At 63.8% G+C, this 57,671-nt stretch carries 50 protein-coding genes, 1 tRNA gene, 1 pseudogene and 1 riboswitch (1 of these 53 running past the window's edge); of the genes and pseudogenes, 25 read left to right on the top strand and 27 right to left on the bottom strand.

Annotated elements, in window-relative coordinates:
• Together J4G12_06620 and J4G12_06615 are read right to left on the bottom strand one after the other, a co-directional pair.
• Positions 1–658, bottom strand: partial view of a zinc-ribbon domain-containing protein gene (locus J4G12_06620; GenBank protein ID MCE2455482.1) — the 5' portion only. 251 nt of this gene lie to the left of the window's left edge; the window shows 658 of its 909 coding nt (coding positions 1–658); the start codon lies at positions 656–658; its stop codon lies off the left edge, out of view.
• 81 nt (positions 659–739) lie between these two features.
• On the bottom strand, positions 740–3,064 hold the full coding sequence (locus J4G12_06615; protein MCE2455481.1) for a hypothetical protein: 2,325 nt from the start codon (positions 3,062–3,064) through the stop codon (positions 740–742).
• Positions 3,065–3,568: 504 nt separating this feature from the next.
• Here J4G12_06615 and J4G12_06610 point away from each other — a divergent pair.
• From J4G12_06610 to J4G12_06600, 3 genes are all read left to right on the top strand, one after another.
• A complete protein-coding gene (locus tag J4G12_06610; GenBank protein ID MCE2455480.1) occupies positions 3,569–4,153 on the top strand; it encodes a thymidine kinase in 585 nt (194 codons plus the stop codon).
• 116 nt (positions 4,154–4,269) lie between these two features.
• Positions 4,270–4,395: riboswitch (cobalamin riboswitch) on the top strand.
• A gap of 110 nt (positions 4,396–4,505) precedes the next feature.
• The gene (locus J4G12_06605; GenBank protein ID MCE2455479.1) at positions 4,506–6,488 is read left to right on the top strand and encodes a TonB-dependent receptor; all 1,983 of its coding nucleotides are present in this window, start codon (positions 4,506–4,508) and stop codon (positions 6,486–6,488) included.
• A 94-nt stretch (positions 6,489–6,582) separates the two neighbouring features.
• A complete protein-coding gene (locus tag J4G12_06600; protein ID MCE2455478.1) occupies positions 6,583–8,835 on the top strand; it encodes a hypothetical protein in 2,253 nt (750 codons plus the stop codon).
• 43 nt (positions 8,836–8,878) lie between these two features.
• Here the strand turns inward: J4G12_06600 and J4G12_06595 are convergent, their stop codons facing one another.
• From J4G12_06595 to rpmH, 13 genes are all read right to left on the bottom strand, one after another.
• On the bottom strand, positions 8,879–10,054 hold the full coding sequence (locus J4G12_06595; protein MCE2455477.1) for a hypothetical protein: 1,176 nt from the start codon (positions 10,052–10,054) through the stop codon (positions 8,879–8,881).
• Between the two features lie 14 nt (positions 10,055–10,068).
• Positions 10,069–10,869 carry a hypothetical protein gene (locus J4G12_06590; protein MCE2455476.1) on the bottom strand — a complete coding sequence of 267 codons (801 nt, stop codon included), beginning with the start codon at positions 10,867–10,869 and terminating at the stop codon, positions 10,069–10,071.
• Complete coding sequence (locus tag J4G12_06585) at positions 10,866–12,233, bottom strand: hypothetical protein (GenBank protein MCE2455475.1); 1,368 nt, start codon at positions 12,231–12,233, stop codon at positions 10,866–10,868. The genes J4G12_06590 and J4G12_06585 overlap by 4 nt, the downstream gene beginning before the upstream one ends.
• Positions 12,234–12,258: 25 nt before the next feature.
• Positions 12,259–12,585: a hypothetical protein gene (locus J4G12_06580; GenBank protein ID MCE2455474.1), complete on the bottom strand. Its 327-nt coding sequence runs from the start codon at positions 12,583–12,585 to the stop codon at positions 12,259–12,261.
• A 12-nt stretch (positions 12,586–12,597) separates the two neighbouring features.
• Positions 12,598–13,377, bottom strand: coding sequence for a Nif3-like dinuclear metal center hexameric protein (locus tag J4G12_06575; GenBank protein ID MCE2455473.1), 780 nt, complete (start codon positions 13,375–13,377; stop codon positions 12,598–12,600).
• Positions 13,374–13,847 carry a polymer-forming cytoskeletal protein gene (locus J4G12_06570; protein MCE2455472.1) on the bottom strand — a complete coding sequence of 158 codons (474 nt, stop codon included), beginning with the start codon at positions 13,845–13,847 and terminating at the stop codon, positions 13,374–13,376. Before J4G12_06570 ends, J4G12_06575 begins: the two co-directional genes overlap by 4 nt.
• 75 nt (positions 13,848–13,922) lie before the next feature.
• Positions 13,923–14,597 (bottom strand): M23 family metallopeptidase, encoded by a 675-nt coding sequence (locus J4G12_06565; protein MCE2455471.1) that lies wholly within the window; start codon positions 14,595–14,597, stop codon positions 13,923–13,925.
• Positions 14,598–14,713: 116 nt separating this feature from the next.
• Complete coding sequence (locus J4G12_06560; protein MCE2455470.1) at positions 14,714–15,595, bottom strand: ParB/RepB/Spo0J family partition protein; 882 nt, start codon at positions 15,593–15,595, stop codon at positions 14,714–14,716.
• Positions 15,592–16,413, bottom strand: coding sequence for a ParA family protein (locus J4G12_06555; protein MCE2455469.1), 822 nt, complete (start codon positions 16,411–16,413; stop codon positions 15,592–15,594). The genes J4G12_06560 and J4G12_06555 overlap by 4 nt, the downstream gene beginning before the upstream one ends.
• Positions 16,414–16,736: 323 nt before the next feature.
• Positions 16,737–18,491 (bottom strand): membrane protein insertase YidC, encoded by a 1,755-nt coding sequence (gene yidC, locus J4G12_06550; protein MCE2455468.1) that lies wholly within the window; start codon positions 18,489–18,491, stop codon positions 16,737–16,739.
• A gap of 118 nt (positions 18,492–18,609) precedes the next feature.
• The gene (yidD, locus tag J4G12_06545; GenBank protein MCE2455467.1) at positions 18,610–18,936 is read right to left on the bottom strand and encodes a membrane protein insertion efficiency factor YidD; all 327 of its coding nucleotides are present in this window, start codon (positions 18,934–18,936) and stop codon (positions 18,610–18,612) included.
• Positions 18,918–19,247 (bottom strand): ribonuclease P protein component, encoded by a 330-nt coding sequence (locus J4G12_06540; GenBank protein MCE2455466.1) that lies wholly within the window; start codon positions 19,245–19,247, stop codon positions 18,918–18,920. The genes yidD and J4G12_06540 overlap by 19 nt, the downstream gene beginning before the upstream one ends.
• A 196-nt stretch (positions 19,248–19,443) precedes the next feature.
• The gene (rpmH, locus tag J4G12_06535; GenBank protein MCE2455465.1) at positions 19,444–19,596 is read right to left on the bottom strand and encodes a 50S ribosomal protein L34; all 153 of its coding nucleotides are present in this window, start codon (positions 19,594–19,596) and stop codon (positions 19,444–19,446) included.
• Between the two features lie 454 nt (positions 19,597–20,050).
• Here rpmH and dnaA point away from each other — a divergent pair, with 454 nt between their 5' ends.
• A complete protein-coding gene (gene dnaA, locus J4G12_06530; protein MCE2455464.1) occupies positions 20,051–21,448 on the top strand; it encodes a chromosomal replication initiator protein DnaA in 1,398 nt (465 codons plus the stop codon).
• Positions 21,449–21,706: 258 nt separating this feature from the next.
• Positions 21,707–22,816: a DNA polymerase III subunit beta gene (dnaN, locus tag J4G12_06525; GenBank protein ID MCE2455463.1), complete on the top strand. Its 1,110-nt coding sequence runs from the start codon at positions 21,707–21,709 to the stop codon at positions 22,814–22,816.
• Positions 22,817–22,842: 26 nt separating this feature from the next.
• Here the strand turns inward: dnaN and pyrE are convergent, their stop codons facing one another.
• Entirely contained in the window at positions 22,843–23,394 is a 552-nt protein-coding gene (gene pyrE / locus J4G12_06520) for an orotate phosphoribosyltransferase (GenBank protein MCE2455462.1), read from the bottom strand.
• Positions 23,395–23,432: 38 nt separating this feature from the next.
• On the opposite strand from pyrE, the gene J4G12_06515 reads away from it, so the two are divergent.
• From J4G12_06515 to J4G12_06480, 8 genes are all read left to right on the top strand, one after another.
• Complete coding sequence (locus J4G12_06515) at positions 23,433–24,419, top strand: hypothetical protein (GenBank protein MCE2455461.1); 987 nt, start codon at positions 23,433–23,435, stop codon at positions 24,417–24,419.
• A gap of 27 nt (positions 24,420–24,446) precedes the next feature.
• Positions 24,447–26,027 carry a HAMP domain-containing histidine kinase gene (locus tag J4G12_06510; protein MCE2455460.1) on the top strand — a complete coding sequence of 527 codons (1,581 nt, stop codon included), beginning with the start codon at positions 24,447–24,449 and terminating at the stop codon, positions 26,025–26,027.
• Positions 26,020–27,441 carry a sigma-54-dependent Fis family transcriptional regulator gene (locus J4G12_06505; protein ID MCE2455459.1) on the top strand — a complete coding sequence of 474 codons (1,422 nt, stop codon included), beginning with the start codon at positions 26,020–26,022 and terminating at the stop codon, positions 27,439–27,441. Before J4G12_06510 ends, J4G12_06505 begins: the two co-directional genes overlap by 8 nt.
• Positions 27,438–28,361 (top strand): hypothetical protein, encoded by a 924-nt coding sequence (locus tag J4G12_06500; protein MCE2455458.1) that lies wholly within the window; start codon positions 27,438–27,440, stop codon positions 28,359–28,361. The genes J4G12_06505 and J4G12_06500 overlap by 4 nt, the downstream gene beginning before the upstream one ends.
• Positions 28,362–28,375: 14 nt before the next feature.
• Positions 28,376–29,500: a hypothetical protein gene (locus tag J4G12_06495; GenBank protein ID MCE2455457.1), complete on the top strand. Its 1,125-nt coding sequence runs from the start codon at positions 28,376–28,378 to the stop codon at positions 29,498–29,500.
• Complete coding sequence (modB, locus tag J4G12_06490; protein ID MCE2455456.1) at positions 29,494–31,050, top strand: molybdate ABC transporter permease subunit; 1,557 nt, start codon at positions 29,494–29,496, stop codon at positions 31,048–31,050. The genes J4G12_06495 and modB overlap by 7 nt, the downstream gene beginning before the upstream one ends.
• A 28-nt stretch (positions 31,051–31,078) precedes the next feature.
• Entirely contained in the window at positions 31,079–31,741 is a 663-nt protein-coding gene (locus J4G12_06485; GenBank protein ID MCE2455455.1) for an ATP-binding cassette domain-containing protein, read from the top strand.
• Positions 31,742–32,307: 566 nt separating this feature from the next.
• Positions 32,308–32,964, top strand: coding sequence for a hypothetical protein (locus tag J4G12_06480; GenBank protein MCE2455454.1), 657 nt, complete (start codon positions 32,308–32,310; stop codon positions 32,962–32,964).
• A gap of 36 nt (positions 32,965–33,000) precedes the next feature.
• On the opposite strand, the gene J4G12_06475 is transcribed toward J4G12_06480, so the two are convergent.
• Positions 33,001–33,954: a diacylglycerol kinase family lipid kinase gene (locus J4G12_06475; GenBank protein MCE2455453.1), complete on the bottom strand. Its 954-nt coding sequence runs from the start codon at positions 33,952–33,954 to the stop codon at positions 33,001–33,003.
• Positions 33,951–34,634: an acetoacetate decarboxylase family protein gene (locus tag J4G12_06470; GenBank protein ID MCE2455452.1), complete on the bottom strand. Its 684-nt coding sequence runs from the start codon at positions 34,632–34,634 to the stop codon at positions 33,951–33,953. Before J4G12_06470 ends, J4G12_06475 begins: the two co-directional genes overlap by 4 nt.
• 317 nt (positions 34,635–34,951) lie before the next feature.
• Between J4G12_06470 and J4G12_06465 the strand changes: the two genes are divergently transcribed.
• The 3 genes from J4G12_06465 to J4G12_06455 are packed head-to-tail and all read left to right on the top strand — an operon-like array spanning position 34,952 to position 37,319.
• Positions 34,952–35,572, top strand: coding sequence for a 1-acyl-sn-glycerol-3-phosphate acyltransferase (locus J4G12_06465; protein ID MCE2455451.1), 621 nt, complete (start codon positions 34,952–34,954; stop codon positions 35,570–35,572).
• Positions 35,569–36,573, top strand: a complete 1,005-nt coding sequence (locus tag J4G12_06460; protein MCE2455450.1) for a hypothetical protein — start codon at positions 35,569–35,571, stop codon at positions 36,571–36,573. The genes J4G12_06465 and J4G12_06460 overlap by 4 nt, the downstream gene beginning before the upstream one ends.
• On the top strand, positions 36,546–37,319 hold the full coding sequence (locus J4G12_06455; protein ID MCE2455449.1) for a CDP-alcohol phosphatidyltransferase family protein: 774 nt from the start codon (positions 36,546–36,548) through the stop codon (positions 37,317–37,319). Before J4G12_06460 ends, J4G12_06455 begins: the two co-directional genes overlap by 28 nt.
• A 47-nt stretch (positions 37,320–37,366) precedes the next feature.
• Here J4G12_06455 and J4G12_06450 read toward each other — a convergent pair.
• The 3 genes from J4G12_06450 to J4G12_06440 all read right to left on the bottom strand — a co-directional run bounded on the left by J4G12_06450 (position 37,367) and on the right by J4G12_06440 (position 41,531).
• A tRNA-Asn gene (locus J4G12_06450) sits at positions 37,367–37,439 on the bottom strand.
• Positions 37,440–37,638: 199 nt separating this feature from the next.
• Positions 37,639–39,123, bottom strand: coding sequence for a hypothetical protein (locus J4G12_06445; GenBank protein MCE2455448.1), 1,485 nt, complete (start codon positions 39,121–39,123; stop codon positions 37,639–37,641).
• Complete coding sequence (locus J4G12_06440; GenBank protein ID MCE2455447.1) at positions 39,120–41,531, bottom strand: APC family permease; 2,412 nt, start codon at positions 41,529–41,531, stop codon at positions 39,120–39,122. Before J4G12_06440 ends, J4G12_06445 begins: the two co-directional genes overlap by 4 nt.
• Before the next feature lie 140 nt (positions 41,532–41,671).
• Here J4G12_06440 and J4G12_06435 point away from each other — a divergent pair, with 140 nt between their 5' ends.
• Entirely contained in the window at positions 41,672–42,133 is a 462-nt protein-coding gene (locus tag J4G12_06435) for a PaaI family thioesterase (GenBank protein MCE2455446.1), read from the top strand.
• 21 nt (positions 42,134–42,154) lie between these two features.
• On the opposite strand, the gene J4G12_06430 is transcribed toward J4G12_06435, so the two are convergent.
• Entirely contained in the window at positions 42,155–42,643 is a 489-nt protein-coding gene (locus J4G12_06430) for a DinB family protein (protein ID MCE2455445.1), read from the bottom strand.
• 156 nt (positions 42,644–42,799) lie between these two features.
• Between J4G12_06430 and J4G12_06425 the strand changes: the two genes are divergently transcribed.
• Positions 42,800–43,801 carry a hypothetical protein gene (locus J4G12_06425; protein MCE2455444.1) on the top strand — a complete coding sequence of 334 codons (1,002 nt, stop codon included), beginning with the start codon at positions 42,800–42,802 and terminating at the stop codon, positions 43,799–43,801.
• Between the two features lie 63 nt (positions 43,802–43,864).
• Here J4G12_06425 and J4G12_06420 read toward each other — a convergent pair whose 3' ends face one another.
• Together J4G12_06420 and J4G12_06415 are read right to left on the bottom strand one after the other, a co-directional pair.
• Positions 43,865–44,740: a flippase-like domain-containing protein gene (locus J4G12_06420; GenBank protein MCE2455443.1), complete on the bottom strand. Its 876-nt coding sequence runs from the start codon at positions 44,738–44,740 to the stop codon at positions 43,865–43,867.
• Between the two features lie 150 nt (positions 44,741–44,890).
• Positions 44,891–46,777, bottom strand: a complete 1,887-nt coding sequence (locus J4G12_06415) for a threonine ammonia-lyase (GenBank protein MCE2455442.1) — start codon at positions 46,775–46,777, stop codon at positions 44,891–44,893.
• Here J4G12_06415 and J4G12_06410 point away from each other — a divergent pair.
• The 7 genes and pseudogenes from J4G12_06410 to J4G12_06380 all read left to right on the top strand — a co-directional run bounded on the left by J4G12_06410 (position 46,706) and on the right by J4G12_06380 (position 53,579).
• Positions 46,706–47,635, top strand: a complete 930-nt coding sequence (locus J4G12_06410) for a HupE/UreJ family protein (protein ID MCE2455441.1) — start codon at positions 46,706–46,708, stop codon at positions 47,633–47,635. The two genes, J4G12_06415 and J4G12_06410, sit on opposite strands and share 72 nt — an antisense overlap.
• A gap of 154 nt (positions 47,636–47,789) precedes the next feature.
• Positions 47,790–48,902, top strand: a complete 1,113-nt coding sequence (locus tag J4G12_06405; protein MCE2455440.1) for a hypothetical protein — start codon at positions 47,790–47,792, stop codon at positions 48,900–48,902.
• Positions 48,903–48,949: 47 nt separating this feature from the next.
• Positions 48,950–50,218, top strand: a complete 1,269-nt coding sequence (locus J4G12_06400; GenBank protein ID MCE2455439.1) for a hypothetical protein — start codon at positions 48,950–48,952, stop codon at positions 50,216–50,218.
• A gap of 126 nt (positions 50,219–50,344) precedes the next feature.
• Entirely contained in the window at positions 50,345–51,058 is a 714-nt protein-coding gene (locus J4G12_06395; protein ID MCE2455438.1) for a DUF2911 domain-containing protein, read from the top strand.
• Positions 51,059–51,072: 14 nt separating this feature from the next.
• Positions 51,073–51,762 carry a hypothetical protein gene (locus tag J4G12_06390; GenBank protein MCE2455437.1) on the top strand — a complete coding sequence of 230 codons (690 nt, stop codon included), beginning with the start codon at positions 51,073–51,075 and terminating at the stop codon, positions 51,760–51,762.
• Positions 51,746–51,907, top strand: a complete 162-nt coding sequence (locus J4G12_06385; protein MCE2455436.1) for a hypothetical protein — start codon at positions 51,746–51,748, stop codon at positions 51,905–51,907. The genes J4G12_06390 and J4G12_06385 overlap by 17 nt, the downstream gene beginning before the upstream one ends.
• 21 nt (positions 51,908–51,928) lie before the next feature.
• Positions 51,929–53,579: pseudogene (locus J4G12_06380) on the top strand (sodium:solute symporter).
• Positions 53,580–53,695: 116 nt separating this feature from the next.
• On the opposite strand, the gene J4G12_06375 reads toward J4G12_06380, so the two are convergent.
• From J4G12_06375 to J4G12_06365, 3 genes are all read right to left on the bottom strand, one after another.
• Complete coding sequence (locus J4G12_06375) at positions 53,696–56,380, bottom strand: PIG-L family deacetylase (GenBank protein MCE2455435.1); 2,685 nt, start codon at positions 56,378–56,380, stop codon at positions 53,696–53,698.
• 178 nt (positions 56,381–56,558) lie between these two features.
• Positions 56,559–57,488: an ABC transporter permease gene (locus J4G12_06370; GenBank protein ID MCE2455434.1), complete on the bottom strand. Its 930-nt coding sequence runs from the start codon at positions 57,486–57,488 to the stop codon at positions 56,559–56,561.
• Positions 57,481–57,671, bottom strand: a 191-nt coding sequence (locus tag J4G12_06365; GenBank protein MCE2455433.1) for a hypothetical protein, incomplete at its 5' end; no start/stop codon positions are given. The genes J4G12_06365 and J4G12_06370, both read right to left, overlap by 8 nt.

The raw sequence follows: 57,671 nt of genomic DNA, 5'->3' as shown, positions 1-57,671 counted from the left end.
GGGCGGACACGATCACGGCGTAGAGGCCGAGCAGGTTGTCGGGTTCGTCTTCGAGTATGCCCTCGGCGGTCGCCAGAGCTTCGTGCACCATGCCTACGGCGTGTTCGATCAGGGCGACGTGAAAGAGGCCGTCGGCATCGAGCGGGCCGGCGAGATCGTAGGCCGCGATCGCCATGGGGGCGAACCTTTCCACCTCTGCCGTGTCTGCGGCGGCGACTGCGGTCATGACCCGGTTGAAGAGCCGGTCGGCAGCTTCCAGCTCGGTCATGGTCGACAGGTCGGGCGGGTTCGCGCTCGTGCCGCTTCCGCCGGCGGGGACCGCGGGACCGGCCGGCTGCGGCTGGCTGTCGGTGCCTCCGCGCGCGGCCATCCTCACACCGAGTATCGCGATGACCCCTACCATCGCCAGGCTCCCCGCGGTGAGGAGGATCCTCTGTCGGCGTTCCCGGCGCCGGGCATCGGGATGGTCGGCCGAACGCCTGGAGCGCTCCCCCCGTCCGGAGCGCACCGAATCCCCGGCAAGAGTCCCGGTCCGACTCCGGGAGGCGCGCCCGCCCTCGATTCCCTGATCGGCCCCCCGGTGGGCCTGCGCACCGCATTGGCTGCAGAACCGCGCTCCCGGAGGAAGTTCCGCACCGCAGACGCAGTTTCGATTCAACGGCTTCCCGCACCTATGGCAGAAGTTGCCCTCCGCTCGCCCGCCGCATGTCTGACAGGTGGTCATCGCGGTCCGGTTCGTCTATCGAAGCGAATTGAAGAGGAGCGGCCAAGTCGCGACGGTCTGAGCCCGGTAATTGGGCTGGAAACCGAAGAGAATCACCGAACCTTCACCTACCTCGGCCGAGACGATGGCCGGTTCGCCGGCGACCTGTTCGCCGCCGAGCACCCACCCGGAGAGCACGAGTTCGTCGGCGTCCCCGTAGCGCGCATGCACCGTCGCTCGCGCGTCCCCGCCGTTTCCCAACGCGAACGCCCGGCTCGTGCGCCAGTACCAAGCGATGGTCTCGTCGCCCATTCCATCGGCGATCTCGGAGCCCGGCATCAGATCCAGCTTCAGGATGGAGCCCGGTATGTAGAAGTCGTTGTTGCTCAGACCGGCGACCTTGTTGCCGATATCTAGGTCGAAGAGGTCGATGACGAACTCGGTCGCGGTCTCGACGGCCACCAGCCTTCCGCCGCCCTCGACCCAACTCCTGACCTGGGCGACGCCATCCGGACCCAGACCGCCGGTGTACTCGCGCGGCAGCACGCCCTCCGGGAAGCCGTTGGCGATCGACTGCGCGCTCTGAGTCTGGAGCACGAAGACGTCGTAGTCCGCGAGATCACCCTCCCTGATTTCGGCGTCGTGCAGGGTGTCGTACACGAGCTCGTGCTGATCGAATACCCAGCGCTGCCATCCGGCAGGCATGGGCTCCCGCCAGGACTTGTAGACGGCGATCCTCGGCGCTCCGCTTCCGACGAGGTGTTCGGGAAGGCGGAAATCGAAGTCGGGCGGGTCGGTGATCACGGTCGTCTCGACCTGGGGAGCTTCGTCGACCGGCACGGCTTCGAAGTCCATGAGAAATCCGAAGGTGTGCCCGGTCACGTCGTAGGGACGGAGAGGGGGGCCGCCTGGATAGAGAAACATGTCGGGATACTCCTGCACCTCGAGCATCGAGTTGGCGAACCCGGCCCAGGGCTGGCGCATGGAGATCGTGTAGCTTCCTGCGGGAAACGAAGCGCCTCCGACCGTGAAGTCGTCCTGTGCGCTTCCCACCTCGACATCGGCGAGCACCAGCGACCTCAGCGCGTAGGCCAGCCCCGTGGGATTTCCCTGGCCGCCGGGAATGATCCACGCTTCGGGCCACTCGTTCCACTTGGCGACCGCTCGGCTGGTCACCCCGTGGAAGTTCCTAAGCCAGAATTCGCGGTTGCGAGCTGCGTTGGTGAGCAGCGCCAGGGCGCCGGACACCTGATATTCCACGATCTCCGGCAGCGTCCAATCGCCACCTGGCCACGGGTTGGGGAAGTTCCAGCTCCGTTGCGCGGCGTTGAAACCTCTGCCGGGCCCGAGCGTTTCGGGCGGAACGTGGATGGGGCTCGCCAGACGGGCGGAAGCGGTCTCCGAGAGTATTCGAGCCCCGCCGTGATAGTGCATGTAGGCGCGAGCCGGCGTGTAGGCGTCGTATTGCGCGTTGACCACCACTCCCTTCTTGCCCTGAGCGGTGAGTTCGGCGGCCATCCATGTGCCGAGCTGGTTCACCGCGGTAGTGAGCGCCGGGTCGATGTTGGGTTCCCAGGGGTCGATGAAGGGCGGAAAGAAGATGCGCGCCCCGGTCGAGCCCATCTGATGGATGTCGTGCACGATGTGCGGATGCCAGCGGTTCTGCGCCGAGACCGTCATGACGGTCTCGTTCTGGGTGAAGGCGTACCAGTCGCGATTGTTGTCGTGGCCCACGTAGAACTGGTAGAGCCAAGGCAGAGGCGCGGCATCGAACTCGGTCCCGGCATGCTCGTTGTACCAGGTGTTCACCCATTGCAAGCCGTCGGGATTGAGAGAGGGAATCTGGAGGAAGACGACTTTGTCGAGAATGTCCGTGATCCGTTCTTCGTTCGATGAGGCCATGGTGTAGGCCAGGGTCGCAGCTCCCTGGCTGCTCCCTACCTCGGTCGCGTGGATGCCGTGAGTGACCATCGCCACGGTTCTCCCCTCGCCCAGCAGCCGCTCGAGTTCGGCTTCGCTCCCGATGGTGCGCGGATCCGCGAGCTTGTGCTGGATCTCCCGCAGCTCGTCGATCCTCGCGTGATTCTCGGGGCTCGTGATGGTGAGCATCACGAAGGGGTTTCCGGTGACGGTCTCTCCGAGGACCTCGAAGGCGACCCGCGGAGACGCCTCGGCGAGGGCCTCGTAGTAGCCGACCAGTTGCGTCCAGTCGGCGAGCTTGCCAGTCTCGCCCGGGTCGAATCCGAAGTGGCTTCGGGGCGTCGGGATCTCTTGGCGGACCGTCGTTTCAGCCTCGAGCGGGCTCGACGGGATGTGGACGGCGAGGACGAGCGTGAGTGCGGCGCTGGCGGAGATCTTCATCTGGTCGATCGGATGGAGTGCGGGGGCGGGCTGACCGGGATTCCCTCAAATTGATTACGGGAGTCGGCCGGATCCGTGGACAGGCTGGTCCGTGAGCCCGGGGTTGCGTCGTTCAGTTGGGCGTGGCCCCGGTAAAGCGGTCCGGACGCCAGCGTATGCTAGAATGCCGGGCAACATCCGGCAAGCCGCGTGAGCCGGAGGAGGTTAGGTTTCGGGAATCTAGCGGGATCGTCCGAGTCGAATTCGGATCCGTGAATCCGTCGTCCTGCCGGCCTTGGCCGAGTGCCTCGGGGCGCGGGAACTCCTGGAGAAGTCCAGGTGGATGACGCAGGTGTTCGGCGACCGTCACGGGCTGGCGGAGCGAGAGGACGAGTCTCGGAAGTTGACCGAAGGCAAGGAAGCTGAAATGAACGTGCTGCTGGAGCTAGCGACGCGGTGGGGCGAGCGGGAAGCCCGGTGGCTCCTGCTGATCGAACATCCGAGGCAAGGACCGACACGAATCGGATGAACGGTGGACGCGGCCGGATCGAGGTCATCACCGGCGTGATGTTCAGCGGCAAGACGGAGGAACTGATCCGCCGAGTCCGACGTGCACTCATTGCCGGACGGCGGGTCCAGCTCTTCAAGTCGCATCTCGACGACCGCTACGGCGGTCGGTTCTTCGTCTCCTCTCACAACGGAAGCCAGGTCTCCGCCGAGCCGGTCTCGAAATCGGAGCAACTCGCTGAGAAGGTTCAGCGGGAGACCGACGTTGTCGCCTTCGACGAGGTGCAGTTTCTGGATGACGGCATCTGCGCGGTCGCCACCGCCCTGGCCGACGCCGGGGTGCGCGTGATCCTCTCCGGCACCGACATGGACTTCCGCGGCGAACCCTTCGGTTCGATCGGCGAGCTGCTGACCCGAGCCGAACGCATCGACAAGCTCTCAGCCATCTGCCTGGTGTGCGGCGGACGCGCCACACGCAACCAACGCCTGATCGGCGGAGAACCGGCCCCGGCCGACGGGCCGGTCGTTCTTGTGGCGGGAACCGGGTCCTACGAGGCGCGTTGCCGGAGCTGCCACGTGGTGCCGGAGCCTACGCGAAGTTGACGTGTCGGCGGACCCTTCGCTCGCGGATTGCGACGAGCGAGGAGGGGCGAGCTACCCCCCGCGAATTTCGGCTCGCGGTTATATTCCCCGCACAATCCATTACCGAAGGCGTGCACGGAAGCCGGTGAAATGCCGGCGCGGCCCCGCCACTGTAAGAGGTTCGGGAAGAAACCCGAAACGTCGGCTGACAAGCCACCGGAGAATCCGGGAAGGCAAGCAATGACGGCCTCGAGCCAGGAGACGAGCTCCTTCGGTGCCCGTTCACGCCTCCGCGGGGAGGCGGGGGCTCCGCGGCAAGGACTCGAGTCCGGCGGATGCGCTCCGTTCTTCGCGGGGAACAGGAGATCGATTCATGTTCTTCCGCTCCGCTTCGGCCGCGGCTCTCGCTGCGGTCTCCCTCTCGACCGTTCTCTACTCCGCGCCCGTTCGAGCGCAGGACTCGACCTGGGTCGGCCCGGAACCAGTCCTGCTCGACACCATCGTGGTCACCGCCAACCGCTGGGAACAGGCGGCATGGACGGTCCCGAACCACACCACCGTCATCACCTCCGCCGACCTGCGCCGGGCCGGCGACCTCTTTCTCGGAGACGCGCTCCGCCGAGTTTCCGGCATGGCCGTGGCTAGAAACGGCTCCTTCGGCGGCGTGGCCTCGCTCTTTCTCCGCGGCGGCGAGTCCGATCACGTTCAAGTTCTCGTCGACGGCGTACAGGTCAACGAACCGGGCGGCGGTTTTGATCTGAGTCATCTCACCGTGCACAACGTCGAGCGGATCGAGATTCTGCGAGGACCGGGCTCGGCGCTCTTCGGCTCGGACGCCGTTTCGGGCGTCGTGCATGTGATCACCCGGCGCGGCGCAGGCCCAGCCAGGTACGAGCTCGACTTCGGCGGCGGCAGCTTCGGCTCGCTCAGGTGGCAGAACCGCTTTTCGGGGAGCTCCGAAGCGGTCTCGTACAGCCTGGCGGTCGGAGGCTCTCGCACCGACGGCATCCTCGCATACAACAACGAACACTCTCAAACCACTCTAAGCGGCAGCGTGCGGATCACGCCGGATCCCCGAACCGACGCTTCGGTATCGCTGCGGTACCACGACCACACCTTCCACTTCCCCACCGACGGCGCCGGGCGACTCACCGACCGAAACGCCTTCACTTTCGGCGACGTTCTCTCATTGGGGCTCGAAGCGACCAGGCGCTGGACCGATTCCTTCTCGACTCAGGTGCTGTTGGGCTTGAACGAATCCGATCGCGGCAGCGACGACGCCCCCGACGACGGCGCCGACACCCTCGGATTCTACGGCTACTCGAGTCTCGACAATACCCGTCGCGCCTCAGCCGACGTACGTGCGGTCTACCGGTTCGCGGGAGTTCTGGCGGCGGGTGTCGAGTTCGAGAGGCAGTCGATGCGCAGCTTCAACGAGTCGCTCTCCGAGTTCGGGAGCAGCGGAGGTGGAAGCTCCCATCGACGTGACAACCGGGCGCTTTACGGACAGCTGTCCTACCCGGTAAGCGGATTTTCACTCGACGCCGGTGTCCGCCGGGAAGACAACGAGCGCTTCGGGTCCGCCACCAGCTTTCGCACTGGTGGAGTCCTGCGCCTCACGGATACAGGTACCCGCTTCAGGATCTCGGCAGCCACCGGGATCAAGGAACCTACCTTCTACGAGAGCTACGCCACGGGATTCGTGCGCGGAAATCCCGATCTCAGACCCGAACGTTCGACATCCTACGAGGTCGGCCTGGAGCAGGAGGTATCGAGTCGGGCAGGGCTTGCGGTCACGGCGTTCAACCAAAGCTACCGCGACCTCGTCCAGTATGCCGGCGCAGCAGCACCGGAAGAACCCAATTTCCACAACGTCGCGGAGGCTCGGAGCCGCGGCATCGAGCTGGAAGGCGACTTCGAGATCGGCTCTCTAAGCGCCACGCTCAACTATACCTGGCTCGATACCGAGGCCGTCGACACAGGATTCGACGAGGGACCGGGGGCGGCATTCGTCGAAGGCGAGGCTCTCCTCCGCCGACCCCGACACCATCTCGCCCTCACGGCAGGTCTTGACTTGACCTCGACCTTCAGGGTGGACGCCTTCCTCAGGCGGGTGGGAGAACGGCGCGACCTGGACTTCACCGGTTGGCCCGCCGAATCCGTGACTCTACCTGCCTACGTCGTCACCGACTTGGCCGCATCGTTCGATGTCGTCGCACCTAAGCGGGGCAGACCCGGGTTCGCCGTCACCGTGCGCGCGGAAAACCTGCTCGACGAGGTGTACGAAGATGTATTCGGGTTCGTCTCACCGAGCCGCGGCATCTATCTTGCAGGTCGGTTGACTGCGGGAGGGTGAAGTCTGCCCGGACCGCTCGTGAAACCTAAGACGGTTGGGAGCCCGTCACGCTACGATGAAGCCATCCGACCGCACTCCAACCGTCGAAAGCCGCATGTCACTCAGAGATACGACTGTCCGCAGCCTCCTGGTCCTGACCTCATCCTTATTCGTCCTTCCCGGCGGATCGGCTTCGGGCGCGCAGGAGAGCGCCGCTTCGTCCAGTTCCGTTCAGGTACCGCCGGACACCTACGAGAATCCGGCTCTCGCCGAGCTCATGCGGCGAGTCCGGGCGGCACGGACCACCGCCGCGACCGGGCTGGACACGTACGCGGCCACGCTGAAGCATCGGGTGTACGTTGGTCTGACCGCACGCCGCTTTCGGCGCGAACGCGGAATCTTCGAACAGGAAAGGATAGGGCGGGTCCGCTGGAGCAGCGACGGTTCCGAGCTCATAGAGTGGCAAGGCATGCGTGCCACGGCTCCGATCATGGGGCTCGACACCAGAAGAGGAGACCACGTCTCCGACAGCGACCATTTTTCGACGCGAGCGTCTACCGAGATGGCCGAAGACCTCACCGAAGAGCTGCTGGAAGAGGACAAGATCAATGCATTCGACCTGGATCCGTTTGCGGACAGGCTGTGGATCGAGTCGGACGAGGTCGTCCATCCTTTGGCGGACGACGCCCCTCTGCATTACCGCTACCTGGCCGGAGACACCCTCGAATTGGATCTTCCGGGGGATCTCCGCGATATCGTGCTTTTCGAGGTCAGGGTCGAGCCTCGACGAACCGACTTCAATCTGATCGCCGCCTCGCTCTGGATCGACTCGGAAAGCGATGCCTTGGTCAGGGCCGGGTACAGGCCGGCTCGCCCCTTCAACATGGGGATGGACGCGCCGGACGACGAGGCGGAAGTCCCGGGCTGGCTCCGGGGAAGGTTGGAGATGGAGATCAGCTATGTGGCGGTCGAGTACTCGCTTCATGAGATGGAGTACTGGCTGCCCCGTCGCTACGCCTTCGATGGGGAGGCGCGCTTTGTAGGCCTGGTCGAGCTCCCCGTCACTTTGGAGTGGAGCCTTTCGCAATACAGCGTAAACGACGGCGTTCCCGCCACCGCCCCCGAGGCTCCTCCTCTCGGGTGGCGGATGCGGACTTACGGGCCTGATAGTCCGGACCGGGATTCGCTGGCAGCGGACCGCCCCGCCGAAGACACGTTGCGTCCGACCCGCACCATCATGATCCCACCCGCGCCGGAGCTCTTGAACCACCCCGAATTGAGCGGGAACCAGGTGGGGAATGACGAGCTCTTCACTTTCTCGGAGTTCGAGGTCAGCTCCCTGACCAGCCATATCGATCTGGTGCACCCCCGACTGAGACGCACCGCGAGACGCTATTTCTGGGGGTTGGACAGGAACCTGTTCAGGTACAATCGGGTCGAGGGATTGAGTTTAGGCGCGGCGACCGAATTGCCGATCGGATCCCTGTGGACGGTGACCGGGAGCGCGCGCATCGGCACGGGTGACCTGCTACCCTACGCCACTGTGGGTATCCGACGAGCAGGCAGGGCGGGCGAGTGGTCGTTCAAGGCGTTCCACGAGCTGAGAACGATGTCGGACACCCACGACCCGTTCACCTTCGGATCCACCTTGAGCGGCTTGATCTTCGGCAACGATCGTGGCGAGTATTTCCGGGCCGCCGGAATCGAAACCGGCTACGAGGTCGGAGGTCGCACGAGTTGGTCTCTGGCCGCATTCGCGGAACGACATGCGTCTGTCGAACTCGGGAGCACGTTCTCTCTGCGTTCGCTGTTCGGCGACAAGGAGTTTCCGCCCGTGCTTCCGGCCGACGACGGAAACTACCTCGGGGTGCGGGCGTCGATGAAGTGGTTCTCGGGCCTCGATCCGAACGAACTCGTCGTTACGGGAAGCCTCTACGGCGAAGCCGCCACCGGAGAAATCGACTACTCTCGCCTCCAGGCCGCTCTCTCGCTCAGCCACCCTCTCACATTCAGGCTCGCGGGCGCGATCGAAGTCGCCGGCGGACACTCATGGGGCGCGCAGCTTCCAATGCAGCGCAGATACTTCCTCGGAGACGAATCCTTCCGAGGAACTCTTACCAACGAATTGACGGGTGACTCCTTCTGGCGCACCCGAGGGGAGGTCGCCACCGGACTGGCGGCCGCGCGCATCGGTTTATTCACCGACGTGGGCGCGGTGGGCAGCGGGCGAGACCGGTTGAGCGATCCGCTCGTGTCCGCCGGTGTCGGGTTCTCGCTCCTCGACGGCATCTACCGGATAGATATCGCGAAGGGGATAAGGGGCATCGACCGCTGGAGGCTGCACTTCTACATGGACGGCATTCTGTAGAAATCGAGCGGCGGACCCCGGCGCTTCGCCCGAAAGCGGTCGATCAGCGGATCTTGGCCGCTCTTCGGATGTCGCTCTCGACTTCGAGTCGGCAGGCGTTGATCCTAATCACCGCCGCGTCGGATCCGCCGGCGGAGGCGGTCAGAAGCGCTCGGTGTCGGTCGGTGGCGAACTCTATGGCCCCACCGTGAATCACCGCTACCTGGCGAAGGGCTTCGGCCTCTCTCGCCCTGAGGCTCTCCTCGATCGCTCGCCATCGCTCCTGGACACGCGAGTAGCCGGGGTGGGGATCGGCGAACACGAACGCCCACACCAACATGGCCAGGCTCGCCGACAGCAGGCCGACAAGAAAGAGCAGGTAGGACTTCAGGGTATGCAGGTCGAACAATTCCTCACCGACCAGGCACCAGGCTTCGACGTCGGGATCGTTGACGATCTCGGAGCGCTGGGTGTTGCTGGTCTGGCACGGGTGAAAATAAATGTCGTCCGGATTCTCGGAGACATCGGCCGGATCCACGTACTCCGAGTTTTCGCGAATCAGGCCCGGCCAGCTCTCTCGAAGCGCGTCGCGATAGTGTGCGGCGCCCAGGTTGATGCTCGTCGCGAGCGGGACCACGCCTAGAATGAACGACAACCATCCCAGAAAACGTATCCAGGGACGGTTTTGCACCACCATGCCGATGACCACGCGGCCGAGCAGACCTACGGCCCCCACGTTGAGCCCGGTCACCAGCAGCGCCTCAGGCAGTCTCGCGAAGAGCCAACCGTCGATCTCGTCAGCGAAGAGAGCGCTCACGACCAAGGTCGCGAAGCCCGTGATCGCTCCCAGCATGATCCAGTGGTCCCTGCCGCCCGTGACCCGGGCGTGTCTTCTCAGCCCGCGGTCTTCCTTGAAGACTCTCAGATCGTCCGACGCTTCCTGCGCTTCTCTCCTCCGGGATCCCAGGGCCTCGCGGTTGTTCGCGTAGACGTTGCGCATGTCGACGCAAGCTTTCTCCACGTATGCGTCCACGTGGCCGTAGAGGGTGCTGGGAGACTCTGGAGCGGCGCCGGCGGTCATGGGAGAGCGAGTTTTCGCGTCGGGTGCTTCCTCGGCCGGACCGTTCGTCTCTTCGTCGGTCGAATTCGCCACCTCATCCTCCTGAGGATAGTCCGGCTCGGACCCGGCTGCGGTTCCTTCGGCTCCGCCTTGGTCCGATCTCCCGTTGCGTTCGTCCATGAGATGTTGGGTCTTCAGTTGAGGAGGGAGGTGGGGATCGAACCGAGACACTCGCTCCAGTTCGGGTCCGGCCAAGTCGTGCTCTGCGCGGCAATTCGTCGATCTACGTAGTAGACGTGCACCGAACCGATTCCGCCCTCCCGGATCGGAGCGCACGTCCTCAACATGTCGCATTCACCGGTATAGAGGTCGCAGGTCGATGTGTTCTGAAGCATGTCCGACACGATGATGAAGGAGTCGATCTCCTCGTCCCGTCCGACCAGGTCGTTCATGGTTTCGACAATGGGAGAGCTGGGGGCTTCGTCTCTGGCGAGCAGAGAATCTAGTCTTACTTTCACGACTCCCACGAAGTCCCTGAAATCGAGCTCGACGATGCGGGGGTTCTGGTAGAGCAGGTCCGCCATGTGGCCCTGAAGAGGAACGCAGAGCGAACGTTCTGGGCCGTCGGCCCGTTCGTGTTCCGACTCCGGCAGACCGAAGACCGAGACCTTCTGGAGATGAGGGGTCCGGACGGTATCGCGCAGGACCGCGTCGATAGCGGAGTATGCAGCCGACCCGTCGGCTGCCGAAATCCTGTTCGAGGTGTCGATGAGCACCGCTGTGTGGCCAGGAACGACGAGACCCGCCTCGACCTGCTGCCTGGTACCGCGAGGGCACCAGCCGTCGTGTGCATAGACCTTGAGCTGTTCCTGATCGAATAGAGATTTCGCCGCCCACGCCGTTCCTGCCGCCAGCACGACCAGGACCACCACGCAGACGGCGATCGTGCGATGATTGGAGGACTTGAGGAGCCCGCCTGGTCCGGAATAGCTCATGATCGCCCGTCCTCATCGGGGTCGAGCCCCAACCTGTCGGTCAGGTCCTCAAGGGGTATCAGAATCACCGACTGATAGTCCATCCAGGTTCTGTTGATCTTGTCGGCCACTCCGGTTTGGATTTTGGCGAACTTGACGCCTTCGCCGCTGCTCCATGCCTCCATGAATCCGTCGGCATCGTCGAGAGTTGCCAGGGCGCGGTCTATCCGCAACTCCGTCGGGGTCACACCGGGTTCCTTCCGATGCGAGTCGAGCATCTCCCGAGTGATCTTGTCCGGGTGGCGGTCATTGAATTCCTTTAGAAAAAGGGATTCGGCGTATGCCACCGATCCGCCTTGGTTCCAGGCAGCGGCAAGATCCATGAGACGGTGGCGGGAGACGTGTCGCGCCGAATCGAGACGGACCACGACGTCGGTCACGGCCCGCTTCATCTCGTCCTCCAAGGCCCGCCGATGGCGCTTCGAAACTCCATCGAAGTCGTCTCGGATCGCGTGAATCTCTTGGAGGCGCTTCTCCTTCACCGCCGGCAGTTTGCTCTTTACGAAGGTGTAACCCTTGTAGAGGCCGACCCCGAACAGCACCACTCCGAGTACGAAGAAAAGAAACGAACGAAGCTCCCACGTGGTGGGGTTCATCGGGATGTCGACCGCCAACTGTCGCGCCGAGGTCAGGGTCACCTGGGTGTCGAGTCCTCCCGCCTGTTCCCGCTGTTCGATCAACCGCTCGAAACTCTCCCGGTGGCGCCCAACGATCAGGTTGATCAGAACGGCTACACCACCCACCACGGCGAAACAAGCGCCGGAGATCGCCTTGGGAATCCCGAAGCGCTTCACCAGGAAGGATATCCCCATTCCCGATCCTGCCCCGAAACCCACGTTCACCGCCGAAGCCAGGATGGCCGTGATGAAGGCTCCCACAAGACCGCTGTCGAGCGCGGAGATGAGAAGCGTCACGTTGAACCCGGCCTCGACCATCACGAAGAACGCCACCAGCGTCAGCAAGACCAGCCACCGGATTCCCGAAGGAGATTCTACATCGCGTTGGCTAGGCAGCGGATCGCCGTGAAGACGGTGCGCCCGATTCTTAAGAACGTTAAGAGTGTTCTTGGCGTCGAGCATGGCCTTGTCGGATACCGCATTTGCGGTTACGCTCCAATTTCGCGCTTCTGCCAGGTCTTTCGCTACAGGTGATATCTCGGCGACGACGGCCTCGTCCGCACTGGCTCTCAGCTCGTTAAGCAGCCCGGAGTGCGCCGGCCGCCAGTCGATGTGCGCCGATCCACCCCCGACGACCCTCCTGACCATTTCCGCGATCCTGGAGTTGCTGAGGCGCGACCTTTCGGCTTCCGATCTCGGTTCGTTCATTGCTCGTGCGTGGCTTGTGGTCTTCCTACCAACCTGTTCTCCGTCTGGCCATCTCTTCCAGCTCGTCGATCATCGAATCGGCGTCGGGTATGCTGGTGCGGGCGGTCCCTTCGGTCGCTGCAAGTTCGTTCCCACCCTTCACCTTGTGCAACTTGAGCCATTTCTCGAACCCTTCGCTCATGCCCACGACGCGGTAGAACAGACGCTGCTCTCCCTTGTTCCTTACCATAAGGTCTATGATGAAAGCGCCGATCGATAGGTTGATCGCAAGCAGGTCCTTGATACCGTCGAGGGCCAGTTTCAGTTGGAATACGATAAAGTCTCTTATCAGATCTCCTTTTCTTTTTTCCATCGACGAAGCCAATCAGAAACCGGTGGGATGATCGATGAACGTGTACGGAATTCCGAAACGTTCTTCCAGGTGGACACCTATCGCCTTGACGCCGAAGGTTTCCGTTGCATAGTGTCCGCCGAGAAGCAGGTGGATGCCAAGCTCCTTCGCGTCGAGAGAAGCGTGGTGGCCGGCCTCCCCGGTTACGAGAGCGTCGAGGTCGAGGTTGCAGGCTTCTTCCAGGAAACCGCCGCCGCTCCCCGTAACCACCCCGACACGGTCGATCTTTCCGCCTCTTCCGGGCACATGTCCGACCGGCCCATGGACGACTTTCTCAAGCAATCCGACCAGCTCCGCCGGACCGATCGGTTCGGGCGTTCGTCCCCACCAGCCTATCTGCTTGTCCTTATAGGAACCTAGCCGTCCTTCCTTCGTCAGTCCGAGAGCCTCGCAAAGCAGGGCACAGTTGCCTGTTTCGGAGTGCGAGTCGAGAGGGAGATGGGACGAATACAGGGAGAGACGCGAGTCGAAAAGCAGAGCGATCCGACGACCGTGCCTTCCGACCAGCGGCTTGGAACCTCCCCAGAAGATGCCGTGGTGGACCACGAGAAGATCAGCCGCGGACCGGGAAGCGGCCCTTATGGAAGCGATAGACGCGTCGACGGCGACTGCAACTCTACGAATCTCGTTCCCGCCTGCGGTTGCGTCGCGACCGGCGTCCACCTGGAGTCCATTGAGAGCTCCTGGGTAATCCGGATGATCTGCGACTCCGAGGTAACGGTCCAGGTATTCGACCAGAGACGACAGTTTCACGAACCGGTGTTTCGGTCTTCGTCCGCTGAACCGCCCTTTTCTTTAACCGCTCGGTCCGCTCCGGGTCTTACGGTCGCAGGCCTTCCCGACCGTTCGGAAACGGACTCGGCGGCCTTACCCGTCACCAGTGTTCCTTCGAACGCAGCTCCCAAGTCGAGCTGCATGCGCTTTGCGTACACCGTGCCCACGACCTGGGCCTCGGACTTGAGCTCAAGTCTGGATTTGGCCGTGACAATGCCGTTGACCTGCCCGAATATGGAGGCGTCCTGGGTCGTCAATTCTCCTTCGAACGTACCTCCGGCTCCGATCACCACCGCCTTGCCGGCGGTAATGTTGCCTTTCACCATTCCTTCTACGCGAACCGTTCCTTCCGCCGCGATGTCGCCTTCCACCCGAGCACCCGCCGCGATCAGCGACGTGTTCGCCTGATTAAGAGGCGGATTGGGGTCCGGCTTTCGGTTTCGAGCCATTCTGGCTGTTCCTCGGGGGCGTTGGCCCAGGTTGACGTAGTATTTCCAGTGAAGCGGCTTCAGGGTTGGTACCCCTCAGCGGGGCTGAGTTACAAACTCCAGAGGATTCAGGTTTTCTCCGTCCTGCCGCACCTCGAAATGAAGATGTGGTGCGGTCGAGAGTCCGGTCGTGCCTGCCAACGCTATCGCCTCGCCTGCCAGGACTTGACTTCCCTCCGCTACGAAAGTGACCGAGAGATGAGCATAGCGGGTCTCGAGCCCGCCACCGTGGTCAAGGAGCACGAAGTTGCCGTAAACTTCATCCGACCCGACCCGGTCCACCACGCCGGTTCCCGACGCGCGCACGTAGGTTCCGCTCGCTACCGCGATGTCGATACCGGGGTGCCGGACCTCGCCGGCACCGGCCACCCGTGTGACGAAACCTGCTGCGGCCAAGGGCCACTCGGTCGGCCGAGCCTCGTAATTTCTCGTCACTACGGAATCGTCGCCCGGGGTATGCATCGAGGCGCTCCCAATGGTCAACCAGGGGTCGAGATTCTCTTCTCCTTCAACATGCGTGTATACCGCGCGAAGCCTGCCGTACTCCTGCTCGAGCGCCTGAAGTCTCGCCGACAGAGTGGTCGCCGCGGCAGCGCTCACCGAGAGGGTCGCGACCTCTTCCTCCAAAGCTTGAACCATGGAGGAGCGTTGAAAAAGCCAGATCCAGCTCCCGATCAGTGACAACTCCAGTACGGCCAGAGCCGGAATCAAGATCCTGAGAACGGCGTAACTCCTTCCGGAGATAGGTATGGCGTGAGATGGCCGGGATCCTCCTGGCGTAATAGTGATAGTCAGCGGAACGTTCGAGTCCAAATCCTTGTTCCTCATCAATCGGCGATCGACTCCAAAGGACGACCGGTAACGAGTTCCACGATGTTCTCGAGTTCGCGATGGTTTTTGTAGGCTATTCGCACCGCGCCGCGGTTCCCGCGCCGGCGCTGGATCGTCACGCTGGTCGAAAGATGGTCGGTCAGAGCCTCCTCGAAAATCTGAAACATGGGGGATGTCTGCGACCCTTGGTCGGTAACCTCGGCCTTCCTGCGTCTTTTCACCCCCACGTTTCTCTCGGTTTCGCGGACCGACCAACCCTCCTCCACGGCCCTCTCGGCGAGTTCAACCGCCCGTTCCGGATCAGGTACGGCCAGCAAGGCCCGAGCGTGACCCATGCTGAGCTTGCCGTCCCTTACGAAATCCTTGATGACATCCGGGGACCTGAGCAGGCGCAAGCTGTTGGTGACGGCCGGTCTGCTCCTGCCCACGCTACGGGCGACCTCCTCCTGGGAGAGACCGAAATCGGCCACCAAGGTCCGGAACCCCTCCGCCTCCTCCAACGGATTCAGATCCCTCCTCTGAAGATTCTCCACCAGCGCGAGAATCAGAAGGGTATCGTCCGAAGCCTCGCGAATTACTACCGGAACTCGGTCCCATCCAAGAGCCTGGACCGAGCGTAGGCGTCTCTCTCCGGCGATGAGCTGATATTCGCCTGGAGAACCCGGCCTAGGTCGTACGATCAAGGGCTGAATCAGGCCGTGAATCCTTATCGACTCCTTGAGTTCCTCGATACCGTCGTCGTCGAAATGACGGCGAGGCTGAACTGGATTGGCCGAGATCGCCGCGACGGGAACGGTGCTGCTCACGTCCCCGGATTCCGAACCCAGGTAGGCGTCGAGCAGGTGCCCAAGACCTCGGCCTAGACGATCTTTCTTCACGAGTCTCCTTGAGCGGACGCCCCGCTAACGACCCGAGCGCCTGACTTCTTCCGACTTCCGCGCCGTTCGATCACCTCCTTGGCGAGATCGAGGTAGGCCAGAGCTCCCTTGCACACGGCATCGTAGCATATGATCGGCTGACCGAAACTCGGGGCTTCGGCCAGACGGATGTTACGGGGTATTATCGTATCGTAGACCTTGGTGGGAAAGTACTCCTTGGCTTCGACGGACACCTGCTTGGCGTGACGCGTGCGTCCGTCGTAGAGGGTCAGGAGAATGCCCTCGATATCCAGATCCGAATTCAGACGCTTCTGAACTACACGGATCGTGCGGAGGAGCTGGCCGATTCCCTCGAGCGCCAGATACTCGCACTGGATGGGAATGATGACCGAATCGGCGGTAGAGAGGATGTTGAGTTTGAGCAAACCAAGTGACGGGGGGCTGTCCAGAAGAATGTAGTCGTAGGATTCCCGGATCGGGTCGAGCGCCTGGCGGAGTATCTTCTCTCTCCCGTCTCTCTTGCCTAGGAGCATCTCGGTGCCGAACAGTTCGTGACTCGCCGGCATTACGTCCAGGAGAGGCAGGTGGACAGCTCGTGCAACGCACTCCTCCGCAGGGTGTCTTCCGGTGAGGAGGTCGTAAGATGTGCGGTCGATACCTACGTCCAGTCCGAGGCCGCTCGTGGCGTTACCCTGACCGTCGAGATCTATGATTAGTGTTTTCTGTTCGGCCACGGCGAGCGACGCCCCAAGGTTCACCGCGGTCGTAGTTTTCCCAACCCCTCCCTTTTGGTTGGCGATGGCGAAAACTGCTGACATCCGATGAAATCTCTCCTTTTTCGGTGGGTCTTCGGCTAGAGGTCGCGCTCGACCTATCGCCGGACGCCCATGCCTTTCATAGGGCTAGCACACGGATTCGGTTGGATTGTTCCACGTGAAACATGTCACGACACCCGGGACTCACTGCTCGACACCGTGACATCCTCGCGAACACACCGGTAGACCCCCAACCGCCGTCGGTAATCTCGCCCAGGCGTCTATAAAAACGAAGAGCCTCGCCGCAGTGGAAGGTTCGTTCACGGGCCGGTCTTCGGTCAACAAGGCTTTCCGTGTAGCCGGGCTTACAACGATTTGAACGGCTTTCAGCTTCCAGCTCGGAGAGCGCTGAAACGCCCTTTTCTTCTGACTGGCGGAGGTTTGCCTCTCATGTTCTTTCGCTGGTTGGCAACGTAAATCTGCTGAGGGAGAGTCGCCAAATTCGCCGTCAGGTAGTAGAGAGAGAGTCCGCTCGCCCATCCGAACCAGATGAACATCACCATCATCATGATCGGCATCATCCACATCATCATCTTCATGGTTGGGTTCGGGTTGTCGATGCTGCGGAGGCTCACCCATTGAAGAACCCACATCGAAACCCCGAGAAGCAAAGGGAGAACGTAGTAGGGATCAGGTCCCGCCAAGTCTGGAAGCCAAAGGAAAGGGACCCCCCGCAGTTCGATCGTGTTCTGAAAAACGAAGAAGAGAGCGATCAGAACGGGCCAAGGAAGCAGCATCGGAACGCAACCCCCAAGCGGATTGAAGCCGTGCTCCTTGTAGAGCTTCATCATCTCTTCCTGCTGCTTCTTCTTGTCGTTCTTGTACTTCGCCTGGATCTCCTGCACCAACGGCTGCACGGCCATGTTTCGTAGCTGCGACTGCATGGCCTTGTGGTTGAGCGGCCAGAGAACGATGCGCATCGCGATCCCGAACACGACGAGCGCAAGACCGTAGCTCAACCCGGCCGTGTCGTGTAGGAAGACCAGCACCTTCAGCACGATCGAGGCGAAGGGTCGAATTATGGGTCGCAGGAAGCTCCACCCAACGGGATTGACCTGGTTGAAGCTCCGCCCGACCTCCTCGAGCATATCCTGATCCTGCGGTCCCAGGTATAGAGAATGTCCGAAGTGGCCGCCTGGTCCGAGCTCCTGGGAAACGTTCAGCGTCACCCCGCCTCCCACGCGCGCTTCCACCGATAGTTGGCCCAGGTGATCGACGGCGCCCGTTTCTCCGGTTTCGCCGAAGATCCCGAGGGCGAAGAAGCGATTGCGGACCCCCACCCAGTCGAGCGGACCGTTCACGACCTCCGCGTCGGCGCCGCTGATAGGCGTCGACCTGATAGCCCCTGCTCCGTCCCGGCTCACGAACGCCGACATTCGCTCATCGCCGGCCGAATCCGCCTCCACCACCGCGAGCCCCGACCCAATGCCGGTTACAACCACCCCTCGATCCAAAGGACGGTCGGGAAGACCGGCGGTGCCGTCCACCTCCATTTCGTAAGAATCGGGGTCGAACGTATACTCGACGATGAACTGGAAACCGCTTTCGTGCACGTACGCGAAGCGAAGACGGTTGTTATCGGGATCCGTAACCAGGTCAAGTCCCCCGGCAGGTTCCACGTGAAACGTCTCTCCCGAGAGGTCCAACGTATCGGAACCGGCCGTGAGCATTCTTCCCAGCCAGCCGGCGCTCCACTCCGGTATCAGTTGCACGAAGCCGCCTTGGCTTAGATCGGGATATCCCGTCAGCTCCACCCCTTCGAGCAGCGCACCTTCATTGGAGAACCGAAGACGGTAGAGAGGACCCTCCACGACCACCTCACGTCCTGGAGCCTCTTCCCGGGCGGTAGGGATGATCTGCTCGAACTCGACCGGATCTCTCTCGATGAACGCTTCCGGGATCGAGATCTCTTCCGAGGTGTCGGTATCGCCACGCTGCCCCTCGACTCCTGTCTCGTCTAAGACTTCCATCGGTGTATCGGGGCCCTCGGGCGGCGGCGGTGGCGGGAAGAGCAGGTTAGAGCCCACCATTACCAGCAATACGAGGCTGATGGCAAGTAAAATGCGCAGTTCCGTTCTCATCTCGGAGCGTTTTCCTTTGCAGGTTGTTGTTCCTTGGCAGCCCTCGGACAATCTCGGGCAAGCTCCGATAGCGACGAAGGGCCGAACAAGCAAGCCGCGACGGAGGTGAACAGCACCGTTATTCGCCCGAAGAGCGCCTGGGAGCGCACCGGTCCGACGTGGATGCGGAGCCCTTCGAACGCCTTGTGAGGTTGGTCCGTGGGCAGGCTGCGGCTCCCTCAGGCACCGGATCGAAACCGTGTCCGCCGAAAGGCCGGCAGCGAGAGAGTCGTTTGATCGTCAACCAGCTTCCTCGCACGGCTCCATGCTCTCGCAGAGATTCGATGGCGTAGGTGGAGCAGCTGGGAGTGAAACGACAAAGGCTTATTCTGAACGGACCAAGCGCAAGTCGATACAACCTCACCCCGGCGATAAGCACCCGCTCGGCTAACCGGCCCGGATCCATTCCGGTCCCATGGCTCCGGTCACGTCCGCAAGCAGAGCTTCGAACGTGGCCCCGTATGCGTTTTTACGAGTCCTGGCCAGCACGTCGACCGCCAGGCCGAGTTCGTCGCACCTGGTCAGCAATCGCCTTCTACCGATCTCGCGCAGTCTTCTCTTCAAGAGGTTCCTTTCCACGATGTCGTGGCCGTACTTGGGCACGATGGTTCCGAATCTGGAGATCGTACCGGCGGAAGGCAGCACGAAGAGTTCGACTCGCGACCCCTTCCTCTTCCGGCCCCTCATGAGCAGGTTTTCGATCTCGAGCCGCTTCATTATACGTCTCCGTCGCGGAAAACCTTCTGCCACCCTTGTCGACACCTCCGAGGCGCTTCCTTCGAGAGAAGCACGTCTCGAAAGAACTGATGCACTTCGCACGCCGTTAGTTCCTTGCGTTTCCACAGCCTGGTGCGGCATGCCACAGGCTGGACCGGGCTCTTCAGGACCCCTAGCGACTACCGGAAGATCAGATTCAGGACTTGTTGCCGATTTTTACGACCAGCCGCGCGCGGCCACGCCTGCGCCGCCTGTTGAGGGTCTTTCTTCCGCCCGTCGTCTTCATTCTCGCTCGGAATCCGTGCTTGTTCACTCGTTTCCGATTGCGCGGACGATATGTCGGGCCCATGATGCTTCCTTGTCTGTTGCGGCGGCGGTGACGGGGGTCGAACCACCCCCCCTCCGGATCAAGTAAGGCGAAAGCTAGCGTTTCCTCCTCCGATCGGTCAAGGCCACCTGCTCGCAAGCTCCGCCGTCCTCCGTAGGGACACCCGTCCCTAGACGCACCTAAACCTCCTCGGGCGGCGGCGGCGACCGTTAGGTCACGGACGAACACCCTCTTCCCCACCCGGATTGCAACCGCGGAAAGACGGCCTTGCACGCGCGGTGAGTCGCCTTTACCTTGCCCCTCTTCACCAAGGTGCGCCGTACCCCCTCCTGCGGCTCTCTCCGTCCCTCTTCCGTCGCTCAGCCTCCCGCCCATGGCCGACCCCTCACCGCCGCCATCCTCGCATGGCGTCCGTCGTTCACCCACTCACGGTCCGGAAGCCGCCGATAAGCTCTGGGGGGAAGTCAAGAAACATGTGAGATCACGTGTAGCCGCCACGTCGTACGCCACCTGGATCGAGTCCTGCAGACCGGTCGATCTCACCGATGACGCGATCTTCATCCAAGCTCGTACCAGCTTCCATTTGGAGTGGCTGGAGAGAAGCTTCTTCTCGCTCCTGGTCGATGCGATCACAGCTGTGCTCGGCCGTCCCCTCCGAGTCGAGGCCTCGGTAGCCGCAGGACTATCGCTGACCCCTCCGCTTTCCGCTAGCTCCGAAAGATACCCGGAAGACCAGGAACCCCCGATCGAGGCGAGCACCGACCCCTCTTCCGTAGACCGAAGGCCGGTCGGCGGCGAAGGTGGTCGCCCCACCGCCGCGTCGTCCGATCTGAACGATTACTACGTGTTCGATAGATTCGTCGCCGGTCCGAACGCCAGGCTCGCCAAGGCCGCCGCGATCGCCGTGGCCGAGAGACCCGGTCGTTCGTACAACCCGCTCTTCGTCTACGGCGGAGTCGGTCTCGGCAAGACGCACCTCATGCACGCCATCGGCAACCACTTCATCATGGAGAGCGGCGGCCGAAGACCTGTTCTCTATCTCAGGTGCGTCGACTTCGTCAACGAGGTCATCGGCGGCATCCGCCGCGGGACGATGCCCGAGCTTCGCAAACGCCTCCTGAAGTCGTTTGTCCTGCTGATCGACGATATCCATTTTCTGGCCGGCAAGGAGCGCACTCAGGAGGAATTCTTCCACACATTCAACGATCTCTACGATTCCAACCGCCAGATCGTGATTACCAGCGACAGGCCGCCGCAAGAGCTCGACGGCCTCGAAGAACGCCTCGTGTCGAGATTCGTCATGGGACTGGTGGCCGACGTGAAACCGCCCGAGTTCGAGACCCGCGTCGCCATTCTCCGCATGAAGGCCGACGAAGACGGAGTCCCGCTGAGTGAGGACGTGATCAACTTCATCGCCGAGCGCTGCACCTCCTCGGTCCGCCACCTCCAAGGCGCCTATCACAAGTTGATGGCGTGCTCCATCACCGAGAAGAAGGACATCAGTCTCGATATGGCTCGCTCGAACCTCTCCAGCACGGTTTTTCAGGGAAATCCCGCCGGAAAGGCCATCGCTCCCGCATCACCCGAGCGGCTTGCCCGAGCCGTGTGCGCCCAATATGGAATCGGTCTCGACATGGTGACCTCCAGCAGTCGAAAAAAGAACGTGGTCGAAGCCCGTCAGGTCGCCATGTACCTTATCAAGCAGCACACGTCGGAGTCTCTCGTCAGCATCGGAAAATTCTTCGGAAACCGCAACCATTCGACGGTTCTGCACTCTATCCGCAAGATCGACAAGATGGCCGAAGCCGACGTGGTCTTCCGTGGCTCGCTTCAACGCCTTTCCACGGTTATCGACGGGGTTATCCACACGTGATGTGCAAAAGCCCTGTTTTCAACACCTCATGCACAGCTTCGCGGCTTGTTGCATGCGCCTTTGTGGAACGTTCGTCCTTTTCGGCAGCCTTGTGAACTTCGGCGCCGCGGGTCGGAAACACCGATCCATCATGAGTTTTCGGACCCCCGCGACTCCGGTTTTCCACTTTTGCACGGCTCCTACTGCTTCTACGAGGTTTTATTTAAAGATTACCAGTAGAAGAACAGCCACGGCATCACCACCTCCCAACCACCGCTCATGAAGCTCTCGATAACTCGCAGCAATCTCGATACCTGCCTGACTCGCGTAGCAGGCACCATACCCAGCCGCTCCGCGTTGCCCATTCTGTCGAACGTTCTCGTGGAAACCACGGAGACCGGGCTGCGCATGAGTTCAACCGATCTGGACGCCTGGATCAGGACCGAGGTGCCGGCGGAAATCCAAACGCAGGGCAGCACAACTCTTCCCGGCGCGACGTTGAGAGCGGTGGTTCGGAATCTCGGGCCGTCCACCGTCGAAATCCATGTGGAGGAGGACCGGCTCCATCTCACCTGCGGCAAGGCGAGCTTCACCCTGAACGGCATGCCGGCTGCCGATTTCCCGAATCTCCCCAAGGTAGACTTCGACACGCCTTGGACCATCCACCGGAGTGCGCTGGTCGAGCTCATCGATCGTACCTCCTACGCTGTCTCGACAGAGGATTCTCGGCCGATACTGAACGGCGTGCTGTGGGAACTCAAGAATCGTTCCATGAAGATGGTAGCTACCGACGGGCACCGGCTCGCGGCTTACGGGAGAACGATCGACATCACTGACGAGGTCGGAGTCGATCTGATCGTCCCTCCTTTGGCGCTCAAGAGCGCAAGAACCCTGTTCCAAGGCTCGGGAACGGTCGATGTCGCCCGAAACGAGAACTATCTCGCCTTTCGCATGGATCAAACCGAGGTCTACACCCGGTTGATCGAAGGCCGATACCCCAACTACCGGCAGGTCATCCCGCAGACGGGCGACCACGCCGCCACGATTCCGAAAAAAGAGCTCGTCACCGCGATAGCGAGGATCTCGCCGATTACCTCGGACGCCAACCGGATCAGGGTCACCTTCACCGAATCGAGGCTCGTCGCCGAGGCGTCTTCGCCGGATCTCGGACGGGCGGTCGACGAGGTCGAAATCGAATACGACGGCGCCGAGATGGCCATCGGCTTCAACGCCAACTACCTCAAGGAAGCGCTCTCGCACATGTCGGGAGACGACGTGCTCTTCACCTTCCAAAGTCCGGAAAGGGCGGTCGTGATGCGGCCCGTCGAACAGGATGACGACGATTCCGACTATCTCTGTCTGGTGATGCCGCTAAGGCTTTTGGATTAGCAGGAGCTGTCCGGTACCCCTTCTCGTCAGCCCCGCGCCGCGTCGGCCAAGTCGGGCCCCGTGAAGAGAGATGTCAAGCTGAGCCTTTCCTGGCGAAGCCTTTCCCGCCCACGTCCTTCGGACCGGTCCACGAGCGCGAATACGTCGCTGACGGTTATCCCGAACTCACGGAGGGCGCGTACAGCGGAGAGGGCGCTGCCTCCGGTGGTGACGCAGTCCTCCACCACCAAGGCGCGCATCCCTTTACGGACAGGTCCCTCGACACGCCTGTGCGTTCCGTGAGCTTTGACGCTCTTCCTCACGGAGAAGGCGTCCACGGCGAGTCCTTCGAGCGCGCACCGGTGAGCGATGGCGTAGGCGATGGGATCGGCTCCCATGGTCAAGCCGCCCACGAGCTCCGCCGGTTCCGACAGACTCTTGAGGAAACCGCAACCCACCCTGCCCATGGCCTCCTGTCCCGCAGCCGACATCGTGGTTCTCCGCGCATCCACGTAGAAATCAGAACGTAGGCCGCTCGCAAGGGTAATCTCACCTAGAATCACCGAGCGAGACACGAGGAGGTGCTTGAGGGTTTGGATATGCGTCGGGTCGAAGCTGTTCACGAAGCGAAGCTAATATGAAAACGGGTCCTCCGGGTGCCATCGGGGCTCGCGTCATCGCCTTGGGCGCGGTTTCGGTCGTGCTGGCGAGCGCCTGCGACGGCGAGGTCGTTCCGCCACCGGCCGAGCGTTTCGGACAGATCGGCCACATCGAGATTTTTCTGGCGACCCCGCTTCTCGTGGGCGAGGGCGGCTTCAACCAAAGCTTGACGTGGAAAACTTCAGGAGAGTGGATTCTCCATGAGGAGATCCGCTACGAAGGACGGGTCGGCGACTCGAGCACTATCGGGAGCGTGGGAGATCCTTCGCGGCTCTCCCCCAAGTACGCCGAGCTCATCGTTCGTCTGCACGAGGCTCCCGGAGTTGCGATCTTCATTCCCGGTTTGCCGGAAGGCATCAGCCACGATTGCGGGACCACGCGAACGGCGATCAAGGTCAACATTTTCGACGCCGACCGGAACCTGTCCCGGAGCTGGCAGCAATGCGTCTCCGGTTCGCTCTCCACGATGACCGAACGCGGCGCGGGCCCCCAATACACCGCCACACGCCTGGTCGCTGCCGGAATCCAGGTGCGCGACGCCACGGTGGGAGCGGACTACCGCAGCCCCTACTACGGCAGCATACCGTTCGGAACCTTGGCCAGTGGAGAAAACGCCGGCGCCGCCGCAACCACCTCGAGGCTGATCGAGAGCGAGAGCGAATGGTTAAGGTTCTGGCGCTCCATAGGAATGGACGGCACGCCGCCGGTGGTTTTTTTCGACCGGGACTACGTCATAGCCGCGCTCGTGGGCGAGCGCAAGGAAGCCGGACAAACTGTGCACGTGCGCAACATCTTCCAGACGGCAGGCGGCACAGTGGCTCAGATGGTGGAGCGGGTGCCCGGCGACTTCTGCTCACCACACTCTTCCATCAACTTCCCCTACCGCGCGGTGGTGGCTCCGCGTACCGCGGGCCCGCACGAATTCGTCATGCTCCCAACGGAATACGTCACCTGTGACGACTGAGGAGTCCGGCGGGGAAAGTCCGGCGTCTTGCGAAAGCTCGGCCTTAAGGGCGTTTCGGTTCTGAGGCGCAGGTTAGCCTCCCGCGTAAGGCTGAACCTCGGCCTCGCCGCGTCTCTTCGGTGGCGCTACGTCATCGGACTTTTCCTCTTCGTGGTGCTCCTCACCCTGGGCGGGACGTGGTATGCCTGGGACGAAGCCGACAGATCCCTGCGAGCCGAGCTCAACCGGGGTGCCGGGAGAGTGGCGGCGGCTGCCATCGCCACCGGTCTCCAACCCTCGCTCGTCTCTCTGCTCCGCCCTGGGTTCGAAGGGCAAGGGGCGTTCGTTCAGGAGCGGCTGAAGGAGCTCGAGGTCCATCCGGCGATTCAGGCCTCGGCCGCGTTCCTGCTCCGCCCCGACCCAATCACCCTCACCGAGACCGTCGTGGTATCGACCCTGCCGTTGGACGAGGTTCCGATCGGGGCCCCCGTTGCGGAATTCAACCTGCTGTATCGACAGGAGATCGAGGAGGCCCGCGTCACCGGACACGCCGCCACGCCCCTCTCCTTCGAACATCCCGACGGGGGGTTCTTCCAGCGCTCGGGAGGGCCTTACAACTGGGGATTCGCGGCGTTGAAGAACTCCGACGGCAGCTACAGCGACATTGTGCTTGCGGTCCTGATGCCCGCCGACTACGAGGAGCCGCTCGATCGGCTGGGTCGCAATCTCCTTCTGGGTTGCGCCATCGCCGTGGTTCTAGCGGCGATCCTCGCCAACATCGTGGCAACGGGCGTCGCGAGACCCCTCGAGCGCCTGAGCCGAGCCGCCATCCGCATCCACCGAGGACTCATGCGAGAACCCGTGGCTCAGGAGAGAACGCTGGAACTGGGACGCCTGTCGAGGGCCATGGAGCGCATGCGTCAAGGGATATTGGAGCGTGACGAGAACCTGCGTTTGATGCCGGCCCAGGTGGCCCATGAGATTCGCAACCCGCTCGGGGGGCTGGAACTTTTTCTCGCAGCCGCCTACGACACCGAGGACCCGGTTGAACGAAGGCGTCTGCTTGCCCGAGCTCGAGAGGAGACCGCTACGCTGAGCCGGGTGGTCAACGAGTTCCTCGTCTACGCGCGCCCTCTTGACGAGACGGGAAACGAAGTCGTGGACGTTCGTATCCCCATGAGAGAAGCGAGCGAACTCGTGGAAGCGGAGATGGCCGAGACCGGTGGAAAGCTGGTCGAGAATTTGTCTCCGAACCCCCAGATGGCTCGTGCGGCGAGCGACCACGTCAAACGTATCGTGCTCAACCTACTCCGTAACGCCTCACAGGTCGCCGACGAAGTGCGCCTGTCGGTTCACACGGAGAGGGGCGAGATCGTCATATCGGTGGTGGACAACGGACCGGGAGTCCCCGGCCATCTGCGCGAACGCATTTTCGACCCCTTCGTCACGGACAAGGAACAGGGAGCGGGGTTGGGACTGGCCATAGTGCGCAAGCTGGCCGAAGCGAACGGTGGCAGGGTAACTCTTCTGGAAGCGACCGAAGGAGCTCACTTCAGAGTTTTCCTCAGAAGCCTGGAGGATCCCTCCGGCGCGATAACCTACAGGCACCGGGATGACATGGATGGCTGAAATAATCATCATTGACGACAGCAGGGGCATGCGGGAGGGTTTGGAGCTTCTCCTAAGGCGCAAGGGCCATCGAACTAGAGTGGCTGCCAGCGGAAAGGAAGGGCTGGGACTCCTGGAGGAAGAGGAAGCCGACCTCGTCATCACCGATCTCAAGATGGCTCACATGGACGGGATCGAGGTGCTCAAGCGGATAAAGGAGCAGGATCCGCAAACGGAAGTGATGATGATCTCGGCTCACGGCAGCATTCAGCGCGTCGTTGAGGCCATGCGACTGGGTGCCGCCGATTTCATCGAAAAGAGCTTCAAACCTGAGGAGTTCGCTATCAAGGTCGACCGCCTGCTGCGCGACGCCGCCGAACGAAAACGTCTCTTGCGGGAAAACCAGCGTTTGCGGGTCGAGAACCTGGAGCTGCGGGGCGGGGACCTTCCCCGGTACGGTGAAATCGTGGGCGACTCGGACGCCATGCTCAATGTGTTCAGATGGATAGAACGCGTGGGACCTACCGATTCGACCATCACCATCTACGGGGAATCCGGGACTGGAAAGGAGCTCGTCGCCAGGGCCATTCACGCCGCCTCCAACCGCCGGGACGCGAAGTTTATAGCGGTGCATTGCGGTGCCCTGACCGAGACCCTCCTGGAGTCGGAACTCTTCGGCCACGAAAAAGGAGCCTTCACCGGCGCGGACAAGCGCCGCCGCGGACGTTTCGAGCTTGCACACGGAGGAACTCTCTTCCTCGACGAGATAGGAACGCTTCCCGAGCAGACCCAGATACGCCTCCTGCGCGTGCTCCAGGAACGCGAGGTGGAGAGGGTTGGAGGCGAGAAGGCGATCAAGGTCGACGTCCGCATCATTGCCGCCACGAACGTTCCGCCGGAAGATCTGCTCGGAGGCTCGTTCAGAGACGATCTCTTCTACAGGCTTCACGTAATCACCACCACGGTCCCGCCTTTGCGCGAGCGGATCACCGACATCCCGCCGCTGGTCGATCACTTCATCGACAAGTTTCGGGTGGCCACCGGAACCCGGGTCCGCGCGGTGAGCAAGAACGCTCTACGCATCCTGACCGGATACGACTGGCCGGGAAACGTGCGCGAGCTCGAGAACGTCGTACAGACGGCTCTGGTACTGGCCGACGGCGAGGATCTAAAGACAGAGGATGTTCCCCACCTCGGGACGATCGCACCTATCTCCGCCACCGAGGGTTCGGATACTTTCGGATCGATACGCTCGCTGGTGACGCAGGGGAGGAGGATCGACCTCAGCGATACCCTCGAAGTTTTCGAAGAGGAGATCGTCCGCTTGGCGCTCGAGACGACCGGCGGCGTGAAGTCGAAAGCCGCTCGCCTTCTGGGCCTCAAGCCGAGCAGCCTTCGCTACAAGGTCGATAAATACGGTCTGGAGACGACGTGACCAGAACCCTTCCGGCGATGTTTTTTTGCGCGGCCCTCTGGGTCGTCGCGTTGCCGGCAAGGGGTAGGGCGGTTCAGGCCCAGCAAGGGCTTTCCAATCCCGAAATCCTGGTCAACACGGCTCAGGACCGGTACGATGCGGCCGTGGCGTCCCACGTGGCGGCCCGGGATTCTCTCGATGCCGTGAACCAACTCTACACCAGGGCGCTCATGACCCTCGAAGGATCGCGCGCGAGCGGCGACGATGGTCGCCGGCAGGCCGCATACATCGCGGCTCTCGAACCCGGACGCGAGATGTCCCAACGTCTGGCGAGGCTGGCGGAGGCGGAAGACTCCCTGGTTCGGGCCCATGACGACCTCGTCCAGGCTCTCTGGCACTGGCAGGGAGCCATATTGGACAGCATGGAGAGTGTTGAAAAGGGTGGGAATTTGGAGAGCTATCGGGAGGACTACCGTCTGATCGAAGAGCGCATAACCCGACTGGAAGCGGTCGATCTGCCCGAGGCGGGGCGTTCGTTGATGAGCGAGCTTGAGGTGGTTGAGGACGATCCGCGCGACGGACCGGACGAGTGGCGATACAAGGCCAGCCTGTGCAGACGGCTCGCCCAGGAAGCCGACAAGCTACTTGACGATATGAACTCGGATCTCAACGCGCTCGTGGTAAGGCAGCGCCAGGAAAGGCAAAGGGAAGACTTCCTGGCCGACACGGACCGATTCGGCAGGATACCTTTCCCACCGGGCGTGGGACGCCAGACCGGCGAGCCGCCGGTGGCCGACAGCGCTTCCGTCGCCGGCGCTCCCCAGACCATCGAGGAACGCATCGCGGACCTCCGCGACCAGATAGCTATCCTGGAGGATTTCCGAACAAGGATCATGGAGCGAGCGGAGTACTTCGAGTCTCTTGGCGGCGACCCCGTATGAGGATACCGACGTTGATGACGGGTCTGGCACGGGCTGCCGCGCTAGCCACGCTTGCGGTCGGCGGAGCTTCCGGTCTCCACGCCCAGGAACTCAGAGACGCGGTCCTGAGGCTGGAGACCTCCGTTGGCGTTTACAGAGGCAACCTGCGGGCGGTCAACGCGCCGCTTTCGGACTCGGCCGAGCAGGCCGTCGCGGTAGCCTCCGAGGTCGGAGCCCGCTGGACTCTCGACCTTATCCGGTCCGATCGCCGAGGTCTCAGCTTATTCGCAAACGGCGACCTCCGTCAGATTTCGGCTTACGGGTTCGTGACCAGAGACTACGCTCCGACCGAGTGGAGCGGCCGCTCCGAGGCATCCTACTGGCAGCAGATAGGCCGCTCGGTTCTGTCGTTCAACCTAGGTGTCGACGGCCGCTCGATATGGGACCGGCCGCCCATGCCGCTCTTCCTGCAGCCAGGCTACCTGCGGAGCTCCGGATCGACCCAGATTTCCTTCAGAACCCAGCGCGACGTCACCCTGAGCGTGCGGTTGGATCTGCAGGACGCGAATTACGGTGCGCCGACGTATTTCTCGCAACTGGACCTTCTCGACAGGAGGGAGGTGGGAACGGAGGTGAGCCTGACGAAGAACAACGGAACGACGGACGGATCGATGTTCAGGCTGCACATGCGCTACGACCACTCGGAGTATCGACGCCAGGAGAGCTTCTACGACGACGACCCGTTCCGACGCGACCACTCCTACCGGGGCGGCTTCCTCTGGCAGGGAAACCGAGGCGACATCTTCTTGAGGGGCAACATCGAAGGGATCGCCAATCGGTCCAACACGAGACGACCCGAGTACAACGCCGTGCTCATCGAGGCCTACGTCCAACTTCCGCTGCCGGGAGAATACTCGCTTCAGGCCCTTGCCAAATTAGCTGACAAGACCTACACTCATGACACGGGGTTCACCCGTCTTGTGCCTGGCGAGGAAGCGGACAACCGTTCCGAGGTCTGGCTGGGAGTCAGCAGACAGGTGGCGCAGTCGCTCGACGCCCGATTGCAGCTCGAATGGGCACGGGCGGAGACCGATTTCAGCGGTGACTACTTCAGCAGCTTCGGGATCTCGATCGCGCTCGACTATCGCCCGCCTTGGTAGGGGGTAGACCGCCGAACGCAGGCTCGCCGGCAGGGGTCGTCGTGACGCTGTGCGTTCTTCTGGCTGCAGAATCGGCCTTCGGCGCGCTCCCGGCCCAGGCCGTCTGCCAGACGCGTGATAGCGAAGACGAGGTCCTGCTGGTTCTGGCAGCCGCCTCTCTCGCCGACGTGCTTCCCGTGGTGGCCGAGAGCTGGGAGAGATCAGGAAGGCGCCCTACCGTACGACTCTCTTTCGGGGCGAGCTCGCGATTGGCACGGCAGGTGGAGCGGAATCCTGCGGTTTCGGTTTTCGTCGGCGCTGACCGGGAGTGGCTGTTCTGGTTGGAAGACCGAGGAAGGGTGGACGGGACCTCCGTCGCGCGAATAGCGGGCAACACCTTGACGGCGGTGGTGCCGTCCGCCGCGGAGGCCGTGCCTGCGGGCCCGAGCGCCCTCCTCGACCTCGACCGGATCGCCCTCGCCGGCGAGAACGTGCCCGGCGGACGCTACGCCCGAACGGCCTTGGCCGCCGCAGGTGTCTGGCCGGAGGTGTCGGCGCGGGTGGTAAGCGCCAATTCGGTCAGGTCGGCCCTCCAGTGGGCGGCGCGAGGCGAAGTGGCTCTCGCCGTCGTTTACGGGACCGACGCCGCGAGCCACCCCGACGTCGTCACAGCATTCGTCTTCCCGTCCGACTCGCACGAGCGGATCGGGTACTTCGCCGCCCCGATCAGGGGCACGACGCCCGCAGCCCGGGATTTCGTCGACTTTCTTTCTTCCGAAGAGGCTCAGGGAATTTTGGCGGATGCCGGGTTCCTTCCGGGCGACGGGCGGTCGTCTTCGTACTTCAGGTCCCGGGAGGAGGCGAGCGATCCCGGAGTGTTCGCGCCATCGATCTGGTCCGCGGTGCGCATCTCGGTTCTGGTCGCCCTCCTCGCCACTCTCGCCGCCACGCCGGTGGCGGTTGCACTGGGCTGGCTCTTCGCCCGCAGATCGTTCAGGGGCAAGACGATCCTTTCCACGATGGTGATGTCCCCGCTCGTGGTGCCGCCGGTAATCACCGGATTCCTGCTCCTGAGCCTATTCGGAGCCAACGCGCCGCTGGGCAGTCTGCTGACGGACCTGAGCCTGCCCGTGCCCTTCACCTTGTTGGGGGCGGTGCTCGCAGCGCTCGTCGTGGGGATGCCGCTATACGTGTTCTCGGTCAGAAACGCGTTCGAGGCGGTTGACTCCCGATACGAGGAGCTGGCCGCAACCTTGGGGTTACCCCCGGTACGAACGTTCTACCGGGTCTCTCTCCCTCTCGCTCTACCGGGGATCGCAGCAGGAGCTCTACTCGCCTTCGCACGCGCCCTCGGAGAATTCGGGGCGACGGTGGTGCTTGCGGGCAATGTGGAAGGCTCGACCAGGACCGTCGCTCTCGCCGTCTACACGTTGCTCGAGTCTCCCGGCGAAAACTGGCGCATCTGGACATTGGTGACGGCGAGCGTGACCGTCTCTCTCGTGGCTCTGGTGGCGTTCGAGGCGCTCTCCCGGCGTCAACGCTTAAGGATGGAGCAGGTTGACAGGTTCTGATCGTCTCGTTCCTGACGGTCCGTCGCCCGTGCCCAGGGTAAATGTGCGCATACGCCTCGGTGCCCGCGATCTCCGGTTCGACATAGCGACCGATTCCCCCACCATCGCGGTCGTCGGTCCTTCGGGGTCCGGGAAGAGCACGCTGCTCCGAGTGGTGGCCGGAGTCGAGGCGCGGGCCCAAGGGACGGTCTCGTTCGCCGGAGAACCTTGGCTGGAGAAGACGGGCGTTCGCGTCCCGCCTTGGTCGAGACCGGTCGGATGGGTGCCCCAGGATTCCTTGCTTTTCCCTGACCGGAGCGTGCTCGACAACCTCCTCTTCGGAGCGCCCCGAACCGTGAATTCCGAAGGAGCCGTCGCCGAAATCGCCGCCCTCCTCCGGATCGAACAGCTATTCGGGCGCATGCCCAGTCGGCTGTCTGGCGGCGAACGCCAGAGGGTGGCGCTCGGTCGAGCCCTGCTGGCCAGACCGAAGCTCCTCCTCCTCGACGAACCGTTCTCCGCCCTCGATCGGCCTCTGCGGGAAGAGATACGGGGGATCGTGGCGGACTGGATCCGCAGCAGTCGCGCCGCCTCGATACTCGTCAGCCACGACGAGGAGGACGCCTGTTTCCTGGCGGAGGAGACCTACACCCTGGCCGGCGGCGGGCTGACGCTGATCGACCCCCGGCACGCGTACCGGTCTCAGGCCTGAAGGCCGGCCCACGCCCGGCCGAGCCTATCACCCGGCGGCAAGGCGCTCCCAATTATGGGCGCGAGGACAACCATTCGGCAAGATGGCGCGTCCATGGACTAGGGCCCGGCTTTGCGTTCCGGCCGCCACTCCGGGTGAACGGAATCGACCGGCCACCGGGACCGCCATGCGCTACATCCGCCCCTTCTTTTCGCCTGAACTAAACGTCACCCTCGCCGTCACCGGCACTCTCGCCCTCGCCACCGCCTGCACACAGGACGCCGCAGCACCGCCCAGCGACTTCGCCACCACTTTCGACACCATCGGAGACGTCGTCCACGTTACCAACACCGGCACCCCACCTCCGGCACGGCTGATTCCGGTTGTCTCGGTCGGGCCGAAAACCCTGACCGAAACCGGCTCGCCCGAGGAATTCGGTGGTGTGAACAGCGTGGCTCTGGGACCGGACGGAGATATCTACGTAGCCGACGCCCTAAACCTGGAGGTGAGGGTCTTCGGGCTGGACGGTGCGCACCGCCGCACCTTCGGCCGGCCGGGACGAGGTATACCGGCTTGCAACGGGTGCCGTGGTCGAAACCAGTTTCGGGTCCGTGCTCAAGTCGCTCTACGTGGGCTTGAACAGCAGCGGCGAAACAGGCGACACGCTGGAGCAGCTGACACTCCCGTCCGGCCCTCTCTCGTCGGCAATCGTCTGCCAGCATGGGGAGGGCTTCCTCAGCTTCTTCACGATCCCCTTCGCACCGGGGCTGACGCAGCATCCGGGGCCGGCCGGCGTCATCTACTCCGCACTGACGAGCGACTACCGCATCGCGGTTACCCGGAACGACGGCGCCGACACCGTGCGGGTGATCCACCGTCCGCTGCCAACCGAACCGGTCGGGGACGAGGAGTGGGAGGAGGGCAACCGGGAGTTCGAGGAGTGGCGCGCCGAGAACAGGAGCGCTTCATGCGACCCCTCGGGCCCCACCCGGCCTGCCGCTAAACCGATCCTCCGGGGTCTGCACATCGTGCCCGACGGAAAACTCTGGGTAGAAGTCGAACGTGCGGCAGGAGACCTCTGGGAGGTATTCGACGCCGATGGACGGCTCCTCGCCAGCGTTCCCCGACCTCCTGAAAAACCGGGAGTCGCCCCGGCCTTCAGCGCCGAACACCTTCTGACGATTCGCTCGGACAGCCTCGACCTGGACCACGTCGATGTGTGGCTTCTCGAACGGGGGAGTTGAGAGCGAATCCAGCCCTCGCGGGCTCGGGCCTTCGTCCTACCAGCCGTCAGGGTCTGGAGCGATCGCCCTGAGGGCCCCAGGGATAATCCTGGCTCGGACTTCACCCCCGGGAGCGTGGCGCAGCTCTCCGTCGGCCTCGAAATCTAAGGGCCCGGCGCAAGACACCCGATAGCACGTGTCCTCGGCAAGCCTGACCTGAGCCATCTCGCCGTGCCGGCCCTTCCCCGCACGCCCGAAGAGCCGCATCCTTACGATCGGTACGGAGTCGAAGATCGCACAGAGGTGGAGCGCGCCGTCGTCGGCTCGGGCACCCGGGGCAATGGGGAACCCGCCGCCGAAGTAGGTCGCGTTGGTGACCGTCACCATGAGGAACTTGCCGGACAGGCTCTCTCCCGCAGCCTGCTCCCCCCCGCCCGTGATCTCGGCCCGGATACCAGGAAAGAAGAGGAGCTGCTCGAGCGCGGTCACCTTGTATAGAGCCTCGCCCTTGATCCATTTCTTGCGAGTGGCAGCCTTGATAACGGCGATGTCGAAGCCGATACCCACGAGGTTGAGGAAGTTGAAGCTCTCCCTCTCCTCTCCGGCGGCGTTCCGGCTGGGGGTGTCGACATGCCCCACGTCCACCCTCCTCTCCTCTCCGGCGGCCAGCGTCCGCACGGCGCCGTCGATATCGTTGGGACGGATGCCGAGATTGCGCGCGAAGTCGTTACCCGTACCGTTCGGAAGCACGCCGAGCGCGGCGCTCGCATCGGAGTTCACCAGGACGTCGGCCACCTGACCCAAGGTTCCGTCGCCGCCGACGGCGACGATCACTTCGAAGCCTTCGTCGACGGCCTTCGCAGCCAAACGACGTTCGTCGCCGGGACCCTGGGTTCTGGAGAATACGGGGCTGTCGAGGCTTTCGTCGAGCAGGCGTCGGTAACGGTTCCAGCGTTTCGCCCCGCGACCTCTGCCGGCGGCGGGGTTGTAGATGACGAAGTGACGCTTCACAAACGCAGCAGCGGCTCGAAAGTCTGGAGCCCTTCCTTGTACCACTGCTCCCTGAACGGGTAGGTGGCGACCTCCTCGAAGGTGAGCATGGAGGTCATGGGGTGGTCGTGGAGTTCGAGCGCCCCGGTCTCCTCCTCGTGCTCGGAGTGGGGCGCCTCCATGTAGATGTTGGCCTTGTAACGCCCGGTGCCGTCCTTGTCCAGGTCGATGGTGAAGCAGTTGTAGAGGCTTCGGCTGGGCATGAACTCGTGCTCGGTCACGGTGAGGTCGAGAACTGGCCGATCTCCCTCGCGCACCGAAACCTCGATCCGATCCGCGCTCTCCGTCATCGACATACCGATGTCGGCCATGTGGTGCGGAAGCCGCCAGCGCTCGATCGCGTGCATCCTTGCGGCTTCCGTGCTCGTACCCACCATGAAGGGGTAGAAGGCGGCCTTCGGGAAGGGTTTGTTCTCCTCCAGCATGGGCGGGGTTACGACCGCGAGCACGATCTCGAAGTACTCACCGACCTCGCTCTCGTTGAATTCGAACGCCGTTACCGCGAGAATGCTGCGGGAATGCTGAACCTCGAGCGGCTCGAGGTGTGGCGGGAGAATCCTGCGGGCGTCGTCGGTGGACATCTCGAAGAAGGCTCCCACGCATCTCCGAAATCCGTAGTATGTGTAACCGGGAAGTCTCATGCAGCTCTCGTTTTTTGGGGGAACGGTCGGGTGGGGTCCTTGATGAAGAACGTCGATTGGGTTAGCCTATGGCCTGATGACCGTACCGGCCCGGAGGGGCGCGGTCGCACGACGCGAAGACATCGTCACCTGAACCGTCATCACCCTAACCGGCAAGGAGGAGATGGAATTTGGCGAAGGTCCGTAGCTACCTGGCATTGGCGTCCGTGATACTCTTTCTGGTCTTCGCGGATATCGTGCTTCGCCTCGTCGTGAGTCCGCTCACGCGGGCGTTCCCGAGCCATCGACATAATATGCTAGTTAAATGGGCGAAAGCGATGGCCCACGGGTGCCTCGCTCCATTCAGGATCCTCCGGGTCATCGCGATCAGTCGCCCGCCCGAGGTCCCCGGTACGCCCGGCACCCTTGTGGTCATGAACCATCAATCCGTCTGGGACATCCCGATCATGATCTGGTTGGTCAAGGACAATTTCGTCAGGATAGTGACCCGAGCCCGGTACGTGCGCCGATACCTTCCGACGGTCTCCAAGATGGTGATGCTCTTCGGGTTTCCCGTCGTCAACCCAGGTTTCCAAGGCAGGGAGCTGCGAAGGAGCCTGCTCGAGATGAAGAGCGCGGCGCGCAAGGACGACGCTCCGCTGGGAATTTTTCCGGAAGGGACCCGCACCAAGGATGGGGAGATAGGTGAATTCCGAACCGCCGGCATGAAGGTTCTCCTTCGAGCTCGTCCTTGGACGGTGCACGCGCTAGTGTCGGACGGTCTCTGGCGTCAGGCCAAGGTCAAGCACCTCGTCGCCTCTCCGGAAGCGGTCAGCGCCCGTGTGGAACATGCCGGCGTCTTCGAATGGAGCGATCCGCGCGCCGACGCCGACCCGTTCATCGACGGGATCCGGCGTCGCATGGTGGAGAAGCTGCACGAAATGAGGCGGGCGGCTTGACCGCGGCGGTCGAAACCAAGGTCTCCGCACCGACGCGGCTGACCGAGGAGCTGCGCGCCTCGGCAGGCACGAGCGTGCGTGCGGTCGTGCTCTACGGTTCGCATTTGTCGAACGCCCGACCCGACCGTCACAGCGCCGTGGATCTGCTGGTCATCGTGGATTCCTATCGTGCGTTCTACGAGGCGCTCGCGGAGAACAAGCGGTTGAAGAGATCGCGCCACCTCATGCGACTGCTTTCCTGGGTACTTCCCCCGAACGTGATCTCCTTCACGTCGGTATCGAGCTCCCCGGCTCTGGGCAAATGTCTCGTGTTGAACGCCTCTCACTTCGACAAGCTCATCGGTCCGCACTCACCCGACCACTTCGTCATCTGCCGAATGATCCAGTGGGTCGAGTTGATATATGCGGCCTCGGACGAAGAGGAACGCTGGGTCCGGTCCAGGATCGAAGATGCCCGCTACGACACGTTGACCTGGGTCGCTCCCTATCTCCGAGAGCCGGTGGATGCGGTCGGTTATTCCCGTCGCTTCATGGAGGTTTGTTTCCGCGGGGAGGTGCGACCTGAGAGCCGGGGTCGGGCTTCCACGCTGACCGATGCCCAGGCGGATTTCATGACCCAAGCCTACGGAGCGGTGCTCGAACGGGCCGCGGCCGAAGGCCTGCTTACCGAAGACGGGGGACTCTACTCGGTGGCGACCCCGATCCCCAGGAGGGTGGCTACGCGCCGAATCCGTTATTTCCGGGTCTCGCGGGTGCGCGCCTGTGTCAGGTGGATGAAACACATGGTCACCTTCGACGACTGGTTTATCTATCTGACCCGCAAGATCGAGCGTCACACCGGCGAGAAACTGTCGCTCTCGCGGCGGGAGAGGGAGTGGCCATTGATCTTCGCGTGGCCGCGGGTGTTCGCGTTCTTCCGAAGTCAGTCACGCCGGCGAGTGGCCGAGCCCTTCCGCGCACGCTTGTTTTCGCGGTGGCAAAAAGGCTGGCGCACAAGGTGAGCAGCGAGGTTTTTCCCGCCTACGCAACCGGATTTCTCGTGGCCTCTTTCGTGCTCTTCCTCGTCGTGGGGGACCGGAGGAGCTCCGATCCCACCGACTCCGGACGTGGCAGCTTCGCTTTGGGCTCGATCACGCGCGAGTGGTTCTACTGGCTGATGACCCCGCTCCAGCGACTCGCGGTGCGGATCCTACCCTGGCCGACGGCGTTCAACGTCGGCGGTGCGCTGCTCGGTTTGCTCTCGGGGTACCTGTTCGCCACCGGTTCGGTCATCGCCGGCGGATGGGCACTGCTCGCGAGCGGCGTCGCCGACATCTTCGACGGTCGCATAGCGCGGGCTCGGGGGATGGATTCCCCCCGCGGAGCCTTCCTGGATTCGACCTTGGACCGGTTCGCCGAAGTCGGCGCACTCGCGGGCCTGACCGCCATGTACATCGACACATGGCTGGCGCCCATGGCTACGCTCGGTCTCGGAGGCTCGCTTCTGGTGAGCTACACGAGAGCCAGGGGGGAGAGTGTGGGGGTAGTGTGCAAGCTGGGCGTCATGCAGCGAGCGGAACGGATACTTCTGCTGGGCCTGGGAGCGATATTCGACCCGCTGATTACGCGATCGCTGGGCTGGGAAGCCAACTCCGTCCTGACAGCAGCTCTTCTGGCCACGGTGGCGGGGACCGTGGGTACCGCACTCTTCCGCACGGTCTGGATCGCCTCCAGACTGCCGACCACGAGCGCCTCCGCCGAAGAGTGACCGGACTCGCGCTGTCGACGCTCTCGCACCGCCTCGAACATCCGCAACTCCGGCGACAGGACTCGAACCTGTGACCCGGTGGTTAACAGCCACCTGCTCTACCAACTGAGCTACGCCGGATTGGATCGCCGCGCGCCCGCACCCTCGGGGAAACGAGCGGCGGCAGATGGAAAATATAGTGCCGGGAGATGGTTGTGAAGAGGGTGAGCGCCGGTATGCCACCGCCACCTCCCGAGCCGGGGCGCCTCTCTCCATTCGTCCCCATCGCGCCGCGCCCGGCTGTTGCGCCGCTCTCGGTACTCGTGCCGGTCACGGGCCGCTAGCGGTCGCGCCGCTCCGCCACGAAGAGCTGGTCCAGAGCTGCAGACCGGTGGCTCGGAGTGAACCTCGCGACCAGCCAGTAGGTGCCGAAAGAGAGCAAGACCGCGGGGAAGACCTGATGTAGCGCCTCGCTCCACGGCAGCAGTCGCCACGTCAGCAGTACCGTCAGACCCGTGACGAACGAAGCGATAGTGGCGGTGCCGTTTCCTCTGCGCCAGTGCAATCCGAAGAGCAGCGCGGGTCCGAAACAGGCGCCGTAGATGGCCCCGGAGAGGGCTGTGAGCGCAACGATGCCGTCGGGCGGATTCAGTGAAATGACGGCCGTGACCAGCGCGAAGAGAGCGACGTACATACGTGTGGCCCGCAAGGCCGACCGGTCGGAGCCGCTCGGCTTCAGCGACCCGACGATGTCGCGCTGGGTCGTCGAGGCCATGACGAGGAGCACGCTGTCGAGCGAGGACATCGCCGCCGCGACCATGGCGAGCAGCAGAAAGGCGCTGGTGCCCGTGGAGAAGACCTCCGGGGCGGTCAGCAATTGCGGGACCACCAGGTCCGTGTCGGCGAGGCCGCCGGGGATGACCTTACGCGCATACAGTCCGACTGGAACCAGCATGCTGTAGACGACCACGAACGCCGCGGTGGAAATCCAAACGCCGCGCCGGATGGCTCGGCGGCTTTCCAGCGCGTAGAAGCGAGATAATTGCCGAGGCTCCACGGCGAATTTCACCGTGGCCGCGAACACGACGCCGAGCGCCAGCGGCACCGAAACGCCGCCTCCCCAGCGCAGGAGCGGCTCGGTCGCGGCATCGCTTGCCAGCGACGCCACCGAACCCGGACCGCCGGCGGCAGCCACGACGCCGCTGAAGAGCAGCCCGCCGGCGACGACCATGACCAGTCCCTGCGCGGCGTCCGTCTTGACCACCGAAATGAATCCCCCCAGCACCGTGTACAGCATGACGATAAAGAACACCACGATGATCGCGGCGCGGTACGGAATGTCCAGGAAAACTTCCAGCAGATTGCCGATTCCCTTGAATACCGCGGTCATGTAGAAGAAGGACGCGAAGATCACGATCACAGCCGCCATGACACGAGCCGCCGGGCTGCCGAAGCGGAAACCGATGAAGTCTGGAATCGTCAGCGATCCCAACGCTTCCGTGAAAGTGCGCAACCGGGGCGCCACGCCGACCCAGGCGAACAGCGACAAGCCCACCACGAAAGGAACGAGAAGGAACCAGGTCACTCCCCAGTCGTAGGCCTGCCCGGAGAAGCCGACGAAGGAGTTAGTGCTCGAATAGGTGGCGAAGAAGGAGAGGCCGATCACCACGGGTCCCATCGACCGGCCGCCGACGAAGTAGTCGGCGACGCCTTTCGTGCTGCGGTTGCCCGACCAGGCATGGTAGGCGAGCAGCGCCGTGTAGAGCGCCAGCAGCAGATGGACGATCCAGTACGTACGCAGGTTGTCGAGGATCGCCTGGATCACGGTCGACCCCTCCGTCCCCTCGACCTCAACATCCAGGTCGGTTGGCGGGGGGCGACCGAGGCCGGATGCCAGATCCTGCGGGACCAGCGACCCACCAGAATGACCGGGGTCGAGACCTCGGCCACGATCTGGAGCGGCAACGAGCCCGACAGCGCGGACGGCTCCGAACTTTGCGGTAGACCCATGACCACGAGGTCGGCGGCAGCGGCGCGTTCGACGGTCGCAGCGGCGATGTCGTCGGTCTCGGGCATCTCGAGTTCGTAGGGTCCCAGCGCCTCTTTGCCGACCTGGCCGCTCACCCTCCGCCTGATGCTTCTTTTTTCCTGCTCGGAGTCGGATTTCCTGATCGCGGAGAAGAAGGTCACGCTTCCCCGTCCCGACCTTCCCAGGCTGGAGAGGATCCGAGCCCGGAGCTCGCCGTGCGCGCGTCCGCCGGAAACCGGCACGAGAATCCTGGCAGCCTCCGACACCCGCCATCCGCGGGGCGCCCTGGCGATGACGATGTCGGTGTCGAGCTTCGAGATCAGTCTTCCGAGCGGTGCCCCGATTCCGCTTCCGCTGAGATTGGGCAGTCCCAGCACAACCGTCTCGCAGCGGTGCTCGCCGGCCACCCTCGCGATCTCCTCCCAGACGTTGTCGGCGATGCTGAAGAGCACCTCGGGGGGGCGGGATGCGAAGACTCCGCGGACGAAAGCCTCCCGGAGAATCCGAAATGCGGTCGATCCCTGTCTATCGGTGCTTTCCACCAGAGATTCAAGGTTCGATCCGATCACCGTCAGAAGCATCACCCTTCCAGCTCCCGGCGCGCACACTGTGGTGGCTATCTCGACCAGGCCGGCCGCGCTGGCCGGATTCGCAACCGCAGCCAGCACGAGTGGACTCTGGCCCCGGAGACCGGTGAGCTCGGGATCGCGCGCCCGCGCCGAAGCATCCGCCAGCCGGGCTCCGGGTGCGAGGAGCGTGGCGTATGAGGCCACGCCAAGAGCCATCCATATGGCCACCACGCTTCCCGCCATGGGTACGGCGAAGGCCTGAAAGACGGCGAGACCCAGACAGGCGATACCGCCCGCAACCGGGAGGAGCGGCGGAATGGACCGGTACGGACGGCCCCTCTCACCTGTCTCGGCGGACAGGCGAGTGCGGCTCCGCACCAAAGCCGCCGCCAGATGGACCACGAAGAAGGCCATCAGGAAGATCAGGCTGGATGCTGCGCCAGCGGAGGCCACGTCGCCCACGGTCAGGACCAGCACGATCATCAGCACGCCCGTGACCACCACCGCCAGCGCGGGTGTCCCGCGAGCAGTCAGACTTCCCATCCGCTGGGGCAAGGTCCGGTCTCTTGCCATCGAGAACGCGACCCTCGAGGCCGCGAAGAGATTCGCGTGGAGGGCCGAGAGCATGGAGAGCGCCCCCGCCAGGATCACGAGCCAGTAGCCCGCGACCCCGAGAAAACGTTCGGCCGACTCGGCGACCAGACCCTCGGGATTGGCCTGCGCCGCTCCCTGGATTCCGCCCGCAGGCGCACCGACGGTGGCGAGGACCACGAGGAGGGGGATGTAGATGAGGAGCGCTATCCCCAGCGATATGTACATCGATCTCGGGATGTTCTTCCGGGGATCCCGGACCTCTCCGCCCACTGCGGCGATCAGATCGAACCCTTGGAGGGCGATGAAGGTGAAGCCCATGGCCTGCAGCACGCCGAGGGGTCCGGCGGCGGCGAAAGGAGAAAGGCGATCCCAAGCCTCGCCGTCGGAGCTGGTCACCCACGCGACCATGCCTCCGATCACGATGGCAAGCAGGACGACCACCTTGCCAACCGTCGCGGTGTCGCCTCCTCCGGCGGCACGTCTGGTGAGGAGGAGGGCGTAGCCTCCGGTGGCGCCCAGCGCGATCACGGGTTCGACGAACGACGACCAGCCTCCCAGACCGAGATTTCCCAGTAGACGAGCGAGTCCCTGCGCCGTGAATGCGGCGAAGCCCAGCGCGTAAAGAACGCCTGCGAGCACCGAGGCGAACCAGACGACCCAGCCGACCAGGAAGGCGACCTCGATCGAGAAAACTTTCTTGGCGTAGGCGTAGATTCCGCCCGATTCCGGGAATCTGCGGGCGAGCTGGACGAAGGAGGCGACGGTCGCGAGGGCGATCGCACCGTTGAGCGCGAAGGTCAGGATCGCAGAAGGACCGGCGGTGGCGAACGCCGTTCCGGCGAGGGCGAGAACGCCGCCGCCGACGATGGCCCCCACCCCTAGCGAGGTCGCGCGCAGGAGACCGATGTGCCGTTCGGGCCGACCGCTCTCGAAGCCGGACCGAGCTTCGGTTCCGTTTTGCCGGGCGGTTATCGGAGCGAACCTCGGAAGGACATGGGCGAAGGGCGAGGAGGAACGGAGCGAACCGGCCGGTCGAAGCATATGCTAACCACTCCGGGCTACCGTGTGCAAGTTCTCTGAGCCGGCGCGGCGCTTCGCCGCTCTCGGTGCTAGTGCGAGTTTCGCCGCGGACTGCTAGAATCCGCCACGGACCCATCCGATTCCGCCGGGAGAGCGCCGCTATGACCGAATACCTGCAAGAGAGATATGCCCCGAAGTCGAGCTGTTTCGGCTGCGGACCCTCGAACCGAGCCGGCCTCGGTTTGCGCAGCCGCCCGGAAGGAGAGGTCGTGGTGGCGGCATGGACTTCGGAAGAACACCATCGGGCCTTCCCCGGAGTCCTCTGCGGGGGGATCATCGGCACCCTGCTGGACTGCCACTCCAACTGGACCGCCGCTTACGGCCGCATGCGATCGACCGGAGCGGAGAAGCCGGGAGTCACCGTGACCGCCGAGTACTCCGTGCGCCTGTTGCGACCGACGCCGGTGGGTGTCGAGGTGCGCCTTGAGGCCCGTGCAATCGAGATCAAGGGACGCCGGGTCACTGTCGAGGCTAAGATCTTTTCGGAAGGAAGGGTGACCGCCACCTGCACCGGTCTCTTCATCGCGGTCAAGGACGATCACCCCGCTGCACGGTGCTGGTAGCTTTTTTCGTTTGGAAGCCCGCTACATCTCGTCGGCGGAGGGTCCGTACATGCCTGGTACCCTGAGTCCGCAAGTTCGGAGGTGGACGCCGATCTGACCTCGATGATGGATCAGGTGGTTCATCACGAAGAAGCGGTAAACGGTGAGTTTGGGCATGGAGAAGTGGACCTGCTCGCCGCTCCTCAGCGTCCAGGTCTCGGCCAGGGTCTCCGCCGAGGTCTCCTCGATGGCGGCACGGGCGTCGGCGGCGTTGGCGTTGAAGCGTTCGACGATCTGGGCCGCTGTGAGGGTCTCCGACTCGAGACCGGACCCTCCGACGTCGTACTCGTCCTGCTCGAAGGTCGGCCTCGTCCAGCTCGGCACGGTCGCGACGTGCGTGGCGAGATCGCGGGTCGACCAGGCGTCAGGGTGGGGCTTGTGGGAGAGATGGTCGTCGGCAAGAGCTTCGAGCATGCGAAGGGTGCTTGCGATTTCGTGGTCAAATTCGGGAAGCAGGAGCTTAGGGTCCATGGTGGTCCGGTTGGTGTAGGTTGCCGCAGCCTTAAACCTTGGTAGTTTGATTCGGTTCCGGTGCACCGCAACCGCTGGAAGGCGAGATCCGAACGGCTCGATCCGGATCTCACGACCCTTGAACACCTGGCCACGCCCCCTGACGGACACATGAATATGGCATCGCGAATTACCTTGATTCCGACCGCGCTTTTTCTCGCCTGCCTGCCTTTCCCGACTGCGGGCGAAGCTCAGGTGCAGACCGAACACCACGTCCCGGCCGGCATCACGGGCGACAGGATTCTTCCTCGGGGTTCGCTGAGATTCGGATACGGATACCAGCACAGGACTCTGGCCGACAACTTTCAGGGCAGTAGCCGACTCACAACCCAGCAGGTGCTGCTCGACTACCAGGCGTCACCCCTCACGATGACTCAGGCGAAGCACGCCGCGGAGGTCATGTACGCGCCCACAAGTCGCCTCACCCTGGCGGCGGTCGGGAACTACTCGCGCTACTCGGCCAACCATGTGACTCGGGCAAACGGGAAGTTTACGCTCGAGGCCGAAGGCGTCGGCGACCTCTGGATCGCCGCCCTCCTCGGACTCAGACAGCATGGATATCTGCGCTCGCATCTTCAGGCGGGAGTCTTCGTACCGACGGGTTCGATCGACAACGCGGGGAGCGTGGCGGGGAGCCCCCCCGTGCAGCTTCCATACCCCTTGCAGATCGGCTCGGGGACGACGGATGTCGCTCCGGGAATTACGCTGGTCGGTTTGGGCGACCAGCTGAGCTGGGGCCTGCAGATGAGCGCCCGCCTGCCGCTCGGCGACAATGGCAGAAGGTGGAGGCGGGGCAGCGAAATTCGCGGGACCGCTTGGGGTGCTTTCCATCCGAGGGACTGGATCGGCGTTTCAACCAGGATCGCGGCGAGTCAGCGGGGCGGCCACCAGGGGCACGACTCGGCGCTTCAGGATCCGGACCTGCTCCCTACCGTGCACCCGAGCCGCCAAGGCGGAAGGAGCGTCGTCATGCCCATCGGTCTGAACCTGATCTTCGCAGGCACTCATCTTCACGTCGAATGGAGTCGTGCTCTCGCACGCGACCTCCAAGGACCGCAACTAGGTGACGATTGGACGCTTACCGCGGGTGTGCGCAGGACCTTCTCGCTCGGCCGCTGATCTTACGGCCCGGGAACCGGGATCGCCTCGGTCCGCAGTGCGTCGACCTCCCCTGACGCGGTTTCAGTGATCGGTGGCCTGCGGGTCGACCTTCGGGGACTCGACGGCAAGCCACAGTGTCAGCGTTACCAGCAGTTCGACCAGCGTCGACCAGACGCGGGCGACGATCAACAGGGCGACGATATCTCCCTCGTTGGCGTGGCCGGCCAGCAGGCCGACGAGACCGAGCTCACGTACGCCGACCCCCGCCGGGAGAGGGGAGGCGTGGCCGACCAGCCAGGCCAGAGCGAACGCGGGCCCTGCGATCAACGGCGGTATGCCGATTCCGAGCCCTTGCCCGAGAAGCCAGAACGCCCCGGCATGCGCCACCCAGGAGGCGAAGGTGACCCCGGTCCACCGGAGCATACCGAGCCGTGCCGCGGTCTCCGGGGCGTTCATTCGGATCAAACGGTACCAAAGCCGGAGGAGTCGTGCCTGAATGGTGGGCACGTAGAGCAGAGCGATCGGGATTAGCACGAGTCCGAAGGTGGGCCACCGTCCGGGGCCGATCCGCCAGTCCAGCTCGAAATACATGAATGCGCCGACCAAGGCCGCGCCGACGATTCCAAGAAACGAAGCCAGCCCCACCGCCGCGCCTGCGTTGGCCGCGGCGACGCCAGCGCGACGAGCGAGCCCGATAATGCCCAATACACCGAAGATCTTGCCAGGCAGGTATCGTCCGAGTCCGCCGACCATCCAGATCTTCATGCCGACCGAGACGGGTGGCCCTCTTCCCGAAATCCTCTTCACCACACCGCCCCAAACCGTGGCGCCCACCAGCACCCCTACGCACTGGCACAACGTGGCGATAGAGATGAAACTCCAGCGCAGATCTTCGAGCAAGAGACCGTCTTCCCGTAACTCGGCGATATCGAAATCACTTCCGGCTCTCGCGAGCAAGAACCACCCGACCGCAAAGCTCAGAGCGAGCTTGAGCGTAACACTAGCCCAGCGCGGAAGACTTCGGCTACCGCCGGAGGTCGGTGGAGAGGCCGTTGGTCTCCTAACCACGAAGGCTCCCAATGCGCCGCGTGGGCCGTGAGCGATGTTTCACGCCACCTCGCGCACCCTGTGGCCCAAGGCCTTGATCTCCTTCAGAATCTCGGCCACGTGAGCCCGTCCGCGCGTCTCGATCTCCATTTCGACGCTCACATGCCCGACCGTGATGTCTCCGAAGGTGCGGGTGTGCTCGATGTGAAGCACGTTGGCGCCCGCGATGGCCACCACGGCGGTCACCTCGTGGAGGTAGCCGGGGCGGTCGCGCACCACCACCGCCAGTCGCGTAAGTCGTCCGTCGGCCCAGAGACCGCGGTCGATGATCTTGGAAGCCACGTTCATGTCGATGTTTCCGCCCGAGAGCACGACCACGGTGTCGTCTTCCGGTTTGGGGCGTACCTTGCCGGTCAGTAGCGCCGCCACCCCGACCGCGCCGCCACCCTCGACCACCATCTTTTCCGACTCCATCAGAAAGAAGATGGCGCGTACGATCTCCTCCTCGTCGACCACGACCATCTCGTCAACGAGATCCCGAATGATCGGGAAGCTCAGATCGCCGATGCGCTTCACGGCGATACCGTCGGCGAGAGTGTCGGAGCTCTCCAGGTGGACGGGTTTCCCGGCTGCGAGGGAAGCGACTGCGCCTGGCGACGCGGCCGCCTCCACTCCGATGACGCGGGCCTCCGGCTTCAAGGTCTTCACGACCGTGGCGACTCCCGAGATCATGCCTCCGCCGCCCACAGGTACGATGACGGTGTCGGTGTCGGGCGTCTGGTCCAGGATCTCGAGCGCCATCGTCCCTTGGCCCGCCATGACCCGAAGATCGTCGAAGGCGGGAATCTGCGTCAGCCCTTCCCGATCCACGAGCCTCTTCACGCTCGCCAGGCCGTCGGTCAGGGTCTCGCCGGTTTGGATGACGCGAGCCCCGTAGGCGCGAGTCCGGGTGACCTTGATGAGCGGAGCGCCTTCGGGCATCACGATGGTACACGGGATCCCCAGCAGAGCCGCATGGTGGGCTAGGGCCTGCGCGTGGTTCCCTGCGCTGGCTGCGACCACTCCGACCCGGCGTTCGTTCGGATCGAGAAGGAGAAGCCTGTTAAGGGCTCCTCGGTCCTTGAACGAGCCTGTGCGTTGCCTGAATTCGGTCTTGAAGCGGACGCGACCGAAATCCGCCTCCGGGAACCCGAGCGAGCGCGAACATTCCGTCGTGACCACGCCATCGCGGATGCGCCGGCCGGCGCGGACGACATCTTCGAAACGAAGCGCGTTCACCGACAGCCCTCCATCGAGCGGCGGCGGTAGCGGGGTCGGTTGCGGATCAAGACGGGCTCCTGAATCTTGGAAGGGAGGCTCTCGGGAAATTAATCGGACGCACCGGGATTCGGATGATGTGCATTCGCAATACGAAAAGAGCGTGAACCGGTGACCGGACGGACGCGAACCGGCGGCCGGGGTCGGCTGACCGCAGCGTCGGTTGTTGCCATGGTTCTCCTCCTCCCTGCGTGGCCGGAAGCGCACGAGATACCGGCCGACGTAACTGTCCAGGCCTTCGTAACCCACGGCGAAGGCAGAGTGCGCGTGCTTGCCAGGGTGCCCCTCGCGGCGATGCGCGACTACGAATTTCCGACCCGAGAGCCCGGCTATCTCGAGCTCTCGGAGGCCGCGTCGCTGGCCGAAGATGCCGCGCGTCAGTGGATCGCGCCCTACCTCACTCTTTACGAGGACGGGGACCCGGTGCCCGGCTTGAGTCTGGTGGCGACCCGCATCTCCGCGCCCGGAGACCGAGCCTTCACGACCTTCGAAAGAGCATACCGGCAGGTGCTCGGCCCCCCGCTCGACGAACAGGCCGAACTGCCGCCGGCCCAGGCCATGCTCGACATCCTCTTCGAAGCGCCGGCCCGCCAGGAGGCCCGGCTCACTCTGGACGCCCGCCTCGCGCATCTGGCCCTGCGCACGCAGACAGTGCTGCGCTTCATTCTGCCCGACGGCTCGGTCCGGCCCTTCAGCTACAAGGGCGACCCGGGTCCGGTCCGCCTCGACCCGCACTGGTGGGAAGCGGCAGGTGTGTTCACCCTCTCCGGTTTTTTTCACATCCTCGACGGAATCGATCATCTTCTCTTCCTCCTCTGCCTCGTGCTCCCGGTTCGAAGGGCGCTTCCGCTGATCTCGGTGGTGACCTCCTTCACGGCCGCGCACTCCATCACCCTGGTCGCCTCCGCCTTCGGGCTGGTTCCCGAAGCGCTTTGGTTCCCGGTGCTGATCGAGACGCTCATCGCTCTCTCGATCGTCTTCATGGCCTTCGAGAACATTCTGGGGACGAGGTCGCGGCGGCGCTGGCTCATGGCCTTCGGCTTCGGACTGGTGCACGGATTCGGGTTCTCGTTCGCCCTCTCCGAGTCGCTCCAGTTCGCGGGATCGCACCTCTTCACCTCGCTGCTGGCGTTCAACGTGGGGGTGGAGCTGGGCCAGATCGCGGTCCTGCTCGTGCTGGTGCCGACGCTCGCGCTTCTCTTCCGCATCGTGCCCGCGGTCGGCGGAGCGATCATCATATCGGCAGCCCTCGCGCACACCGGCTGGCACTGGATGCTCGACCGGGGCGAGACCCTTCTCAGGGTCGACTACTCCGCGCCGACCGGTGGCGACGGGGGTGACCTGATGACCCGCTGGCTGCTCCTGATCGTTCTCTCGGCGGCGGCAGCCTTCGCCCTGCAACTGGCGTTCCGACGGCTACGGATCCTGGGATCCGAACACGAATCGCCGACGGTCCCGTCGTCCACGAACCGGCCCGAGGATCGCTGAGGGCCGACGACGGAACTACCACGTCAATCACGGCCCAACCCGGAACGGCTGCCCGAACCGCTCTGGCATTCTTCTCCGAGCTGCCGTACCTTTTCCTTCCGCCCGTAACGACATCGCCTGGTTCCGCTACCGGGCCACCTTTCGATCCGCAGCCATGCCAGCACCGCAGTCCCCTCCCCTATCGCAGGTCAGGCCCGCACCGCAGGTCAGGCCCGTACACACGCTCGACGTCCACCCTCCTTGCAACAGGTCGGCGCTCGCAGCACCGAGCGTGCTCCTGCTCCTGACCGCGCTCTCGGGGTGCGCCGCTCCGCCTGCCTTGGAGGAAGGTTCGACCTACCGGGCGGTCGAGGGAGTCTGGGCGCCGCTGCCCGAAGGACGCGATTGGGGTGCCACCAGCGCGGTCTTCCCAGCTCCCGATGGTCGCTCCATGTGGGTGGGCGAGCGCTGCGGGGCCAACACCTGCGCCGACTCGGACCTGGATCCCGTCCTGCGCTTCGACCTCGAAGGATCGCTCATGACGAGCTTCGGGGCAGGGCTGATCCTCTGGCCGCACGGAATTTTCGTTGACGCCGAGGGCAACGTTTGGATGACCGATGCGGTCGGTTTCGGAGAGCAGCCCGAAGGCTGGGGGCACATCGTGGTCAAGTTCAGCCCCGCAGGCGAGGTCCTGATGGTGCTGGGCGAAAAAGGCGTCCCGGGCGAGGACGAGACCCACTTCCGCATGCCCTCCGACGTTCTGGTCTCTCCCGACGGAAGCATCTTCGTCGCGGACGGCCACAACGCCGGCGGAAACAACCGGATCGTGAAGTTAGACGCGCAAGGCGACTTCATCACCGCCTGGGGCCAAACCGGCGGCGAGAACGGTGAGTTCCGCGACCCTCACGCCCTCGCCATGGACTCGCAGGGCAGGCTCTTCGTCGGTGATCGCGGCAACAGCCGCATCCAGATCTTCGACCAGGACGGGAACCACCTCCACACCTGGACGCAGTTCGGAAGGCCGAGCGGGCTCTACATCGACGACGCCGACGTGCTTTTCGCAACCGACTCCGAGTCCAATGCGGCTAGGAACCCGGGATGGCGGCGGGGCATCTACATCGGAAGCGCGGCGGACGGCTGGGTTACCGACTTCATTGCGGATCCCGTCGAAGACCAGGACAGCTCACCCACGAGCGGCGGAGAAGGCGTGGCCACCGACGCCAACGGCGACGTATATGCCGCCGAGGTGGGGCCGCGCATGCTCAGGAAATACAGGAAGACCGGCTGAACCCGCGCCGGGAGCCAACGACGAACCACCGAAAAGGTACTGAACGCATGAACTATCTCATCGCATCGGGAATGGCCGTCGCCGCTGTGTTATGCATCATCGCGGCGACCACGCCCAATAGCAGGAAGCGGAAAATCTGCACCGTGATCGGTGTGCTCGCCGCCGTGACCATGATCGGCGTGTCGGCCTGCGGCACGGAAGAAGGCGTCGCGGCTGATCGTACGCAGACCGTGGAGGCGCCCAGGTTCGAAGTCGATCCCTTCTGGCCGCAGCCGCTCCCCAACCACTGGGTCATGGGATCCGTGGTCGGCGTCGGCATCGACTCCCAGGACAACGTCTACGTCATCCACCGGCAGGCCCCGCTGAACGAGCGCACCGAGATCGGCGCCGCCTCCGATCCACCGACCGGGGAATGCTGTCTTCCCGCACCTTACGTACTCGTCTTCTCGCCGGAGGGAGCGCTCATCGACTCCTGGGGCGGCGAGGGCGAAGACTACACCTGGCCGGCGTCGAACCACGGCATCAGCATCGACCCTATGGACAACGTCTGGATCGGCGGAAACGGTCCCGGCGACGGCCACGTGCTCAAATTCGCCAAGGACGGCACCTTCCTGGCGGAGTACGGAATCCCGGGTACCGATCTGGGAAGCACCGCCGCCGACCACTTCGGTCGGCCCGCCAAGATCTCCTTTGACGCGGCAGCCGGCGAGGCGTACGTCGCGGACGGCTACCGTAACAAGCGCGTCGCGGTTATCGACATGGCCACCGGCGAGATGAAGAGGTTCTGGGGCGCCTACGGCAACGAACCCAGCGACGAGAACACCGGCCCCTACGACCCTGACGCTCCCTTGATCCAGCAATTCCGGTCGCCGGTCCACTGCGCGGAACCCAGCGACGACGGATTCGTGTACGTCTGCGACCGACCCAACGACCGGATCCAGGTCTTCAACAAGGAGGGCGAATACGTGGACGAGGTGCGCATCGCCCCCAGAACCCTGGGCGACGGCTCCACTTGGGATATCGCCTTCTCACGCGACCCCGAACAGACGTACATGTACGTCGCCGACGGCAAGAACATGAAGGTCTACGTGATGGACCGCATTTCTCTGGAAGTGCTGACCAGCTTCGGAGACGGCGGCCGCCAGCCCGGTCTTTTCTTCGCCGTACACTCCATCGCCACCGATTCGCAGGGCAACATCTACACCACCGAGACCTACGAAGGCAAGCGGGTGCAGAAGTTCATCTTCCGCGGAGTCGGAGAGGTTCCCGCAGGGGATCAGGGCGCTCCCTGGCCCAGCGGCGAGATCGGAGGCTGAGGAAGGTTCTGCCTTCCGAATTTGACTCGCGTCGCATGTGAGTGCATTATTTCAGATCGGAGCCGGCCGCATGACCTGCGGTCGCGGCTTCGCCGACCCTACCCGTTCTCGACAAGAGGAACAAGCATGAAGAAGATGTTTCGGAACTACGCCGCTCTCCTGATCACGGTCCCGTTCTTGCTCGCCTGCCCTGGCGGTTCCGGTGACGATGCCGACGATGCCATGAACGACGAGTCCATGGAGATGGGCGAGATGGAGATGGAGATGGACGAGATGGAGATGGAGATGGAGATGGAGATGGGCGAGATGGAGATGGCGTCCATGATCGACGAGCCCTGTTGGATTCGCGAGGGGGCGGAGCTGGAGGGACGAGCCAGCCCGCTTATGTCCACGTCCTTCGAGTTCGACGGAGGCATGGGCACCATCTGCTACGGAGCCCCGTCCGCACGGGGCCGCATGGCGTTCGGCGAGGTGGTGGCGTACGGAGAGCCTTGGAGGTTGGGCGCGAACGAAGCTACCGCGATCCACCTTACGGGACCCGCCAGTATCGGAGGCGTCGCTCTTGATGCCGGAAGCTATTCGGTATACGCCACGCCCATGTCGGACGGCGATTGGGAGATAACCTTCAACTCGATGCACGAGCGTTGGGGGATCCCGATCAACGAGGAAGTCATGGCCGGCGACGTAGGATCCTTCATGGCCACGCCCGAGGAGACCGAAGAGATGGTCGAGACCATGACCTTCACGTTCGAGCCCTGGGAGAACGAGCGCGCCATGGGCGACCTGGTGATGTCCTGGGAGGACACGAGGGTCAAAATGCACGTGCATCCGGCCGGATAGGACACGCTTCTCGCATGTCGGCGCGGTGCCTCACGGTCTCGTTCGTCGTCTTCGCGGCGCTCCGGATCTGGACCGCCGCGCCCGCGTGCACTGACGAGCTGAGCGCACAGGCCCACCGGAACCCGGCTACGCCGGACTCCGCCCGGCGCATCCAGTCGATGGAGCCCAGGAGCGGGCCGCCCGGCACCGAGATTTCGATCTACACGGAGAACCTTCCCTTCCAAGGCCGGGTCGTGCTCGGCATGGGAGCCGTCGGTTCCGGATTCGAGGCGCTGGGCGAGGCGCAGCAGCAGGAGTGGGGCGAGGTAGGGGGAACCTTGACCGTGCCCGACTACGCCACGTGGGATCGCGCACTGGTCGTTATCATCTTCAACGGCAACTTCGTACCCACCGGCCTCTCCGACCCCTTCCACGTCACCAACGAGCTCGGTCTCATCCGCCGGACGGCGGAGGTCACCGACGAAGGCGAGGACTGCCTGATGGTCCGCGACGCCGACGGCTACTTCTACACGTTGTCGCTCGATTCCGCACCCCCGCCCACAGGTCCCGACGGCGCTCCCATCCTTAGGGCTCCGCATGCCGGAGACGCCGTGGTCGTCGAAGGCAGGTTCGTTGGAGAAAATGGTGGGTGTTCACAGGCCGAGACGATCACCGTGACCAGGTTGATCGTTGAGACGGCGGATCGCGGTGGCAGTCGGCGATGACGGCGCTGCGCGAGAGGTGATCGACGAACCTGCGGGCGAGGATGGAGCAGGCCGGAGCTTCACCGGTCCGCTCGTGCGGGTCCTGACCATCCAGGCCATAGCGCTCTTCCTTCTCGTCCTCCTGCAGAACCGCTACCACGGCTGACACCAGCCCCGGGAGCCCTTCTTGCACTGGATCAACTGGGTCATCGTCGTAGCCTATCTCGGCTACGTGGTGATCGACGGGATTCGGCGCTCCAAGGATACCGACTCGGTGCGAGGCTACCTGCTCGCGAACAAGGGACTCAACTGGTGGGTGGTCGGACTCTCGGTCATGGCCACTCAGCTCTCGGCCATCACGATGATCGGCACTCCCGGCCAGGGGGCCACGGAAGGCATCCGCTTCGTCCAGTTCTATTTCGGCCTGCCGCTAGCGATGGTCATCCTCGGCGTGACCCTGGTGCCCTTCCTGCACCGTTCCGGGGTCTACACGGCCTACGAGTTCCTGGAGCGGCGCTTCGACGCCCGCACGCGCTCGTTCACCGCTCTGCTCTTCCTGCTCTCCCGGGGAATGTCCGCAGGCGTGATAATCGCCGCGCCGGCCGTCGTTCTCAGCGCCATCTTCAACATCCCGCTGACTTGGGCGGTGGGGCTGGTCGTGGTACCGACGGCTCTCTACACGATGGCGGGAGGCGTGCAGGCGATCGCGTACGCCGACGTCAAGCAAATGGTCCTCATCGTGGCGTCCATGGTAGCGGTAGCGGTCGTGCTTCTGCTCGAGATGCCGGTTCCGCCCGACGAAGCATTGCGCGTCGCCGGTGCGACGGGTCACATGCAGGCGTTCGACTTTTCCTTCCGGCTCGACGAGCGATACACGGTTTGGGCTGGACTCATCGGCGGAACCTTCCTGATGATGAGCTACTTCGGTACCGATCAGTCGCAGGTTCAGCGCTACCTGACCGCCAAGTCGGTCGACGAGGCTCGGAGCTCGCTCATGGTGAGCGCCTACTGGAAGATTCCGCTCCAAGCTCTCATCCTCCTGGTGGGGGTGCTCGTCTTCGTCTACTACCAATTCGCCAAACCGCCCCTGCTCTACAATCCGGCGCACGAAGCCGCCGTGGTGGCGGAGCGGGGCGAGAGCTACCAGGAGCTCGACGGTATCTACACCGAGGCATGGGAGGCGAGAGCTGCTGCCGCTCGAGCTCTGGCCGAAGCTACCGAAGCCGATGCCGAGGCTGCGGCAGCGACCTTTGTGGAGAGCGAGGCGGCGGTCAGGGCGGTTCGCGACACGGCCTTGGCTCTGGCCGAAGATGTTACCGGCGAAAACCCACTCGACGTGAACTACATCATGCCGCACTTCGTGCTCAACGAACTGCCCCGCAGGGGTGCTGGCGGCGGCGATGTCGAGCATAGCCGCCGAGCTGAACGCCCTGGCCACCACGAGCGTAATCGACTTCTACCGTCGCTGGGTCAAGCCGGAAGCCGAGGACTCCCATTATCTGAAGATGTCGCGCTGGGCCACCGGACTTTGGTGCGTGTTCGCCGGGGTCGTGGCCCTCTACGCCGTATCTCTAGGGTCGCTGATCGAGGTGGTGAATCGCTTCGGGTCGTTCTTCTACGGCTCCATACTGGGCGTCTTCCTGCTGGCGATGATCCCGCGGGCGGGCCCGATCGGCGCCTTCGTAGGTCTGCTGGCCGGGATGGGGACCGTCGGAGCGATCAGCGAATACTGGCCCGACATAGCCTTCCTCTGGCACAACGTCATCGGAGCAGTGACCGTGGTCGCGGTCGGGATGGCGATCAGCGCCCTGTGGCCGGGAGCACGGCGAACGAGCTGAGAGCCCCAGGCGCTGCTGCTCCGACCGGCTTTGGCGCTACATCGCCGATCGACTCTGCGTTCGGTGTTGCTCTTCGGGCGAACAACGGTACTGCTCGTTCACTATCGTGCGGCGCTTCACCGCTCGTGAGATTTTCTCCGCAGCCTGCCACGAAATTCCTCCCATTCGTATCCGTCTAGCGAGATCAGGTTTGCGAAGAGGCGGTAGGCTCCCGGCACCCGCTCCGACCATTGCCTGAAGAACGACAGCGCGGCGTACACGTAGACGCCCTCCCCCACCGCAGCCACGAGCAGCGCACCTCGGCGGGCCGGCTCACCGGGGTCGTTCAGCTCGATCACCGGCGTGAACTCGTCACCCCACTCGCTTGCGAAGTATAGCCCTCGCTCCTGAACCCAGCCGTCGAAGTCGGCCTGGGTGATTCGGTTCGGCGTGGTGAAGATCGGTGCATCGGGCTCGATCAAGGTCACCGGAGCGCTCTCGTCCGAGACTCGGGCTGCAGGTCGGTCGATGAAAAGGCGGTAGGGAGCGAACCCGCCTCCCGAGAAGCGGTACTGGTTGTACTGATTGATCACGGTGCCGCCGCTGCGAGCGTAATCCAAGAGCTGCGCGTTCGCCGAACGGACCTCCTCCCGGGTCTCGTAGGCGCGCACCCCCAGCACGATGGCGTCGAAACGAGCGAAATCTCCTGTGAGAATCTGCTCGCCGTCGAGTACCTCGACCTCGACGCCCAGTTGACGAATCGCTTCGGGGCCGGAATCACCGCTGCCCATGACGTATCCCACCCGCAGACCGGGATCGACCTCGACCGGGATCACGCTCAGGGAGACGTCCGACCGTGCGTACAGGGGGGTGCGTTCGATGTGCTCGTAGTCGATGAGATCGAGAGTTTCCCGGTATTCCCGACCGTCGCTCCTCGCCACCACCTCCAGGGTATGACGCCCGACGGCGGGCTCACTGGTCGGCCTGAGCTCGAAGCTTTGCGAGCGTCGGGATCCGGCGGCTGCCAAATCGAATTCACGGATGCGCGGAGACACGTTCCAACCCTGAGGCGGAATCATCTCGACCTCCCCACTCGCACCGTCCTCGTTCTCGGTGGCGACAACAACGGAAAGCTGCGCGACACCGTCCCTGGTCTGCGGCCACACCAGGGCGTCCGGGCTCACCGCCACGGTGATCCCCGGAACCACCAGCACGGGCTTGGCGAACTCACCCCGCGCCCTGTCCACGCCCACGTACCGCCAGGGTCGGCTCACGTGAACAGGGACGCCGGAGCCCTCAGGGGTGAAGGTCACGAACCCGTCGACCGGCGCCCGGTTTCTGGGTTTTCCCGGTGGATTCCGACTTGTCGAATCCTCCCAGCTATAGCTCCCGGTCCCGCGGGGCTCTCGCAGATAGTAAACCCGCGACGGTTCGGCGGAATCCGGCAGCCGAACGGTCCAGGTGAAGAACGCGAGCCCGCCGGGGGGGACTCTTCCTTCGACAATTCCCCCCTCGACCGAAAGGACCGTCCCCCAGTTCGGAGGGAGGTTCAGCGGGGCCGTCACTCCATCGAGAGCCTTTTCACTTCCGTTCCAGAGAGTGACCGTCACCTGAACCGACGAACCCGGAACCAGCAGGGGGCTCGAAGCCCTGACGTCCACGACGATTCCGGCTGCCGCCATGTACGCCCGAGTGGTCAGCGAGAGCTTGTCCCTGACGGTCGCCAGAAAATTACGGTTTGTGCTAGGAGGGCACCCTTCCCGGAGGCTTTCGGCCGAAAGACGGCACCGGTAGCCGAGCGTCTCCAGCCTTCGCATCGAGCTGATCGCGGCCAGCAGATGGCTTGCGGTCGCGTCGAGGTCGACGCCGAAAAAGTGACGGGCGTCGGCCACCGCAGACAGGTACTCGTCGAGATGACCGAAGGCCTCTTCCCGATCTTCCTCCGCAAGACCCGCTATCACTCCCGCCAGCGTGGTGTCGATCCCGGCGAAGAGCCCGTCACCGGCTTCCACGGTTCCTTCCACGAAGACCGTGCCGGCCGAACGAGGTCCCAGGGGTTGGGCCGTTCCCATGTTCTGCGAACGGTGGCGCGACCGGCTGGCTCCGGAAATCTGGGCCGGAGAACGCCCCAGCAGCGGGTCGATATCGCCCGCAGGGAAGGTGACGACCTCTCGCACACCCTCGTCCACGTCTGCATCGGTGCTGAAAAATCGTCGTCGTTCGGAGAGATAGAACTTCGAGGCCGACCATACCGGCCAAACGAGCCCGGTTCTTGGATCGACGCCGGAACCACGTTCCCGAAAGGCTTCGAGTGCCAACTGACCCGCAGCCTGATGGTGTCCGTGTCCGTCGGAAGGCGTGCCGCTCCAGACCGAAATCACCACCTGCGGCCGGAAATCGCGGATCACGGCCAGCATGTCGGCCAGCACCTGCTCCTGCGGCCATACGGACAGGGTTTCCTCCGCACTCTTCGAAAACCCGAAGTCGAACGCCCGGGTGAAGAACTGCTCGCCCCCGTCGATCCGCCGCGCCGCCTCCAACTCTCCGGTTCGGATGACTCCCAGCCCTTCCCAAAGCTCGGGCCCGATCAGATTCTGGCCGCCATCACCCCGTGTGAGGGAGAGGTAGGCGGTCTGCGCACCGAGAGAGCGAGCCAGAACGGTGAGAAGGGTCGTCGATTCGTCGTCGGGATGTGCGCCGACCATGAGAACCCGCTTAACGCCCTCCAACCGGCGCAGGAGAAGGCCGGTGGCGACGACACCCGTTCCACCCGTCGCGTCCTCGAAGGCCGGGAGCGGCACCCGGTAGGGAGGAAACTCCACGTGCTGGGCCCTGGAAGGCGTGGCCGTCAGGACGGCGAGGGCGGCAAGCCATGCACCGCGGCGCCAGCCAGCCTGTCCGGTGGAACGCTTGCAGGGTCGCGGCGCCCAACGAATGCCGGGAGAGTTTTCCAAGGATGGAGGGGGTTTTCCAGGATCGAAGATTGTGGAGGACGGCATGTCAGGGCCTCCGTTCGGGCCAAGGGGCGGCCAGTGCTGCAGGTGCCTTGGCGCGCCCGAAGCGAGTCCCGAGCGCGAGCAGAGTCAGCAAGTAAGGCAGAGCGAGGAAGACCTGATGAGGGATCCCCAGACCAAGGGCCTGCCCTTGGAATTGTAGCGCAGACGCCGCCCCGAAGAAGAGCGCCGCCGCTAGAACGGTGAAAGGACTCCACATCCCGAGCACGACCACGGCGATCGCGATGAAGCCTCGACCTGCGCTCATGTTCTCGGCGAAGGTGCCGGCGTGGGCCAGCGCGAGATGAGCTCCCGCAGTGCCGGCGAGCAATCCGCCGAAGCAGGTCGCCCAGAAACGGGTGCGCAGGACCCTGACCCCCAAGGCCGCGGCCGCGTCGGGGTCCTCTCCGGCGGCGCGCAGCCGCAGCCCGGCGGTGGTGCGGAAGAGAAACCACCAGATAAGCGGGGCAAGCAGCCAGGAGAGATAGGCGGTGGGCGTCGCGTTGAAGACGACCGGGCCGATGACCGGAATTTGCGATACCAGGGGCAGGTCGACATCGCCCAACGTGGGCAGGGTCAGAGCGGTGCCGGTCACGCCGAAGGCCGCCTGGTAGAGAACCCCGGTCAGCCCGATGGCCCCGATCGAGACAGCGGTTCCGGTAATCACCTGGTCGGTTCCCAGACCGATGGTGAATCCGGCGAACAGCGCAGCCACTGCGAATCCGGCAACGGCGCCCATCACGATGCCCGTCGTCGCATCGCCGCTCCACAGGGCTCCGAAGGCGGCCCCCAACGCTCCCGCAATGAGCGATCCCTCGATTCCGAGGTTCAGCACGCCGCTCCTCTCGGTCATGAGTTCACCCAGGGCCGCGAGTGCGAGAGGGGTCCCGAGGCGAACGGCGGCTTCCAGGAATGCGACCGCGACAGGTTCACCCATGGCCGCCCCCCGACTCCGGGTCGGTGGAGTTTTCTGCGGCGGAGTCCGCGCCGGAGGAACGGCCACGCGGGTGCGACTCTGACCCGCTACTGCTCTCCGCCGTAGCGCGATCTTCCAACTTGCGGCTCGCCACCTTGCCGGCCAGCGTAGCGAGGATCACTGTCGCGACCACGACCGAGACCC

This window comes from Gemmatimonadota bacterium, assembly GCA_021295815.1.
Classification (GTDB): domain Bacteria; phylum Gemmatimonadota; class Gemmatimonadetes; order Longimicrobiales; family Gaopeijiaceae; genus JAGWBQ01.
Note: the sequence above shows the minus strand (reverse complement) of the source record. Positions and strands in the feature narration are given on the sequence as shown.

Bases quoted from the DNA above. Each gene is read 5' to 3' on its own strand.
- J4G12_06495 (MCE2455457.1), top strand. From the start codon at position 28,376: ATGACGGGTCTGGCACGGGCTGCCGCGCTAGCCACGCTTGCGGTCGGC.
- dnaN (MCE2455463.1), top strand. From the start codon at position 21,707: ATGAAGCTCTCGATAACTCGCAGCAATCTCGATACCTGCCTGACTCGC.
- J4G12_06505 (MCE2455459.1), top strand. From the start codon at position 26,020: ATGGCTGAAATAATCATCATTGACGACAGCAGGGGCATGCGGGAGGGT.
- J4G12_06410 (MCE2455441.1), top strand. From the start codon at position 46,706: ATGCTCGACATCCTCTTCGAAGCGCCGGCCCGCCAGGAGGCCCGGCTC.
- yidD (MCE2455467.1), bottom strand. From the start codon at position 18,936: ATGGATCCGGGCCGGTTAGCCGAGCGGGTGCTTATCGCCGGGGTGAGG.
- J4G12_06515 (MCE2455461.1), top strand. From the start codon at position 23,433: ATGAAAACGGGTCCTCCGGGTGCCATCGGGGCTCGCGTCATCGCCTTG.
- J4G12_06585 (MCE2455475.1), bottom strand. From the start codon at position 12,233: ATGAACGAACCGAGATCGGAAGCCGAAAGGTCGCGCCTCAGCAACTCC.
- J4G12_06390 (MCE2455437.1), top strand. From the start codon at position 51,073: ATGTCGGCGCGGTGCCTCACGGTCTCGTTCGTCGTCTTCGCGGCGCTC.
- J4G12_06440 (MCE2455447.1), bottom strand. From the start codon at position 41,531: ATGCTTCGACCGGCCGGTTCGCTCCGTTCCTCCTCGCCCTTCGCCCAT.
- J4G12_06570 (MCE2455472.1), bottom strand. From the start codon at position 13,847: ATGGCTCGAAACCGAAAGCCGGACCCCAATCCGCCTCTTAATCAGGCG.
- J4G12_06435 (MCE2455446.1), top strand. From the start codon at position 41,672: ATGACCGAATACCTGCAAGAGAGATATGCCCCGAAGTCGAGCTGTTTC.
- J4G12_06615 (MCE2455481.1), bottom strand. From the start codon at position 3,064: ATGAAGATCTCCGCCAGCGCCGCACTCACGCTCGTCCTCGCCGTCCAC.
- J4G12_06470 (MCE2455452.1), bottom strand. From the start codon at position 34,634: ATGAGACTTCCCGGTTACACATACTACGGATTTCGGAGATGCGTGGGA.
- J4G12_06600 (MCE2455478.1), top strand. From the start codon at position 6,583: ATGTCACTCAGAGATACGACTGTCCGCAGCCTCCTGGTCCTGACCTCA.
- J4G12_06465 (MCE2455451.1), top strand. From the start codon at position 34,952: ATGGCCCACGGGTGCCTCGCTCCATTCAGGATCCTCCGGGTCATCGCG.
- J4G12_06595 (MCE2455477.1), bottom strand. From the start codon at position 10,054: ATGGACGAACGCAACGGGAGATCGGACCAAGGCGGAGCCGAAGGAACC.
- J4G12_06580 (MCE2455474.1), bottom strand. From the start codon at position 12,585: ATGGAAAAAAGAAAAGGAGATCTGATAAGAGACTTTATCGTATTCCAA.
- J4G12_06610 (MCE2455480.1), top strand. From the start codon at position 3,569: ATGAACGGTGGACGCGGCCGGATCGAGGTCATCACCGGCGTGATGTTC.
- J4G12_06540 (MCE2455466.1), bottom strand. From the start codon at position 19,247: ATGAAGCGGCTCGAGATCGAAAACCTGCTCATGAGGGGCCGGAAGAGG.
- J4G12_06555 (MCE2455469.1), bottom strand. From the start codon at position 16,413: ATGTCAGCAGTTTTCGCCATCGCCAACCAAAAGGGAGGGGTTGGGAAA.
- J4G12_06405 (MCE2455440.1), top strand. From the start codon at position 47,790: ATGCCAGCACCGCAGTCCCCTCCCCTATCGCAGGTCAGGCCCGCACCG.
- yidC (MCE2455468.1), bottom strand. From the start codon at position 18,491: ATGAGAACGGAACTGCGCATTTTACTTGCCATCAGCCTCGTATTGCTG.
- J4G12_06605 (MCE2455479.1), top strand. From the start codon at position 4,506: ATGTTCTTCCGCTCCGCTTCGGCCGCGGCTCTCGCTGCGGTCTCCCTC.
- J4G12_06400 (MCE2455439.1), top strand. From the start codon at position 48,950: ATGAACTATCTCATCGCATCGGGAATGGCCGTCGCCGCTGTGTTATGC.
- J4G12_06425 (MCE2455444.1), top strand. From the start codon at position 42,800: ATGGCATCGCGAATTACCTTGATTCCGACCGCGCTTTTTCTCGCCTGC.
- J4G12_06415 (MCE2455442.1), bottom strand. From the start codon at position 46,777: ATGCGCGAGGCGGGCGTCCAGAGTGAGCCGGGCCTCCTGGCGGGCCGG.
- J4G12_06370 (MCE2455434.1), bottom strand. From the start codon at position 57,488: ATGGGTGAACCTGTCGCGGTCGCATTCCTGGAAGCCGCCGTTCGCCTC.
- J4G12_06395 (MCE2455438.1), top strand. From the start codon at position 50,345: ATGAAGAAGATGTTTCGGAACTACGCCGCTCTCCTGATCACGGTCCCG.
- J4G12_06590 (MCE2455476.1), bottom strand. From the start codon at position 10,869: ATGAGCTATTCCGGACCAGGCGGGCTCCTCAAGTCCTCCAATCATCGC.
- J4G12_06430 (MCE2455445.1), bottom strand. From the start codon at position 42,643: ATGGACCCTAAGCTCCTGCTTCCCGAATTTGACCACGAAATCGCAAGC.
- rpmH (MCE2455465.1), bottom strand. From the start codon at position 19,596: ATGGGCCCGACATATCGTCCGCGCAATCGGAAACGAGTGAACAAGCAC.